52 protein-coding genes and 1 tRNA gene (1 of these 53 only partly in view) are annotated in these 56,949 nt (G+C 67.6%); 33 read left to right on the top strand and 20 right to left on the bottom strand.

Annotation, left to right across the window (positions count from 1 at the left end; genetic code table 11):
• From ACWFRF_RS12170 to ACWFRF_RS12160, 3 genes are all read right to left on the bottom strand, one after another.
• On the bottom strand, positions 1-504 hold the 5' portion of the coding sequence (locus ACWFRF_RS12170) for a helix-turn-helix domain-containing protein (protein ID WP_379313835.1). The gene continues 123 nt to the left of window position 1, outside the view; only the first 504 of its 627 coding nucleotides appear in the window; its start codon is at positions 502-504; the stop codon falls past the left edge of the window.
• A 145-nt stretch (positions 505-649) separates the two neighbouring features.
• On the bottom strand, positions 650-1,078 hold the full coding sequence (locus ACWFRF_RS12165; RefSeq protein ID WP_378990452.1) for a hypothetical protein: 429 nt from the start codon (positions 1,076-1,078) through the stop codon (positions 650-652).
• A gap of 38 nt (positions 1,079-1,116) precedes the next feature.
• Entirely contained in the window at positions 1,117-1,617 is a 501-nt protein-coding gene (locus ACWFRF_RS12160; RefSeq protein WP_452449946.1) for a DUF4232 domain-containing protein, read from the bottom strand.
• Between the two features lie 343 nt (positions 1,618-1,960).
• Between ACWFRF_RS12160 and ACWFRF_RS12155 the strand changes: the two genes are divergently transcribed.
• The gene (locus tag ACWFRF_RS12155) at positions 1,961-3,103 is read left to right on the top strand and encodes a serine hydrolase domain-containing protein (RefSeq protein ID WP_452449945.1); all 1,143 of its coding nucleotides are present in this window, start codon (positions 1,961-1,963) and stop codon (positions 3,101-3,103) included.
• A gap of 20 nt (positions 3,104-3,123) precedes the next feature.
• Here the strand turns inward: ACWFRF_RS12155 and ACWFRF_RS12150 are convergent, their stop codons facing one another.
• From ACWFRF_RS12150 to ACWFRF_RS12140, 3 genes are all read right to left on the bottom strand, one after another.
• Positions 3,124-4,047, bottom strand: a complete 924-nt coding sequence (locus ACWFRF_RS12150; RefSeq protein WP_452449942.1) for an esterase/lipase family protein — start codon at positions 4,045-4,047, stop codon at positions 3,124-3,126.
• Positions 4,048-4,140: 93 nt separating this feature from the next.
• Positions 4,141-7,767: an nSTAND1 domain-containing NTPase gene (locus tag ACWFRF_RS12145; protein ID WP_452449940.1), complete on the bottom strand. Its 3,627-nt coding sequence runs from the start codon at positions 7,765-7,767 to the stop codon at positions 4,141-4,143.
• Positions 7,764-9,134 carry a toll/interleukin-1 receptor domain-containing protein gene (locus ACWFRF_RS12140; protein ID WP_452449938.1) on the bottom strand — a complete coding sequence of 457 codons (1,371 nt, stop codon included), beginning with the start codon at positions 9,132-9,134 and terminating at the stop codon, positions 7,764-7,766. The genes ACWFRF_RS12145 and ACWFRF_RS12140 overlap by 4 nt, the downstream gene beginning before the upstream one ends.
• A 652-nt stretch (positions 9,135-9,786) precedes the next feature.
• Here ACWFRF_RS12140 and ACWFRF_RS12135 point away from each other — a divergent pair.
• On the top strand, positions 9,787-10,674 hold the full coding sequence (locus tag ACWFRF_RS12135; protein ID WP_379314259.1) for an exodeoxyribonuclease III: 888 nt from the start codon (positions 9,787-9,789) through the stop codon (positions 10,672-10,674).
• Between the two features lie 7 nt (positions 10,675-10,681).
• Here ACWFRF_RS12135 and ACWFRF_RS12130 read toward each other — a convergent pair.
• From ACWFRF_RS12130 to ACWFRF_RS12120, 3 genes are all read right to left on the bottom strand, one after another.
• A tRNA-Arg gene (locus ACWFRF_RS12130) sits at positions 10,682-10,757 on the bottom strand.
• A 73-nt stretch (positions 10,758-10,830) separates the two neighbouring features.
• Entirely contained in the window at positions 10,831-11,607 is a 777-nt protein-coding gene (locus ACWFRF_RS12125) for a DUF1542 domain-containing protein (protein WP_452449936.1), read from the bottom strand.
• A 94-nt stretch (positions 11,608-11,701) separates the two neighbouring features.
• Positions 11,702-12,844 carry an acyl-CoA dehydrogenase family protein gene (locus ACWFRF_RS12120; RefSeq protein WP_379314257.1) on the bottom strand — a complete coding sequence of 381 codons (1,143 nt, stop codon included), beginning with the start codon at positions 12,842-12,844 and terminating at the stop codon, positions 11,702-11,704.
• A gap of 71 nt (positions 12,845-12,915) precedes the next feature.
• On the opposite strand from ACWFRF_RS12120, the gene ACWFRF_RS12115 reads away from it, so the two are divergent.
• The 3 genes from ACWFRF_RS12115 to ACWFRF_RS12105 all read left to right on the top strand — a co-directional run bounded on the left by ACWFRF_RS12115 (position 12,916) and on the right by ACWFRF_RS12105 (position 15,754).
• Positions 12,916-13,515 (top strand): TetR/AcrR family transcriptional regulator, encoded by a 600-nt coding sequence (locus ACWFRF_RS12115; protein ID WP_379314256.1) that lies wholly within the window; start codon positions 12,916-12,918, stop codon positions 13,513-13,515.
• A gap of 112 nt (positions 13,516-13,627) precedes the next feature.
• The gene (locus ACWFRF_RS12110; RefSeq protein ID WP_378632118.1) at positions 13,628-14,005 is read left to right on the top strand and encodes an ArsR/SmtB family transcription factor; all 378 of its coding nucleotides are present in this window, start codon (positions 13,628-13,630) and stop codon (positions 14,003-14,005) included.
• A gap of 114 nt (positions 14,006-14,119) precedes the next feature.
• Positions 14,120-15,754 carry a long-chain fatty acid--CoA ligase gene (locus ACWFRF_RS12105; RefSeq protein WP_378990437.1) on the top strand — a complete coding sequence of 545 codons (1,635 nt, stop codon included), beginning with the start codon at positions 14,120-14,122 and terminating at the stop codon, positions 15,752-15,754.
• Positions 15,755-15,807: 53 nt separating this feature from the next.
• Here ACWFRF_RS12105 and ACWFRF_RS12100 read toward each other — a convergent pair whose 3' ends face one another.
• Both ACWFRF_RS12100 and ACWFRF_RS12095 read right to left on the bottom strand, forming a co-directional pair.
• Entirely contained in the window at positions 15,808-16,200 is a 393-nt protein-coding gene (locus ACWFRF_RS12100) for an SCO5389 family protein (protein WP_379316105.1), read from the bottom strand.
• A gap of 69 nt (positions 16,201-16,269) precedes the next feature.
• Entirely contained in the window at positions 16,270-17,316 is a 1,047-nt protein-coding gene (locus ACWFRF_RS12095) for an NAD(P)H-dependent flavin oxidoreductase (RefSeq protein ID WP_379316103.1), read from the bottom strand.
• A gap of 266 nt (positions 17,317-17,582) precedes the next feature.
• On the opposite strand from ACWFRF_RS12095, the gene ACWFRF_RS12090 reads away from it, so the two are divergent.
• From ACWFRF_RS12090 to ACWFRF_RS12065, 6 genes are all read left to right on the top strand, one after another.
• Positions 17,583-18,449 carry a M23 family metallopeptidase gene (locus tag ACWFRF_RS12090; protein WP_378632128.1) on the top strand — a complete coding sequence of 289 codons (867 nt, stop codon included), beginning with the start codon at positions 17,583-17,585 and terminating at the stop codon, positions 18,447-18,449.
• Between the two features lie 205 nt (positions 18,450-18,654).
• On the top strand, positions 18,655-19,476 hold the full coding sequence (locus ACWFRF_RS12085; protein ID WP_452449933.1) for a crotonase/enoyl-CoA hydratase family protein: 822 nt from the start codon (positions 18,655-18,657) through the stop codon (positions 19,474-19,476).
• Positions 19,477-19,564: 88 nt separating this feature from the next.
• The gene (locus ACWFRF_RS12080) at positions 19,565-20,056 is read left to right on the top strand and encodes a MarR family winged helix-turn-helix transcriptional regulator (RefSeq protein ID WP_378990785.1); all 492 of its coding nucleotides are present in this window, start codon (positions 19,565-19,567) and stop codon (positions 20,054-20,056) included.
• The gene (locus ACWFRF_RS12075; protein ID WP_378990783.1) at positions 20,053-21,825 is read left to right on the top strand and encodes an MDR family MFS transporter; all 1,773 of its coding nucleotides are present in this window, start codon (positions 20,053-20,055) and stop codon (positions 21,823-21,825) included. Before ACWFRF_RS12080 ends, ACWFRF_RS12075 begins: the two co-directional genes overlap by 4 nt.
• A 7-nt stretch (positions 21,826-21,832) precedes the next feature.
• Complete coding sequence (locus tag ACWFRF_RS12070) at positions 21,833-23,083, top strand: sensor histidine kinase (protein WP_452449930.1); 1,251 nt, start codon at positions 21,833-21,835, stop codon at positions 23,081-23,083.
• A complete protein-coding gene (locus ACWFRF_RS12065; RefSeq protein WP_378990780.1) occupies positions 23,071-23,730 on the top strand; it encodes a response regulator transcription factor in 660 nt (219 codons plus the stop codon). The genes ACWFRF_RS12070 and ACWFRF_RS12065 overlap by 13 nt, the downstream gene beginning before the upstream one ends.
• Here ACWFRF_RS12065 and ACWFRF_RS12060 read toward each other — a convergent pair.
• Positions 23,700-25,208, bottom strand: a complete 1,509-nt coding sequence (locus tag ACWFRF_RS12060) for an alpha/beta hydrolase (RefSeq protein WP_452449929.1) — start codon at positions 25,206-25,208, stop codon at positions 23,700-23,702. The two genes, ACWFRF_RS12065 and ACWFRF_RS12060, sit on opposite strands and share 31 nt — an antisense overlap.
• Positions 25,205-26,392: a serine hydrolase domain-containing protein gene (locus ACWFRF_RS12055; RefSeq protein WP_452449927.1), complete on the bottom strand. Its 1,188-nt coding sequence runs from the start codon at positions 26,390-26,392 to the stop codon at positions 25,205-25,207. The genes ACWFRF_RS12060 and ACWFRF_RS12055 overlap by 4 nt, the downstream gene beginning before the upstream one ends.
• Before the next feature lie 200 nt (positions 26,393-26,592).
• Here ACWFRF_RS12055 and ACWFRF_RS12050 point away from each other — a divergent pair, with 200 nt between their 5' ends.
• Positions 26,593-26,820, top strand: coding sequence for a hypothetical protein (locus ACWFRF_RS12050; protein WP_378631491.1), 228 nt, complete (start codon positions 26,593-26,595; stop codon positions 26,818-26,820).
• A 59-nt stretch (positions 26,821-26,879) separates the two neighbouring features.
• Here ACWFRF_RS12050 and ACWFRF_RS12045 read toward each other — a convergent pair whose 3' ends face one another.
• Positions 26,880-27,368: an inorganic diphosphatase gene (locus tag ACWFRF_RS12045; RefSeq protein ID WP_062991391.1), complete on the bottom strand. Its 489-nt coding sequence runs from the start codon at positions 27,366-27,368 to the stop codon at positions 26,880-26,882.
• Positions 27,369-27,532: 164 nt separating this feature from the next.
• On the opposite strand from ACWFRF_RS12045, the gene dacB reads away from it, so the two are divergent.
• From dacB to hpt, 4 genes are all read left to right on the top strand, one after another.
• Positions 27,533-28,987: a D-alanyl-D-alanine carboxypeptidase/D-alanyl-D-alanine endopeptidase gene (gene dacB, locus ACWFRF_RS12040; protein ID WP_452449925.1), complete on the top strand. Its 1,455-nt coding sequence runs from the start codon at positions 27,533-27,535 to the stop codon at positions 28,985-28,987.
• Positions 28,988-29,000: 13 nt separating this feature from the next.
• On the top strand, positions 29,001-30,062 hold the full coding sequence (locus ACWFRF_RS12035) for a zinc-dependent metalloprotease (RefSeq protein ID WP_378990770.1): 1,062 nt from the start codon (positions 29,001-29,003) through the stop codon (positions 30,060-30,062).
• A 138-nt stretch (positions 30,063-30,200) separates the two neighbouring features.
• Positions 30,201-31,262: a tRNA lysidine(34) synthetase TilS gene (gene tilS / locus ACWFRF_RS12030; protein WP_452450229.1), complete on the top strand. Its 1,062-nt coding sequence runs from the start codon at positions 30,201-30,203 to the stop codon at positions 31,260-31,262.
• A gap of 24 nt (positions 31,263-31,286) precedes the next feature.
• A complete protein-coding gene (gene hpt, locus ACWFRF_RS12025; RefSeq protein ID WP_056819061.1) occupies positions 31,287-31,838 on the top strand; it encodes a hypoxanthine phosphoribosyltransferase in 552 nt (183 codons plus the stop codon).
• A 78-nt stretch (positions 31,839-31,916) separates the two neighbouring features.
• On the opposite strand, the gene ACWFRF_RS12020 is transcribed toward hpt, so the two are convergent.
• A complete protein-coding gene (locus ACWFRF_RS12020; protein WP_379315104.1) occupies positions 31,917-33,887 on the bottom strand; it encodes a serine/threonine-protein kinase in 1,971 nt (656 codons plus the stop codon).
• Positions 33,888-33,938: 51 nt separating this feature from the next.
• Positions 33,939-36,344 (bottom strand): protein kinase domain-containing protein, encoded by a 2,406-nt coding sequence (locus ACWFRF_RS12015; RefSeq protein WP_378990766.1) that lies wholly within the window; start codon positions 36,342-36,344, stop codon positions 33,939-33,941.
• Between the two features lie 224 nt (positions 36,345-36,568).
• On the opposite strand from ACWFRF_RS12015, the gene ACWFRF_RS12010 reads away from it, so the two are divergent.
• Entirely contained in the window at positions 36,569-37,918 is a 1,350-nt protein-coding gene (locus ACWFRF_RS12010; protein ID WP_452449922.1) for an amidase, read from the top strand.
• Here ACWFRF_RS12010 and ACWFRF_RS12005 read toward each other — a convergent pair.
• The 3 genes from ACWFRF_RS12005 to ACWFRF_RS11995 form a co-directional block, all read right to left on the bottom strand.
• Positions 37,915-38,811 (bottom strand): LysR family transcriptional regulator, encoded by an 897-nt coding sequence (locus tag ACWFRF_RS12005; RefSeq protein ID WP_378631508.1) that lies wholly within the window; start codon positions 38,809-38,811, stop codon positions 37,915-37,917. The genes ACWFRF_RS12010 and ACWFRF_RS12005 overlap by 4 nt on opposite strands.
• A 386-nt stretch (positions 38,812-39,197) precedes the next feature.
• Entirely contained in the window at positions 39,198-40,748 is a 1,551-nt protein-coding gene (locus ACWFRF_RS12000; RefSeq protein WP_378990764.1) for an aldehyde dehydrogenase family protein, read from the bottom strand.
• Positions 40,749-40,869: 121 nt separating this feature from the next.
• Positions 40,870-41,142, bottom strand: coding sequence for a DUF2277 domain-containing protein (locus tag ACWFRF_RS11995; RefSeq protein WP_378990763.1), 273 nt, complete (start codon positions 41,140-41,142; stop codon positions 40,870-40,872).
• Positions 41,143-41,267: 125 nt separating this feature from the next.
• On the opposite strand from ACWFRF_RS11995, the gene ACWFRF_RS11990 reads away from it, so the two are divergent.
• Positions 41,268-42,125: a DUF1266 domain-containing protein gene (locus ACWFRF_RS11990; protein ID WP_062991379.1), complete on the top strand. Its 858-nt coding sequence runs from the start codon at positions 41,268-41,270 to the stop codon at positions 42,123-42,125.
• Between the two features lie 22 nt (positions 42,126-42,147).
• Here ACWFRF_RS11990 and ACWFRF_RS11985 read toward each other — a convergent pair whose 3' ends face one another.
• Positions 42,148-43,134 (bottom strand): hypothetical protein, encoded by a 987-nt coding sequence (locus tag ACWFRF_RS11985; RefSeq protein WP_378990762.1) that lies wholly within the window; start codon positions 43,132-43,134, stop codon positions 42,148-42,150.
• A 224-nt stretch (positions 43,135-43,358) separates the two neighbouring features.
• Here ACWFRF_RS11985 and ftsH point away from each other — a divergent pair, with 224 nt between their 5' ends.
• The 15 genes from ftsH to ACWFRF_RS11910 all read left to right on the top strand — a co-directional run bounded on the left by ftsH (position 43,359) and on the right by ACWFRF_RS11910 (position 56,850).
• Complete coding sequence (gene ftsH, locus ACWFRF_RS11980; protein ID WP_452449918.1) at positions 43,359-45,731, top strand: ATP-dependent zinc metalloprotease FtsH; 2,373 nt, start codon at positions 43,359-43,361, stop codon at positions 45,729-45,731.
• A 242-nt stretch (positions 45,732-45,973) separates the two neighbouring features.
• A complete protein-coding gene (gene folE, locus ACWFRF_RS11975; protein ID WP_378990814.1) occupies positions 45,974-46,588 on the top strand; it encodes a GTP cyclohydrolase I FolE in 615 nt (204 codons plus the stop codon).
• Entirely contained in the window at positions 46,585-47,463 is an 879-nt protein-coding gene (gene folP, locus ACWFRF_RS11970; RefSeq protein ID WP_452449917.1) for a dihydropteroate synthase, read from the top strand. Before folE ends, folP begins: the two co-directional genes overlap by 4 nt.
• Before the next feature lie 58 nt (positions 47,464-47,521).
• Positions 47,522-47,944, top strand: coding sequence for a dihydroneopterin aldolase (gene folB, locus ACWFRF_RS11965; protein WP_452449915.1), 423 nt, complete (start codon positions 47,522-47,524; stop codon positions 47,942-47,944).
• Positions 47,941-48,480, top strand: coding sequence for a 2-amino-4-hydroxy-6-hydroxymethyldihydropteridine diphosphokinase (gene folK / locus ACWFRF_RS11960; protein ID WP_449971512.1), 540 nt, complete (start codon positions 47,941-47,943; stop codon positions 48,478-48,480). Before folB ends, folK begins: the two co-directional genes overlap by 4 nt.
• Positions 48,474-48,947, top strand: a complete 474-nt coding sequence (locus ACWFRF_RS11955; RefSeq protein WP_378990757.1) for a DUF3180 domain-containing protein — start codon at positions 48,474-48,476, stop codon at positions 48,945-48,947. The genes folK and ACWFRF_RS11955 overlap by 7 nt, the downstream gene beginning before the upstream one ends.
• A gap of 68 nt (positions 48,948-49,015) precedes the next feature.
• Complete coding sequence (locus tag ACWFRF_RS11950; protein WP_452449914.1) at positions 49,016-50,101, top strand: DUF6779 domain-containing protein; 1,086 nt, start codon at positions 49,016-49,018, stop codon at positions 50,099-50,101.
• A gap of 288 nt (positions 50,102-50,389) precedes the next feature.
• Positions 50,390-51,298, top strand: a complete 909-nt coding sequence (locus tag ACWFRF_RS11945) for a Rossmann-like and DUF2520 domain-containing protein (RefSeq protein ID WP_452450227.1) — start codon at positions 50,390-50,392, stop codon at positions 51,296-51,298.
• Positions 51,298-52,254, top strand: a complete 957-nt coding sequence (gene panC, locus ACWFRF_RS11940; RefSeq protein WP_379314985.1) for a pantoate--beta-alanine ligase — start codon at positions 51,298-51,300, stop codon at positions 52,252-52,254. The genes ACWFRF_RS11945 and panC overlap by 1 nt, the downstream gene beginning before the upstream one ends.
• Before the next feature lie 12 nt (positions 52,255-52,266).
• On the top strand, positions 52,267-52,686 hold the full coding sequence (panD, locus tag ACWFRF_RS11935) for an aspartate 1-decarboxylase (RefSeq protein WP_357370408.1): 420 nt from the start codon (positions 52,267-52,269) through the stop codon (positions 52,684-52,686).
• A 22-nt stretch (positions 52,687-52,708) separates the two neighbouring features.
• On the top strand, positions 52,709-53,491 hold the full coding sequence (locus ACWFRF_RS11930) for a type III pantothenate kinase (RefSeq protein WP_452449913.1): 783 nt from the start codon (positions 52,709-52,711) through the stop codon (positions 53,489-53,491).
• A gap of 128 nt (positions 53,492-53,619) precedes the next feature.
• A complete protein-coding gene (locus ACWFRF_RS11925) occupies positions 53,620-54,216 on the top strand; it encodes a cysteine dioxygenase (RefSeq protein WP_364584063.1) in 597 nt (198 codons plus the stop codon).
• On the top strand, positions 54,216-54,647 hold the full coding sequence (locus ACWFRF_RS11920; RefSeq protein ID WP_378990753.1) for a rhodanese-like domain-containing protein: 432 nt from the start codon (positions 54,216-54,218) through the stop codon (positions 54,645-54,647). Before ACWFRF_RS11925 ends, ACWFRF_RS11920 begins: the two co-directional genes overlap by 1 nt.
• A 258-nt stretch (positions 54,648-54,905) precedes the next feature.
• Entirely contained in the window at positions 54,906-56,372 is a 1,467-nt protein-coding gene (gene lysS, locus ACWFRF_RS11915; protein ID WP_452450225.1) for a lysine--tRNA ligase, read from the top strand.
• A 115-nt stretch (positions 56,373-56,487) separates the two neighbouring features.
• Positions 56,488-56,850 (top strand): histone-like nucleoid-structuring protein Lsr2, encoded by a 363-nt coding sequence (locus ACWFRF_RS11910; protein WP_067454241.1) that lies wholly within the window; start codon positions 56,488-56,490, stop codon positions 56,848-56,850.
• Positions 56,851-56,949 lie beyond the last annotated feature (99 nt).

Below are 56,949 nucleotides of genomic sequence, written 5' to 3'. Positions count from 1 at the left end.
GCCGAGCTTGTCGATGACATCGCCCGGCGCCTCGCCCGCGCTCAGCAGCACCGCCGCGGTGCGGGCCCGCTCGATCTGACGGACCGCGCCCTGGGTGAGGCCCGTCGCCGCCCGGAAGCGACGCTCGAGCGTGCGCTCGGTGATCGCGGGTGTCAGACCACGCAGCGTGTCGGCGACCAGGGCATCGCGGACCACGACGCCCTGGCCGACCAGCCGCTCGACCAGCGCTTCCGCGTCGTCGACGCGCGGTGTTTCCCATCGGTCGCCGTCCAGCCAGAACCCGCGTGCGGTCACATCGGGCAGGACGATCCCACTGTCGACCAGGGTTGTCGCGGTCACCGCGCGCAGCGAGGTGCCGACGGCGAACTGGATGCCGACGAAGTCGGCCCCCTCGGGAACGGGTGCGGTGCTGGTGGCGACTTCCGGCCCGGTGACCGCCGCGAACGGCACACCCTGCTGCTCCCAGAACACCAATCCCCAGGTCTCGGTCGCCACGGATGTCATCTCCGCGACCTGCTCACTGCGGCAGGTCCACACCGACTCCACCCAGGGCGAGTCCGATAATCGGGTCTCGAACACCAATCCCACCATCGCGATCCTAATCGCGCGGGTTGCCGGATTAAGGTGAAGTCGGCCTGGTCGGTGAGTTCTATGGGAGCGGCAGGCAGGAGCTTCCGGTATTCAGACCGCGCCCTACGACCTCGACCGTGATGTAGTCCGTGGAGGTGTACTGCCCGGGCTTGAACTGCTGGGCGACAAGGTTTTGACGACCGGTGTACTCGGGTGTCCAGTCGAACGTCGCGGTGCCGTTCTCCGGATGGTAGACGGCGACCCCGAGCTGCTTGCCGTTCCCGGGCACCGAACCACCGCTGATGCCGATGGTCACCTCGCCGGCCTCGGAAACCGGTGCGTCGACACCGACGGTGACCGTGTAAGCGCAGCCGGTGCGCAGGCCCTCGGCAGGCTGCTCCACACTCACTCCGGTCACTGCCGCGGTCGCATTCGGTGCGGCGGTCAGCATGGCGGGCACGGCGCCGAGCATCACAGCGATGCCGAATCGGCGAATCGGAAGATTCATGGGATTTCCCTTCTGCGCGTGGTTCAACATTCGCATGATCAGGCCGGCCGCAGTGGGCCGATGAAGGTACCCGCGTGGGTGGCGGCGTCTTGACGGACGACGCTGCCGACCTGCGGCCACGGCACCTGCAACTGGGTGGTGGTGTCGGGCGGGGTCAGGACGATCGTAGTGGGTGTCCAGCCTTCGGGTCCGTCCGAGAGATAAGTGAGTTCGCTGCTCACGGCCGCGCCGGGGGCGACCGTCACGGGGGCGAAACCGGTTTCCTGGCGTGGCAGCGAGTAGTTCGGCCCGTAGGCCGGATGGTCGGGCCCGGCCAGGTCGACGCCCGGGTAGCCCTGGACCAGGCAGCTCTGCTGGGACGTGTTGGTGAGCACGATCCGCAGGGTGTTCTGCTGGGTCGAGGGCGCAGAGTCGTGCTGGGTGGTCGCGGTCAACATCTCGGCCGAACAGATCGGCAGCTGTGCGGAACTGACGGCCGGGATCATGAACATCGCCGGAGCTGCCACTGCCACAACCGCTATCGCTCGCTTCGTTCTCACCGTGAAGTTTCCTTTCGTGCAGATTTCGATTCGGGACGTGGGTAGATCGAGACGTCGAGCTTGTCCGTTAACCTCGCTAACGATGTTCCCCGTACACGGTGTGGATAACCCGGGGGTGTGACTCGGTCATACACCGAATCCGCCGTCACCCGGGTGTGTCAGCGGTGCGGATAGCGACGATGCGGACCGGACCTCGCCGATCTCGCCGACGCGCTCGTGCCGTGACTCGGGCCGGCGCGCGAACGCCGAGTCGATACCGCGGGGTGAGTGCGTTGCCGTACCGCAGTGGGATGTCGAGGGGTGTTCTGCATCGATAGGTTCCCGGTGATGCGAAAGGGGAACGATGCGATACACGATCCTGGCCGCGGTGCTCGCGCTGGTCTCGACGGTCTGCGGGTGCGACGCCGAACCCCGCGCGGACACTTTGCGACGCGACGTCGATGCGATCGCGGCGCTGGGAACTACGGGAGTGCAGGCCAGGGTCGTGGGCGTCGGGACCGATCAGGCCGCGGTAGCGGGTCACTCGAATACTTCTGCCCTGGCGGCGGTTTCGCCCGAGGGATACTTCCGGATCGGAAGCTTGACCAAGACGATGGTCGCCACCGTGATCCTGATGCTGGTCGGTGAACGTCGTCTCTCGCTCGATGACACCGTTCAGCACTGGCTGCCGGATATGGTGCGCGGCAACGGAAATGACGGTGCGGAAATCACAGTTCGGCACCTTCTCCAGCACACCAGCGGTATTCACGAGAGCCCGCCCGAAATGGCCACTGCCGAGGACTATTACCGGCTCCGCTATCAGGTGCGCGATCCGCGCGACACGGTGGCGGCCGCCATGCGGCACGCACCCGATTTCGCGCCGGGTGCGGGGTGGTCGTACTCCAATGTCGGCTATGTCCTGCTCGGCCTGATCATCGAGCAGGTGGCAAACCGGCCCTGGTACGACGAGATCTCCGCACGGATCCTCGAACCACTCGGACTGCGTGACACCCGCTGGCCCGGCGACGCGCCGACGCTGCCCGACCCGCACGCGAACGGGTATCAGCAATTCGAGGTCGGCGGTCCGCTGATCGATGTCACCGAACTGGTGGACGCCGACGCCTCCGCCGGCTACGTCTCCACCACCGCCGATGTCGGCACCTTCTACCGAAGTCTGCTCGGCGGAAAACTGCTGCGACCCGAAGAACTGGCCCAGATGCGGACCACGGTGCCGGTCGAGGGTGTCACCGGGCTGGTCTGGCCCGGCGCGAGCTACGGTCTCGGCCTGTTCGCGGTGCCGCTGTCGTGCGGCGGCGCGTATTGGATGCACAACGGCGGTCAGACGGGATTTCTCACCAACGCCGGAGTGACCGATGACGGTGGCCGAAGCGCCGTGGTCTCACTGTCGGCCACGCTCGCTGTCGGTGAGGATGTCACGCAGAGCAAGGGATTCGCGCAACTGCGGACGGTCGGCGAGCTGGTGGACCACGCGCTCTGCGAGAAATAGACCGGCGGCCTTCGGGCCGATTATCCGGCCGGGCAGGGCACCGGGCGAGGGTGTTGTGGATCGAGGGCGTTGAGCAGGTAGGCGGCTGCGCGGGGATCGGCGACGATGCCGAGGTGATCGGCCCTGTCTTGCGAACAGCCTTCTTGCAGAACGATATTCGTCACCCCGTCGCCGGGCAGCAGACCTGACGTATAGGGCAGGACGACCTGGTCGTGGATGGTGACGATATTGGTGTAGCTGATGCCGGGGACATACATGCCGTCGGAATGCAGGTCGACCATCAGTGGCGAACCTGTCTGGGCTTCCTTCCCGGAGGGCTGGGCGGCCAACGCTGCTTCGAGGGCTGGGCCGACACCGAGTTGGGCGGCGTATTCGCGGGCGGTGGCCAACTGATCGCCGAAGGTGCCACTCCATACCGGAGCCAAGGAGACATAGTTCTCGATCAGGGACGCACCCCCGAATCGTTTCGCGTAATAGTTCGGCAGCAGCGTGCCCAGGGAATGGCCGACGATATCGACCTTCTCGGCGCCGGTCGCGGCCTGTACCCGCTCGATGAAACTGCCGATGGTGCGCGCGTTCTGCTCCGGGGTGCCGGTCATCCCGCCGAGCGCCGAAACCGGCCATGGCAGGTCGAGAGCGCCGTAGGTCAGCGCGAAGACGCAGTAGCCTTCGTTCACCAGCAGCGGAACGATGGTGCCCCAATTGGTTTGGGCGCCGGCTCCGGCTCCGCCGTGCACCATCACCACCGGATTCGGGTGTGCCGCACCGGGTTTGCAGTCCCAGTCATTGCTGCCGGGCAGCGAGCCGCCGGGATGAGCCAGCTCGGCACGAATGCCACTCCACGTGCTGTATTCCACCGGTAGTTCCGCCTGCGCGGGACCGGCGCCCACACCCACCGTCACTGCTGCCGCGCACAGCAACGACCTGATTCGCCATTTCGACATGATGAAGCCCCCATTAGAACGTGTTTCAATTCTGCCCTTCGGGGTGACTTTAGCGTGGAATCAGCTCTGGAGGTCCCGGTGCGACACAACGGATCATGCCTGGGGTTTGCCCTGGCACAGCTCGGTGTTCGGTATGTCGTCCGAAACCCAGTTCTTCCATTTCTCGTCGCTGGGATTGGAGGTGAGTTTGTCGCAGAGCGCGTCCCACCACGCGGCGGGCGCCGGAAGCTGCCATATCCCACCGCCCACGAACGGAGGCTTGCCGTCCAAGGAGACCCCCTGGGCAATAATGAAAACGCGACGACCGTCCTTGCTGAATTCGAGCAGCGGGGTTTGGCCGACCGGGGCGGTGACGATCGGTTGTCCGATCTGACCTCCGGTGTAGGCGTCCCAGAACCGCAGCGTGCGGTCTGTCGAGGCGGAGACGAGGTACCTGCCGTCGGGGCTGTAACCGACGGAATCGATGGGATCGTCGTGGCCTGTGAAGGGCTCGCCGACGGCGTCACCGCTTTCGGCGTCCCATTGGCGGATCGTCTCGTTGTCCGCGACCGCGATGCGCCGGTCGTCATGGCTGAGCGTCATGCTCGCGAAGAAGTGGCTCTCCATTGCCTTACCGACCGGTTGCCTTGTGGTGGTATCCCAGATGCGGACGGAATCGCTGCTGAGGGAATACAGCCGACGGCCGTCCTGGCTGAATGCGATTTTGTGCACGCCATTTTTGTGACCCGTCAAGGGATCGCCGATCTGCCGCCCCTCTGCCCAGTCCCAGAGTCGAACCGTATTGTCACTGCCTCCCGTTGCGAGTGTCTTCCCGTCCGGGCTGAACTCCACTGTGTTCAACGTGTCGTTGTGCCCCTTCATCGGCGCGCCACGCTGGCGCCCATTCGCTACATCCACGACTCGGATATCGTTGTCCCGGCCCACCACCGCGAGCCAGCGTTCGTCCGGGCTGAACGAGATCTGGGTGCCTCCTCGGAGTGCCTCGGACACGATCACGTCCCCGATCTGTTCACCGGTGTCGACGTCCAGCCGTCGCAGTACATCATCACGAAGGACCAGAATTCGCGGACGATCCGTGTGGCTGTCCACCCCCTGCCTGGTATCCACCGACGCCGGCCCGATCGCCCTGCTGCCTCCTACCCTGGTGGTCAACGCCGCAGCGGGATCGGCGTGAATTACTTGGCCGGTATCGTCGGCCACCGCGACGATCCGGTCGCCGTCACGGGTGAAGGCGACGTACCGGACGGCCGCATTGAGTCCGAGCGGATTGCCCACCGGCTGACCGGTCTTCGAGTCCCACAGTCGTACGGTCTTGTCGCTGCCCCCTGTGACGATCCGGCCACCGTCCGGACTGAATGCCACCGATTGGACGTTGCCGAAATTGCCCGTCACCGGGTTCCCGACTGCGGCGCCGGTATCGGCGTTCCAGATCCGCAACGGTGTGCCCGCGCCCAGCAATGTACCGAGGCCGATGGTGTTACCGCCGGCGGCGATGAAGTGTCCATCGGGACTGAAGCTCAGACTCCGTATCGCTTCGCTGCGGCTGATGCGCGGGTCGCCGGCAGCTACTGTTTCGCCGAGTGTCGCGCCGCTGCGGGCATCCCAGAGCTTTACCGTCTTCTCGGTACCTGCTGAAGCCAGGCGATTCCCATCGGGGCTGAACGCCAGCGCCAGCACCTGTGTGACGCGCCCACCCAGCGATGGCCCTATCTTGCGCCCGGTCCGGGCATCCCACAGACCTGCGTGATCGCCCCAGCTTGCGGCGACCCGGTTACCGTCCGGGCTGACGGCAGCGGCTCGCAGTGAGTTCTTGCCGCCCGTCACCGGTGGCCCGATCGGCTTGCCCGTGGCCGAGTCCCATACTCGAATGATGTCGTCGCGGTGACTCAACGCGAGATACCGCCCGTCCGGGCTTGTCGCCACGACCGTGCCGTCGGCAGCGAGCGGCTCTCCGAGCGGCTTCGCCGTCTCCGTATCCACCAGCTTGATTCCGGACGGTGTGTGCGTGGCAATCCGCCGACCGTCGGCGCTGAGCACACCACCTTGCGCAACCAGGTCGATGACCTTGTGCAAGCGCGCCTCGTTCCGCAACGTCGTTCCCAGCGCGCCGAGGTCGGGATCGGTCGAGATCTGCTGCGCTGCAAGCAATTTGTCGAGCGCCTCCAATTTGCCGCCGGGCCGGTCGCCGGCCAGCATCGCCTGCGCCTGCGAGGTCAGGCGCCCGGCGAAAATCTCTCTGCTTCGAGCAGCGGCATCATCGCGGGCGATGTCGGCCGATCGCCAATTGATCGCGGCCAAGACAGCGAGCACGACGGATACGACGCACACCATTGCCAGGACAGTTGACAGCCGCCTGAGTCGCCGTCCCGCCCGCCGCTCGTCGTCGAGTTCGGCCTCACGCCGAGTGGCAGCGTCGAGCAGGGCTCGCTTTTCCCTTTCCGCATGGGCCGCCTGCGCCGCGCGCACTTCCTCCGCGCGTCGCCGGTCGCGGTGGTCGCGTACGACGCCCGTGAGCACATCGTGGGTCAGTTCGATCCGTTGCGCGCCGTGGTATTCCTCGAGCCGCACCAGGCGCGAGCCGATCAGCCGAGCGAGTTCGTCGTCGGTCAGCCGTGACGGCACCGCGTCCTCACGGGCGTAGCTGTCGCGGAAACCCTTCTCGGTGATCAGTTCCGACTCGATGAACTCCGCGACTCGCGGTGACAGATCACGCACGCACGACGCGTAGTAGTTCGACAGAATGTCGCGCTTGGCATCCTCGACCAGCTGCTCGTCGAAGTGCGCGCGCCCACGACGCTTGCGCTCTTCGTTGAGCTCGCGGCAGAACAGGCTCAGCAGCGCGGGCTCCACGTCGGAGGCCGCGAGGTTGTCATCGATGTCGACCCACGAGGTATCCCGGCCGAGGTGAAGGTCCTCGCCGGCGATGATGCTCACCACTCGATGCGCGAGAGCCTCGGTGATCAGATGCTCGGCCGGGTTGTGGACCGCCTCGAACGCCGCATCGGCGCGGAAGGGAAGCAGCCGCATCCGTGACCGTCCCAGCGCGGGAATGAGCGGGCACCATTCCTCGAGGTTGGGCAGAAAGTCCTCCCGCAACGTGATCAGCAACTTGAAGTCTTGTGACCGCAACCGGAACCGGCCTGCCTCGGCCTCATCGTTGTCGATCCGGGCAGCCACATCGTCGGAAATCCGGTTCTCGGCGAGGTCGCCGAGGTCGTGCATGAATTCCCGGACGAGATCTGGAACGCGCTCACCGAGGGTGAACAGTTCCTCGAACTGGTCGAGAACGATCACCGGCGTGAGCGGATAGTTCTGTGCACTCCAGAGCTCGAAGTCTTTGCGATGCAGATACTCCCAGAGCGATTCATCGTCGCCGGGCAATATCGCATCGGGCGCTTCGGCCCGGATCGAGTCGCGCACCGATCGGTGTAGCTGGCGAGACAGTGCCGCCGCGTTCGGTGTGAGATCCAAGCGTATGTAGATCGGCAGGAAGTGCTCGTTGCGCAGTGCGGGAAAGAGGCCGGCTCGCAGCAGCGAGGTCTTTCCGAGACCGGACCGCCCGTACAAGATCGTGACCGGGGCATCGCGGACGTGGTTCAGCAAGGACTCCGCTTCACGGTCGCGCCCGAAGAAGAACGCCTGCCCGTTTTCCTCGAAGGACTCCAGGCCCGGCCACGGGTTCTCGCTGTCGAGTTGCCCCGCTCGCGTGACGGCAGTCATGCCGCTGTCCGCCGCATCGCGCGGATTTCGTCCTTCAGCACGGCGATGAGCCCCGCATCCGGCTCACCGCCGGGTGCCCTGCCGAAGTGCAAGCGCCCGAAGCTGTCCGGCATCTGCCGGTAACGGCTCGGGTTGAGATCGTAGTTGTCGTCGATAACCACGGGCACGATGAAACGGCGGCTCGGGATGGAGCGTGCGCGATCTGCCGCCTCGTACCATTCTTTGAAAACGTAGCCTTCCTCCGCGTGCTCGGTGTTCGCGGAGATGATCGGGACGAACAGACGGACGGTTCGGCGGATGCTGCACAGAATCTCGTGTTCCCACGCATCTCCTGGGCTGAGCCGCCGCTCGTCGAGCCACACGTCACCGCCGAGACTCGTGATGGCGTCACAGACTCGCTTGGCCGCGTCGGCGTCCTCCCGCATATAGCTGATGAAGATCGTCGGAGCGTCCGGAAGCGGGCGAAGGGCGTCGCCAACAGCGTCATGGCGCCTCGGAGTGGTCTGCTGCACCCAGCGTGCGCGTAACTCCGCGACAAAGGTCGCCGGGTCGATGTCCAGTTGCTGGACCAGCGTCTTGCGGCAGTACGTCGCGAAAAAACTCGAGAGGGAAGGTTCTCGTGACGCCGAGCAGCCGGCGAGAAAGAAGGGAATGCGTTCCAGCGACAGCCGGGTATTGCTGGACATCCGCAGGAGGAACCGTCCGAGCCAGTCGGGGATCTCGCAGCCGATGAAGAGTAGGGGATGTTCCTTCAGTTGATAACCGACCCAGTCGGGAAGGCTCGCCTTTTCGCTGAGTAATGCGTGCAGCCACTCCAGCCGGTCCTCCTCATGGATCGCATATTGAGGGGTGGAGGCCGCTTGACCGTACAAATTCAGAACGACGGTATCGGCGGCCGTGGCCGGTTGGGCATTTCGCGACTGTTCACTGGTGGATTGATTGGGAGAGAACGAAATCTCCCGCGCGCCTTGCCTTCCCTGGAAACGGACCTCGTTCACTGCCTTCGCGAGCACACGGTCGGGCGTCGTGCTCACGAACAAGCGCAGGTCATCGATCGCGGCGAGGTTTCGAAGTGCGTCGCCGGGCTCTGGATCGACCTCCACGATGATGTCGTTGATGACGCGATACAACCGCTCTATCTCGTCTTGGCCGCGCTCGCGCAGGAACGCCGCGACCGCCGCATCCATGGTGGTCGGTCCGGGCGGCACGGAGAGGTTCCAGCGTTCGGCCAGGCGCTGGCCGATGAGTGTGGTGAATGTCTGATCAGCGTCGCCGATATCGACCCTGGTCACGTCGGGCCCCACAACCGGCACCAGAACCCGCTGCCGGATATGCGCGAGAAGATCGTCCCAGAAATCGTCGTTCATGCCCAAACACTCGATCCGGATTGCGCCACAAAACGCCCGGCCACGCCGGGTGGCGCAGCACCAGCGTGGGATGTCCCGAGAACGCGTTCAGTACCGAATCAACAGTAGGCTCCGACGTAATCGCGTCGTAGAGTAGTCGGCTACTCGAACTTCGCCGAGCATCAGGTCACCGGGCTGGCAGCCGCAGTGCGCTGTCGTGCCCTCGGCAGGACACGCAAAACACAGGCAACCGGAAAACGCCTAGTCATAGTTGGTCATTATCTGATCTGAGTCTATCGCCCTGGTGTGGCAGGTCGCCTGCTGCTCCAACTTTTGGACGTATCCTGGGCGGCGTACATCCGAGATGAAACGGACGTGACGACATCAGAGCTAGATCGGCGGGGTCCAGTCCGTGCTCGCTCAGCTTCGGCCTCGGCTTCCTGCCTGGCCTTCACATCTCGTGTCCGTGGCGGCGTGCGCACCGAGATATTCGGTCTGAGCTGCCGGTGCTTCGGCGTCGATAAACCGAGTGCCGTTGGGGGAGGCGAGAACGCGCGGTCCCATCCATCGGCTTGCGCGAGGGAAAACCAGTTCGCCGATCTCCCCGGCCCCACCGAGGTCGCGTACCGGAGCTGCCCGAGCGGGTGACGGGGGACTCCGGCACAGTGTTGCCATGGGTTCGTCGGTCGCTGATTCTCTCACTGTCGCCACATTCAACGTGAACGGAATCCGCGCGGCACGTCGCCGTGGATTCGACCAGTGGTTGCGGGCGCGGTCGGTCGACGTGGTCGCGTTGCAGGAGTTGCGTTGTCCCGCATCTGATGTGGGCACCTTCCCGGGCTATTCGGCGGCGGTGGACGTGGGTTCGGTGGCCGGTCGTAACGGTGTGGCCGTACTGACGAGGGTTTGCGCCGCTGCCGTGCGGACGTGGGTGACCCACCCACCCAGGGCCCGCGGACTCGGTGAGTTCGCCGCACAGGGACGCTATATCGAGGTCGACCTGGCCGACCGGCCGGTGACGGTGGCCTGTCTGTATCTCCCCAAGGGTGGTCTGCCCTCGCATCTGCAGCGCCCGGGATCTCTGCGCGAACAGCCCGACGGTGGGGTCAAGTACGAACGCAAGCAGAGGTTCCTCGCGGCGTTCGCCCGCGAAGTGCACCGGAACCGGCTCGCGGCGCTGAGCGCGGGACGCGAGTTCGTCCTCACCGGGGATCTGAACATCGCGCACACCCGGCACGATGTGACCAACTGGCGTGCCGCCCGCACGATGGACGGATTCCTGCCTGCCGACCGCGAGTGGTTCAGTTCGATTCTCGGCACGCGCCGGCTCATCGACGTGGTGCGACAGGTGCACGGCGATCGCCCGGGTCCACTCACCTGGTGGAGTTGGGCGGGTCGATCGTTCGCCAAGGATGTGGGTTGGCGAGTGGACCACCAACTCGCGACACCCGGTCTCGCCCGCCTCGCCACGTCTGTCGTCGTCGACAAGGAACCGTCACCCGCCGAGCGCCTCTCCGATCACGCCCCACTCGTGGTGACCTACTCGGCAATGCCTGACTGAGAAGTTCTGGTGCCCTCGGCAGGATTCGAACCTGCGACCTACCCTTTAGGAGAGGGTTGCTCTATCCCCTGAGCTACGAAGGCGTGGCCAGGCTGGGCTGGCCGAGCTGAGTATAGCGTGGGGCCGGGGTCGGTGGCAGAGGCCCGTTGGGCGGGGTCAGAAGCCGCCGAAATCGCCGCCGCCGCCGCTGTCGAAACCGCCGCCGGTGTCATAACCCCCGCTGTTGCCGAAGTCGCCGCCGGTGTCGCCGGGGTCGAATCCGCCCTGGTCGGTGCCGGGATCGGCGGCCGCTTCGCCGGTGCCGTCCTCGAAGGCTTGCGCGTTGTAGCCGACCCCGCCCATTCCGGCGAACAGCGTGGTGAACAACAGTGCCGAGCCCGCGCCCCAGGCGCCGGCGATCAGCGCGGGCTTCCACCACGGTTCGGAATACCACCCGGCGGGGACGGGGCGACCCGCCACGCGACCGCCGGGGAAATAGTTCGGTGTGCCCGCGGAGGGGGCGGGGGAGGCGGTGATCGAGCGGCCGTTGTGGGCGATGGTGCGCTGCTCGTCGACCTGGCCGGCGATGTCCTGGCCCTCGATGGCCGGGATCGCAGGGCCGGGGTCCATATCCATCGCGGTGCGGGCGGCGCGAATGTAATAGAGGCCCTCCAGCGCGGACTGCTTGGCCAGGCGGGCTTGGGCGGGGGAGCCGGCGCGGTCGATCTGACCGCCTGCGGCGTTGTACCGTTCGGACGCGTCGGCCAGGGCCTGTCGTGCGGCTTCGTTGCGCGGAGTCAGCTGGTAGACCTGTCCGCCGAGCCGCTCGATGGTCACCCGCGCGTCGGCCTGTGCTTCCTCGAGCTCGCGCGCGTTGCGCTTGTTCTGTTCGGCACGCAGGTACAGCAGAGCACCGACGCACACGATCACGATCACGATCAACCACCACAGCATCGCGCGCCTCATTTCGTCGAGGTGTCGAGATGCCGTCCAGTTTACTGATCGGTTGCCCGAACGCGCTGACCCCTATTGATCAGCGCGTTGCCTATTAGCTACCGGCGAGGTGGCGGGCGATGACCAGGCGCTGGATCTGGTTGGTTCCCTCGAAGATCTGCATGACCTTCGCTTCGCGCATGTAGCGCTCGACGGGGAAGTCCTGGGTGTAGCCGTAGCCGCCGAAGACCTGGACCGCGTCGGTGGTCACCTTCATGGCCGCGTCGGTTGCGGCCAGTTTGGCGACCGAAGCCTGGCGCGAATACGGCAGGCCCGCATCGCGGCGGCGGGCGGCGTCGAGGTAGGTGGCGCGGGCGGTGTCGACGGCGGCGGCCATGTCGGCGAGGACGAACCCTAGGCCCTGGTGATCGATGATCTTGCGGCCGAAGGCTTCTCGTTCCTTCGCGTAGGCGACGGCCTCGTCGAGCGCGCGCTGGGCGACACCGGTGGCGACGGCGGCGATGCCGAGGCGGCCCGCGTCGAGCGCGCTGAACGCGATCGAAAGTCCCTGTCCCTCTTCGCCGATGCGACGTTCGGCGGGCAGGAACGCGTCGTCATAGGCGGCGGTGGTGGTGGGGATGGCGCGCAGGCCCATCTTCTCCTCGGGCTTGCCGAAGCTCAGGCCCTCGGTGCCCGCGGGGACGAGGAAGCAGGAGATGCCGCGCGACCCCTCGCCGGTGCGGGCGAACAGGGTGTAGAAGTCGGCGCGGCCGCCGTTGGTGATCCAGGCCTTGGTGCCGTTGAGGTTGTAGCCGCCGTCGACGGGGGTGGCCCGGCACCGCAGGGCGGCCGCGTCGGAACCGGCGTGCGCTTCGGAAAGGCTGTAGGCGCCGATGGTTTCGCCCGAGAGCATGCCGTCGAGCCACTGCTGCTTCTGCTCGTCGGTGCCGTAGGTGAACAGCGGGTGGCAGGACAGGCCGTGCACGCTCACCGCCACGGCGACGGCGGCCCAGCGGCTCGCGATTTCCTCCAGCACCTGGAGGTACACCTCGTACGGCTGCGCGCCGCCGCCGAATTCCTCCGGATACGGCAGGCTGAGCAGCCCGGCCGCGCCGAGCGCCGGGAACACGCCGTCCGGGAAGACTCCGGTCTTCTCGCTCTCGGTGACACGCGGCTCGAGCACCTTGTCGGCGATGTCGCGGGTCAGATCGATCAGCTCACGTGCCTCGGCGGTGGGCAACATCCGGTCTACAGCCATGTCATGACAGTACGCCGAGCACTGAATTGCGTGCAATGTGACATGTAATTTTGTAGCCCTATACTGGAGTGATGCCTGCGCTCCCACCGAACAAGCATCAGGAGAAGAGTCTGCGGACCCGGACGCTGCTGCTTGATGCCGCCATCGAGAGCCTGGCCGAGGTCGGCTATGCGGGTGCCTCCATCGCCGATATCACGGCCAGGGCGGGGGTGACGCGTGGCGCGCAGCTGCATCAGTTCCACACGCGCGGTGAACTTCTAGCTCAGGCGATCGGCCATCTCACCGATCGTCAGCGAGAAGCCATGCTGCGTAAGGCGAAAGCGGTGCCGGACGGTAGGTCGGCGGGCGCTGTACTGGTCGAGTTGGTCACCGCTACCTTCGCGGGCAAGCTCGGTCGTGCCGCGGTGGAGCTGTATGTGGGAATCGCCAACGACACGGCGCTACGCCGTGAAATGTTGCGGGTGCAGCACGAACTCACCGTCGAGCTGCTCGACCGCTGTGCCGGGCTGATCGACCCCGCCATCACCGGTGAGCGCTTGGAGAGCACCTTCTGGCTCACCATAAACCTGGTCCGTGGCGCCACTCTCGACGAGATGGTCGGCCGTGACCGCGTTCGTCGCAAAAAGGTGTTGGCCGACTGGACCGCGCTCGCCGAGATCGCGTTGCGCTGAGCGGATTCCGGCCCTCGGTCCGGCGCTCGCCTCGGCACTCGGCATGTCGGCCTGACCAACGTCCGGAGCGGCGGCTACGGGGGAACCGGCATCGGCGATCTATTATCTGCGCATGAATGCAGATGCCCGCTCGCCTCTGGCCGAGGATCAGGTGGGGTTGGTGGTCGAGGTGTTCCGAATGCTGGCCGATCCGACGAGGGTTCAAGTCCTCTGGGCGCTGGCCGATCAAGAACTCTCGGTGAACGAATTGGCGAGCCGGGTGGGCAAGCCGGGCCCCTCGGTGTCCCAGCATCTGGCGAAACTGCGGATGGCCAGGCTCGTGCGTACTCGTCGCGAGGGGACCACCATCTACTACAGCCTCGACAACGACCATGTCCGCAGCCTGGTCGTCGACGCGGTACACAACGCCGAACATGCCGGTCCCGGGGTGCCATCGCACCATAGGGGGCCCGATGGTCAGCCGCCGCACGCGCGGCCGCCCGGTGTGTGATGACGAGCCGACCTGCAGGAATGTTGTCGGAGGAAACGATTGCGAGCCCCAAACCTTTCGGTAGCATCCGTTGTGACGTGGCTCATGCCACGGCAGGGACTTGAAGGAGCACCGATGCTGAGCACCATGCAGGACGACCAGCTCTCGCTGGCCAAACTGCTCAACTATGCCGCAACATTCCAGGGCGATTCGACTGTGTCCACATGGACCGGTGACGGTGTTCGCACCATGACCTACCGTGAGCTCGGCGCCGATTCGGCCCGGCTGGCCAACGCGCTGCGGGGTCTCGGCATCGAAGAGGGCGACCGCGTCGGCACCTTCATGTGGAACAACAACGAGCACATGGTCGCTTACATCGCGGTGCCCGCGATGGGCTCGGTGCTGCACGCGCTCAACATCCGGCTGTTCCCCGAGCAGTTGGTCTTCGTCGCCAACCACGCCGAGGACAAGGTCGTGCTCGTCGACGGCACGCTGGTGCCGCTGTTCGCGCAGTACCTACCGAACCTGAAGACCGTGCAGCACGTGATCGTCGTCAACGGCGATCCGGCCGCGCTCACCGCGCCCGAAGGCGTCACCGTGCACTCCTACCGCGAGCTGCTCGACGCCCAGTCCGCCGACTTCGACTTCCCGGTCGTCGACGAGCGTTCGGCCGCCGCGATGTGTTACACCTCGGGCACCACCGGCGACCCGAAGGGCGTCGTCTACTCGCACCGCTCCAACTGGCTGCACGCGATGCAGGTGAACTCGCCCAACGGCATGGGTTTCCAGGGCTCGGACTACGTGCTGGCGATCGTGCCGCTGTTCCACGCCAACGCGTGGGGCCTGCCGTACGCGGCGCTGATGTCGGGCGCCAACGTCCTGATGCCGGACCGCTTCCTGCAGCCCGGCCCGCTGCTGGAGATGATGGCGGCCGAGAAGCCGACCTTCGCCGCCGCGGTGCCCACCATCTGGGGCGGCGTGCTGGCCGCGCTGGCCGCCGCGCCGCAGGACATCTCGCACCTGCGTACCGCGGTCGTCGGTGGCTCCGCGGTGCCGCCCGCGATGATGCGCGCGTTCGAGGAGAAGCACGGCGTGCGCATCCTGCACGCGTGGGGCATGACCGAGACCTCCCCGCTGGGCAGCGTCGCGCACGCGCCCGCGGGCGTCAGCGACGACGATGCCTGGGAGTACCGCTACACGCAGGGTCGTTTCCCGGCCAACGTCGAGGCCCGGCTGGTCGGTGACGACGGCAAGGTCGTCCCGAACGACGGTGAGTCGCTCGGCGAGCTCGAGGTCCGCGGCGCGTGGATCACCGGCTCCTACTACTCGCCCACCGGCGCGGAGATCGACCCGGACAAGTTCGACGACGGCTGGCTGCGTACCGGCGATGTCGGCAAGATCAGCGCCAACGGCTACCTCACCCTGGTCGACCGCTCCAAAGACGTGATCAAGTCCGGTGGTGAGTGGATCTCCTCGGTGGATCTCGAGAACGCGGTGATGGGCCACGCGGCCGTCGCCGAGGCCGCGGTCATCGGTGTGCCCGACGAGAAGTGGGACGAGCGCCCGCTGGTCGCCATCGTGCTCGCCGAGGGCGCTGCCGCCGAGGCAGCCGAGCTGCGCGACTACCTGGCCGACAAGTTCGCCAAGTGGCAGCTGCCCGAGCGCTGGACCTTCATCGCCGAGGTGCCCAAGACCAGCGTCGGCAAGTTCGACAAGAAGCGCCTGCGCGCCCAGTACGCCGAGGGCGAGCTGGACGTCGTCACGGTGTAGCGAAAACGACAAGGCGGGCGTGGAATTGCTTCCACGCCCGCCTTTTTCGTCGATCAGCAGTTGCGCAGCTCGGGGCTCTGATTCAAGAGCTGGGCGCGAGGGCTGATGTAGGTGGTGTAGGTCTCCCCGCCGACGGCCGACAGCGGGAACGCCGCGACCCGATGGCAGTTCTGGAAGGCCAGCCTGACACCGAAATGCCGTTCCAGGCCGCCGCGGATGGCGTCGGAGGCCAGGGCGCGCAGCAGCTGCCCGCGAGCCACCTCGTCCGGCGGCGGGATCCGGTTGTCGGCGTACTCGTCGGTGCCGGTGCGCAGGTCTTCGGCCACCCGGCTCACCACCTCCCACGCGTAAGGCAGGGAGGTACGGACACATTCGACGAATTCGGCGTCGTCGATATTGCCTTGTTCTGCGCGTTCGAGTAATGCGGCGGGAACATCGAGGGACATGGCTCTCCTCCTGCTTGGGGGTGGTCGGCGGGACGCGATGCCAGGTCCGAGTCTAAACGAAATCCGTTGTCAATAACCCTGAATTCGTTCCGAAAGTGCTTTCCGGAGTGCGCTTTTCGCGTCGGCGGCGAGATCGGTGACCAGTTCGCTTGCCGGTTGCCCGGTGCTCAGCGAGTGCGCTTGCCCCGCCCACAGATTCACTTCGTCGGTGTTGCCACCCGCCCGCGCGGCCGCCCGCAAGGGGGCAGTGGCGTAATGGATTTCGGGGTACGCGGCGGGCGCGTCGGCGGTGTGGTCGACGAGGAAACGGTTGCGGATCCCGCGCGCGCGACGTCCGGTGAACGCGCGCGTGAGCATCGTTGGTTCCGGCGTCCCGATCGCACCACGATGCACGGCGTTGGTGCCGGCTTCCGGGCAGCGCAGCAGCGCGGTGCCGATCTGCGCCGCCGACGCACCGGCCGCCAGTACCCCGGCCACACCGGCGCCGGTGGCGATCCCGCCCGCCGCCACGAGCGGGCGGGAGGTGACGGCGGTGAGCAGCTGGATCAGGGTGAGCAGGCCGGGCGGGTCGATCGGGTCGTCGGCGGGATCGTCGAGGAAGCTCGCGCGGTGCCCACCCGCCTCGGCGCCCTGGGCGATCAGCACGTCGGCGCCCGCCTCGACGGCGATCAGCGCCTCGGCGGGGGAGGTGACCGTGACCCACACCTCCGAGCCGACCGCGTGCAGCCGGTCCACCTCCACCGCGCTGGGGCAGCCGAAGGTCGTCGAGACCACGGCGACCGGATCGGCGACCAGCAGATCGAGCTTGTCGTCCCATCCGTCGGTGTCGTGCTCAGGGGTGCCGATCGGGAATTCGGCGCCGAGTTCGGCGAGGTAGGTGGCGTAGCCGGCCGGATCGGCCACCACGCCGGGCGCGAACAGGTTCACCCCGAACGGCGCCGTGGTGGCGGCTCTGGTCGCCTCGATCTGCGCTGCCACCGCCTCGGTGCCGAGGTATCCGGCGGCGAGCTGGCCGAACCCGCCCGCGGCCGCGACGGCGACCACCAACTCGGGTGTGGACGGGCCGCCCGCCATGGGCGCGGCGACGATGGGGACGGTCAAGGTCTCGATCACCATGGGTCGAGTCTGGTCGGTCGGGACCGTGTTCAGGCCCGGTGACAGCGCGTGTGATGGGTCGGACACTGTGATTGTTACTGTGCGGCACGTCATCTACCTGCGAATTCGTGACAGAAGGTTGCGGAATGGTCACGGCCGGGTAGAGTTCGCGTCACAACGGATGCCGAACCGTTACACATAGTTCGGCATCGGAGAACACCCAGGTGGTCTCCGGCCCGGTCGCAGACCGGTTTCGTTTCCTTGTTGTCGGACGCTAGGACGAGATCTTGTCGCAGCACCGTGTGGGTCCCGAATCCATCTCCGTGCAGGCCCTGCTTGCGCACGCGGATGGCCGGAGCCCGAGCAGGAGCAGGCACCGCGCCGAGGCGTCGCGTTCCGATCGTGTTCGGGTCGCCGCCAGTGCCGCGGTCGCCGCGGGCGCGTTGGTCGGCGTCACCGCTCAGATCGCCCCGGCCCTGGCCTTCGCCGCACCGCTGCTGCCGACCCACGACGACAGCGTCGAGGAATCGGTCGTTCCCGAGTCGGCCCGCCAAGATGTCGACCTCGTCGCCGCGCAGGAAGTCGCCGCGCACGTCGAGACCCCCGCGCCGGTGACCGCGGTCGCCGCGCCGATCGCCGCCCCCGTGGCCGCGCCCTTCGGGATCGGCAACCTGCCCCCCGAGATCTCAGGCCCGCTGTCGCAGGTCGAGGACATCCTCCAGGGCATCCAGCACCAGGTCGCGCCGCCGCAGGCCACCCGCCCGGTCGCGGGCCCGATCAGCTCCGGCTTCGGCTCGCGCTGGGGTGCCATGCACTACGGCCTCGACTTCGCCGACTCGATCGGCGCCCCGATCAAGTCCGTGTCCAACGGCACCGTCATCGAGGCGGGCCCGGCGTCGGGCTTCGGCCTGTGGGTGCGGGTGCTGCACGACGACGGCACCACCGGCGTCTACGGCCACGTCAACGAAATGCTGGTCAGCGAAGGCCAGCGGGTCAACGCGGGCCAGGTCATCGCGACCGTCGGCAACCGCGGCCAGTCCACCGGCCCGCACCTGCACCTCGAGATCTGGGATCAGGGCGGCGCCAAGATGGACCCGATTCCGTACCTCGCTTCCAAGGGCGTGCCGCTGGAATGGGGCCCTTCCGCGCACTGAGTTTCTGGAGCGCTGGCGCGCTCGAGTTCGCGGCCCCGCCGGTCCCGTCGATCAGGCACCGTTGCTTGCTCCTTCGTCGCCTACGCAACGGCACCTGATCGACGGGACGGCCGCGAACCCGGCCGCTGCGCGTCCGGCCCCTCCCTAGGGGTCGGGGGTCGGGGCTGGGTGGGCGGCATGTTGGCGCGGTGGCAATAATCAGGGCATGAGTGAATGGAAGGCCTTTACCGTCGAGATCGCCGACAACGTTGCCCAGGTCACGTTGATCGGACCGGGCAAGGGCAATGCGATGGGACCCGACTTCTGGCGCGAGCTGCCCGAGGTCTTCGCCGAGCTCGACGCGGATCCGCAGGTACGGGCGGTGGTGGTGACCGGGGCGGGCAAGCACTTCTCGTTCGGTCTCGACCTGGCCGCGACCGCGGGCACGCTGGCTCCGGTGCTGGCCGACGACGCGAAGGCGGGGCCGCGCACGGAGTTCCTCAAGGAGGTCCGCCGGATGCAGGCCTCGGTGACGGCGCTGGCCGAGTGCACCAAGCCGGTGATCGCGGCGGTGTCCGGGTGGTGCATCGGCGGGGGTCTCGACCTGATCGCCGCTGCCGATATTCGTCTGGCCAGCGCGGATGCCAAGTTCAGCCTGCGTGAGGCGAAGGTGGCGATCGTCGCCGACATCGGTTCGCTGCAGCGCCTGCCCGGCATCATCGGCGAGGGCAATCTGCGGGAGCTGGCCTTCACCGCCAAGGACATCGACGCCGCCCGCGCGGAGCGGATGGGTCTGGTGAACGAGGTGTTCGCCGATCAGGAGGCCGTGCAGGCCGCCGCGCACGCGATGGCGCGCGAGATCGCGGGCAACCCGCCGCTGGTGGTGCAGGGCATCAAGGACGTGCTCGAGCAGCGGACCAGCCCGGCGATCGCCGACGGCCTGCGTTACGTGTCGACGTGGAACGCGGCGTTCCTGCCGTCGAAGGACCTGCCCGAGGCGATCGCGGCGGTCTTCGAGAAGCGCGCGCCGGAGTTCAAGGGCGAGTAAAGGCAGTTCAAACGGTTGCCACGGCGACCGTTCTGCCTACATACTTGCATCACACAACTAATTGATTGATGCAAGTAAAGGTAAACGTGTGAGTGAGAGTGAGCCCGCGATCGACGCGATCGCGATCCAGCTCGTGCGGCTGCACCGGCTGCGCGATCGGGCGATGGCCCAGATCAAGGACCACTCGGGGATCGACCCGGCGGGGTTCATGGTGCTGTTCCGGTTGGTGTGTGACGGGCCGATGCGCTCGGGCGCGCTCGCCGACGCGGTGCATTCGGACGCGTCGACGGTGAGCAGGCAGGTCGCGCAGCTGGTGGAGCGTGGCCTGGTGGTGCGCGCCGCCGACCCCGACGACGGGCGAGCCACCGTGCTGGAGGCCACCGACTACGGGCGCGAGACCGCCGACCGGATCCGGGCGCGGCGCCGGAATTCCATCGCGATCGTCACCGAGAACTGGTCCACCGACGATCGCGCGCTCTTCGCCGGGCTGCTGACGCGGTTCGTCGAGGACTACGACGCGGCCCGCCCGGTCCTGCTGGCCCAGCCGCCCGCACTGAGCACTACGGAGAACGTTTCGTGACGACAACCGCGGCCCCGGTGGAATCACCGGCAGGCTTCACCCATCGCCAAATCCTGACCATCCTGTCCGGGCTGATGCTCGGCATGCTGCTGGCCTCGCTCGATCAGACGATCGTGTCGACGTCCATCCGCACCATCGCCGACGACCTCGACGGCTACTCGCTGCAGGCCTGGGCCACCACCGCCTACCTGATCACCGCGACGATCAGCACCCCGCTCTACGGCAAACTCTCGGACATGTTCGGCCGCAAGCCGTTCTTCCTGGCCGCGATCGGTCTGTTCATCGTCGGTTCGCTGCTGTGCACGCTGGCCACGTCGATGTATCAGCTGGCCGCGTTCCGCGCGTTCCAGGGTCTGGGCGCGGGCGGACTCATGTCGCTGGCGCTGGCCATCATGGGCGACATCATCGGACCCCGTGAACGCGCCCGCTACCAGGGCTATTTCCTTGCGGTGTTCGGCATTTCGAGTGTGCTCGGGCCCGTCCTCGGCGGGCTGCTGGCCGGGCAGGACACCATTCTCGGCATCACCGGCTGGCGCTGGGTGTTCCTGGTGAACGTGCCGCTGGGGCTGCTCGCCCTGGTGGTGGTGACCCGGGTGCTGCACCTGCCGCGCAAGCCGCATGCCACCCACCGCATCGACTTCGCGGGTGCGATCGTGCTCGCGGTCGGATTGGTTCCGCTGCTGATCGTGGCCGAACAGGGTCGCGAATGGGGCTGGAGCAGTAACTCTTCGGTGATCTGTTACGCGATCGGCGCGATCGGGCTGGCCGGCTTCGTCGTGGTCGAGAAGTTCATGGGGGACGCGGCCTTGATTCCGCTGCGGATCTTCGACAATGTGACGTTCGCGCTCGGCGTGGTGATCTCCTTCGTCGTCGGTGCGGCGATGTTCGGCGGCATGCTGCTGCTGCCGCAGTACCTGCAGGTGGTGCGCGGCGCCGGGCCGACCGAGGCAGGTCTGCAGATGCTGCCGATGGTGCTCGGGCTGATGACCGGTTCGATCGTCTCGGGTCGGCTGATCTCGAAAACCGGCCGCTACCGGGCATTCCCGATAATCGGCGCGATCATGCTGACGCTCGGGTTGTTCCTGCTGCACCTGCTCGACGCCGACAGCCCGCTGTGGCTGGCGATGCTGTTCATGGCGGCCACCGGCTTCGGCCTCGGCAATCTCATGCAGCCGCTGACCCTGGCCTTGCAGAACGCGCTGCCGCCCAAGGACATGGGCGTCTCGACCGCGTCGGCGACGTTCTTCCGTCAGATCGGCGGCACCCTCGGCGCCGCGGTGTTCCTGTCGATCCTGTTCTCGCTGCTCACCCCGAACATCACCACCGAATTGCAGCAGTCGGCGGCGGACCCCGCCTACCAGCAGGCCGTGATCGAGGGCGCGCAGAGCACCAACCCGGCGGATGCCGCGCTGGCCAAGGGCCTGCTGGCGCACGACACGTCGGCCGCGGGCAAGGTCCTCCAGGACAGCTCGATCATCCAGCAGCTCGACCCCGAACTCGCCAAGCCCTTCCAGGTGGGCTTCGCCGACTCGATGTCGACGGTGTTCCTCGTCGCCTCCGCGGTGGCGTTGATCGCCCTGCTGCTGGTGCTGTTCTGGAAGGAAGTTCCGCTGCGGATGTCGGGGGGAATCCAAGCCGACGGCGATGCCAAGGCCGCCGAAGGGGTGGGTGCGCTGGTCGACACCGCCGCGCAGTCCGCCGCGTCAGCCGGGGACCCGCGCGACGGGGACGAGGGTGGTCGAGTCCGAGCGGGTGCGCCCCCGGCATGATCATCGGGTGAGTCGATTCGGCAGCGGTGGTGTAGTGCGGCGGTTACGTCGTCTGCCCGCCGCTGTCGGCTATCTGCTGGTGGGCGGGCTGACCGGGGTGGCGTCGCTGTTCGCGGTGGTCGCGCTGGCGATCGTGGCGGCCGCGAGCCTGATCGGGATCGGGATTCCCGCGCTGCCGGAGGCGGTCAAGTTGATCCGGCCGCTGCTGGGGCTCGAACGGCGCAGGGCGGGCAGGTTGCTCGGCACGCCGATCGTGTCCGCCTACCGGCCGTTGACCGGCGACCTGCGTCATCAGCTCGCGACGCTGGCCGCCGATCCGGCGAATCGGCGTGATCTGGCCTGGCTGGTGCTGCACGCGATCATCGGATTGCCACTGGCCGCGCTGGCGGTGGCACTGCCGCTGAGCGCGGTACAGCATCTCGCCGTCGCGAGTTATTGGAGTGCGCGGGCCGACGGCACGGTGTCCAGCGGCGGCATCGTCATCGATTCTTGGACCGCCGCCGTGGTGAGCGTGGCGGTCGGCATCGTCTACGGTGCCCTCGCACTGCGCGCGCCCGAGGCGGCGAACGCGCAGGCCCGCGTGGCAGGGGCGTTGCTCGCGCCGGACGAGAACGCCGTGCTGGCCGATCGGGTCGCCGAGCTGACCGTGACCAGGGCCGCCGCGTTGGACGCGCACGGTGCCGAACTGCGCCGCATCGAACGCGATCTGCACGATGGCGCCCAAGCCAGAATCGCGGCGGTGATCATGCAACTCGGACTGGCCGAGCAATTGCGCGACCGTGATTCCGCGGCCGCCGATCGGATGGTGCGGACCGCGCAGGACACGGCTTCGGCGGCCTTGTCCGAACTCCGCGATGTGGTGCGCAGCGTCTACCCGCCGGTGCTCTCGGATCGGGGCCTGAACAGCGCCGTCTCCGCGCTGGCCGCGCGCAGTCCGATCCCGTGCGTGCTCGAATCCAACGGCATCACCCGGCGGCCGATGGCGGTGGAGGCCGCCGCCTATTTCGTGATCGCCGAGGCCATCACCAACGCGACCAAACACTCCGGTGCCGACACACTGTCGATAGAACTGGGTGGGCCGCCCGATCTGCTCACCGTCGAGATCCGCGACGACGGTATGGGTGGAGCGAGCGCGACCGATGGGGGTGGTCTGGCCGGCATCCGGCGCAGGGCCGAGGCGCTCGACGGGCAGATGACGCTGAGCAGCCCCGCCGGTGGGCCTACTGTGGTGCGGGTGGAGTTGCCGTGCGGGTCGTGATCGCCGAGGACGACGCCCTCCTGCGGGAAGGCCTCGTCCTGCTGTTGAAGACGGCCGGGATCGACGTGGTGGCCGCCGTCGACAATGCCGACGATTTCCTCGCCGTCGTCACCGCCGACCGGCCGGACGCCGTGGTGGTGGATGTGCGGCTCCCGCCGACCTTCACCGACGACGGCCTGCGCGCTGCGGTGCGTGCCAGGACCGTCCACCCCGGGCTGCCGGTGCTCGTGCTGTCGTCCTATGTGGAGGACAGTTACGCCTCCGAACTGCTCGGTGACGGTGGCGGTGGCGTCGGGTACCTGCTCAAGGAACGGGTCGGCAAGGTCGACCGGTTTCTCGAATCCCTGCACCGCGTCGCCGCCGGTGGCACCGCGATGGACCCGGAAGTGATCGCACAGCTGCTGGTGCGCCGCAAGGTCGACGATCCGCTGTCCACGCTGACCGCCCGCGAACGCGAAGTGCTCGCGCTGATGGCCGAAGGACAGGACAACTCCGCCATCGCGGCACGCCTGGTCGTCACCGAAGGCGCTGTGCTCAAACACATTCGCAGCATCTTCGCCAAGCTCGGCCTCGCCGCCGACGAATCGGGCCACCGCCGGGTCCTCGCCGTACTGGCCTACCTGAACGCGCGCCCCGGATCGTCCTGACAGACCGGGTCGGTGTCGGGCAGCGTGCCGTCGCGGAGATAGGCGTTGACGGTCGTGTCGACGCAGGTGTTCGGGTAGTTGCCGTAGATCCAGTGCACCGCGACATCTTCCAAGGTCACCATGCGTGACCCCGTCATTGCCCGGTGCATGACACGCGCGCCCGCGTGGGTGGTGCGGGTGTCGTCGGTGGACTGGACGATCAGGCTCGGCACCGCATTGCCGATCACGGTCGGCTGCTCGACCGGGGGCGCCCAGAACGCGCACGGCGGAATGTTGTTCGCGAACGCGCCGAACAGCGGTTGATCGGCGCGACTCGCCTCGATATTGCGCCAGTACCAGGCTGGATCGCGCGGTACTTCCACATCGCCGCACAGGACGGCCAACGCCGGTGAGTAGTCGCGTGGCCGCGCGGTGAGCATGAAGGCGAGCGAGGCGGCAAGCTCGGGTTCGGGCCGCACCTCGATGCCGTCGGCGGCATCGGCGAGTTGCCGGATCTGGCGTGCCAGCAGCGGATAGTTGCGTGGGTCGTCGAGCCCGCGGTAGAGCACCATCGGCAGGCTGTGTTCGTCGACGGTGAACTCGCCGATCCGGATCGGCCGGTCGTTCGCGCGGCGGACCATGGTCTGCACGGTCGACCTGACCGCGGAACGGTCCGCGCCGAAACGGAACTCGCCGTCGTGGGCGGCCACCCAATCGGCCCATCGGTCGAATGCCGCCTCGTTGACCGGGCCCATGGCACGGATCATCCCGACCGATCCGTAGTGCTCGGGGTCGACGGCACTGTCGAGGACGAACCGGTCGCTGCGCTCGGGGAACAGCTGGGCGAAGACCGCGCCGAGGTAGGTGCCGTAGGAGGTGCCGAAGTAGCTGATCCGCTCCTCGCCTAGGGCGGCACGGATGACGTCCATATCGCGGGCGGTGTTGCGTGTGGTGATGTGGTGCAGCCGAGGTCCCTCGTTCGTCGCGCACAGCGCGGCGAGTTCGGCTTGCTGGGCCACGCCTTCGGCGAAACCGACGCCGTCGAGACCGGCGGATTCCAGCCCGAATCCGTGCTGCCAGTGGCAGTTCACCGGGGTGGAGCGGCCGATGCCGCGCGGATCCATGCCGATCAGGTCGTAGCGGTCACGGACCTCGGAGCTCATCGCCTCGCGCACGTCGATCATGAAGTCGAGACCGGGAGCGCCGGGGCCTCCCGGATTGGACAGCAGCACGCCGCGACGTTTCGCCGGGTCCGTAGCGGGCAGCCGCGAGATGGCCACGGTCATCGTTTCCGCCTGTGGCGCCGAGTAATCGACCGGTACCCTCACCTGCGCGCACTGGGCGCCCGCCGGATCGAGACGCGGATCATCGCAGGACTGCCAGGTCAGCGACTGATGGCGAAAACGATCGAGCGGGTCGACATCGGCCGATGCCGTGGTGGCGGTGAGCAATCCGGCGGCCGTCGCGGCGACCGCGACGGCCAGGATCGCGCGTTTCATGAGGCGCAGACCACGGTGTCGAAGGCCCGCTCGACAACCTCTGCCTGGTCTTTGCTGTTCGGCAGCTCGTTTACGGTGATGGTCACCGCGACGCCGTCGGCTGTGACCCCGGTGCGGGTATCGAAACCGGGGATGCTGCCACCGTGGGCGACGGTCGTCCTGCCACACGAGGTGGTCTGCACGACCAGGCCTAATCCGTAACCGGCCGAAGGCATTCGGTCGAACTGCACCGTCTGCCGCATCTGTTCCAGCTGTGCGGCGGGCAGCAACTTGCCGTCCAGCAGTGCGAGGAAGAAGCGGTTCAGATCCGAGCCGGTGGCGATCATCGCACCCGCGGTATCGCCCCATGAGGGATCGAAGTCGGTGAAATCGACACGGGCGCCGTCGATTTCCTGATAGCCGCGCGGGTGTGGTGTGCGCAGGCCGATGTCGCCGGGTGCGGGAAAGTAGGTGTCGCGCAAGCCGAGTGGCTCGATGATCCTGGTGGTGATCTCCGTGGCGGCGGGGCGGCCGGTGACCTGCTCGATCAGCATGCCGAGCAGGATGTAGTTGGTGTTGGTGTAGACCGAGCGGGCGCCGGGTTCGTGCCGCGGCGGCATCGTCATCGCGATGCGGACCAGCTCGCTGGGCGAAAAGTGGCGCAGGCGGATGACTTCCGGGTCTGGCTCGATCTGCTGCGTGCCGGGGTCGGCACGCAGGCTGGGATCGCCGCCGGCCAGATAGTCCGGTAGCCCGCTGGTGTGCTGGAGCAGTTGGCGCACGGTGATGCGGTTGCCATCGTTGCCACTGCCCTGCACGACGCCCGGTAGGTACCGCTCGACGGGACCATCGAGTTCGACCTTCCCCTCGGCGACCAACTGCATGACCACGGTCGCGACGAAACTCTTGGTGTTGCTGCCGATTCGGACGTACGCCCCATCGGGAATCGGTGCGCCCGTCTCGATATCACCGACCCCAGCGGTGACGGTCTGTTCGCCGGCCGCGGTGGTGATCACGGCCTGGGCGCCGGGGAATCCCGCCTGCACCACCGATTCGAGCGCCTGCCGGATCTCCGGCCGACCCGGTTGCGCCGCCGTGGCGCTGTTCTCGGGCCCACACGCGGTGACGGTGAGTAGTGCGAGCAGGCCGGTTCCGGCCGTGAAGGCACGCAGTGACTTGCTCGAAAAAGTGGTGTTGAGCTGCATGATTCGAGCCTAGGAACGAGCGGGCGCCGTGCCCATGCCGCGCACACCCGAATCGAAGGTGGTGCCTGCGCTACCAACCTTGGGGTGGGGTAGGTGAAGCGACCAAGGGGAGAGTGAACTTACCCCTAGGGTTGGCTGTTCAAACCTCTGCGCCGCAATAACTTCGAGAAGTCGAAGTTGTCCGCGTCAGGAGAATCAATATGCGCATCAAATCCACCATCGCCGCTGCCCTGCTGGCCGTCGCGACCGTCGCCGGGGTGTCGGCGGTCGGTGCGGGCAGTGCCGCCGCGGCGCCGTACGGAACGTATTACGGCACCTACTACGAGCTCTATCAGTGCCGCGCGGCCGGGGAAGATCCGTACACCGGCGGGTATTACTGGGAGTGCACGGAGAGCTGGGACGGCTGGGATCTCTACATCTGGTACTGACACCGAAACGGGAAGTCCGAAAACTCTTCGGACTTCCCGTTTTTCGTAGGTCTATCGGCTCAGTGGCCGGATTCCTTCAGCCGAGTGAAGGACTCGTCGATGATCTTCTCGGCCTCGGCGCGGCCGAGCCACTCCGAACCCTCGACGTACTTGCCCGGCTCGAGATCCTTGTAGCGCTCGAAGAAGTGCTTGATCGCCGACAGTTCGAACTCCGAGACGTCGCCCAGGTCCTGGATGTGATCCCAGCGCGGGTCGCCCGCGGGGACACACAGCACCTTGTCGTCGCCACCGGCCTCGTCGGTCATGCGGTACACGCCCACCGGGCGGGCCTCGACGATCACGCCGGGGAACACCGACTCGGGCAGCAGCACCAGCGCGTCGAGCGGGTCGCCGTCCTCGCCGAGGGTGTTCTCGATGAAGCCGTAGTCGGCCGGGTAGCCCATGGAGGTGTACAGGTACCGGTCGAGCTTGACCCGACCGCTCTCGTGATCGACCTCGTACTTGTTCCGAGAACCCTTGGGAATCTCGATGGTGACGTCGAACTCCACGCCATCTCCTTGCTCGTTCGAGTGCTGGTCTGTGCCGAATCGCCAGATCGTTCTGGGGAACCGTTGCGCAACGAGGATAGTGTGGTGTGCTGGTACACCGGTGCGGCAGGCGGCTGTAGTCGCGCAGTCGAGGCGTGTCGGTCGGCGTTGAGGGAGACACTGTCGTGGTCGATGCAGGCGGCAATCCGGGATCACCGGTGCAGGGGCGCCGGAGGTCCCGCTGGATCTGGTTGTCGGCAGTGGTCGTCGCGCTACTGGTGATCGCGGGCGGTTTCGCGGCGATCGCGCAGCCGTGGACGCCGGAATTCCGCCACGGCGGACTCACCGTGGCGCCGCCGCCGGACACGGGTCAGGTGTTTCCCGAGGTGGCTCCGGCCCGATCGGACGCGCCCGCGCCCACGGTGGCGGGCATCGCCGCGGCGCTCGCCGCGGTGGTCGGCAACCCTGATCTCGGTGCGTTCGCGGGTCAGGTGACCGATCCGGGCAGCGGGACGGTGCTGTGGAGTCAGGAGCCGGCCAAGGCGATGATCCCGTCGTCGACGGCCAAGATCATGCTGGTCGCGGCCGCATTGCTGACCTTGCCCGATGATCAGCGGGTGACCACCGAGGTGCTCGCCGGTGCGCCCGGCGAGCTGGTGCTGGTGGCGGGCGGGGACCCCACGCTCACCACACGGGCAGCGGGCGGCTACTACACCGACGGCGCCCGGATCGCGGATCTGGCCGCGCAGGTGCGGGCCGCGGGCCGCCAGGTGAACGCGATCGTGGTCGACACGTCCGCCTACTCGGGGCCGACCATGGCCTCGGGCTGGGACCCGATCGACATCCCGGAAGGCTCGATCGCCCCGATCGAGCCGATCATGCTCGACGGTGGCCGGTTCGACCCCTCGGCCGACTATTCCCCGCGCACCGCGAATCCCGCGCTGGACGCCGGGCGAGCGCTCGCCGCCGAGCTGGGTATCGATCCCGCCGCGGTGCGAGTGGGACCGGCCGCGCAGACCGGCGCTCAGATCGCGAAGGTCGAATCGGCCCCGCTGCGGGTTCGCTTGCACGACATGATGATTCACTCCGACAATGTGCTGGCCGAGACCATCGGACGTGAGCTGGCGGTGGCGTCGGGCCAGCCCGCCTCCTTCGCCGGTGCGGTCGCCGCCACCACGGCCGCCCTGTCGACGGCCGGATTCGATATCGCCGGACTGCATCTGGCCGACAACAGTGGGCTCTCCGTCGACGACCGGGTGACCCCGAAGCTGCTCGATTCGATCATCGCGACCGCGGCGGAACCGACCGGCAACGCCGCATTGGTACCGGCCGGAACACAGGCCAGGCCCGAAAACGACCCGCGCGCAGCGGCTCTCGCGCCGATGCTGGACTACCTGCCTGTCGCGGGCGGCACCGGCACACTCGCGCCGCGCTTCGTCACACAGAACCGGCAGGGTGCGGGGTGGGTGCGCGCCAAGACCGGAACTCTGAGCGTGGCCAGCGCGTTGGTCGGATATGTACTCGACCGCGACGGGCGGGTACTCACCTTCGCACTCATGTCGAACGACCGATTGCCGGAGCAGAGCAGGCCGGCGCTCGACGCGGTGGCGGGTGCCCTGCGCAACTGTGGATGCTCGTAGAGAACGGGTGACTATGACCGACAAGACCGAGCGCAAGAGTTCCGGGTTCAGCGGAGCTGTGGACTGGCGGCTGGCCGCGCGAACCGGGGCGGTGCTCGCTCCCTCCGGGCCGCGCGTGTCCCGGCAGACGGCCGAACAGGTCGTCGCCGAGCTGGCGTCTGCCTCGATACTGGCCGAACTGCCGGTGCGTGAGGTCAGTGGGCTGCTCGACGACCGGCCGGTTCCCGAGGCGCGGATCGTCGACCGGCCGGGGTGGATCTCCGCGGCCGCCGATTCGATGGCTGTGCTCACCGGCATCGAATCCGCCGACGGGGGCAAGTTCGTCGGGAAACCCGCGGGTGTCCAGGCGGGGACCATGCTGGCGTTCCTGTCGACCGCGATTCTCGGGCAGTACGACCCGTTCACCGGCGAGGACGGCACCTTGCTGCTGGTCGCGCCCAATATCCTCGGCGTCGAGCGTGCGCTCGGCGTAGATCCGAGCGACTTCCGGCTCTGGGTGTGCCTGCACGAGGTGACACACCGGGTGCAGTTCTCGTCGGCGCCCTGGCTGGCCGGGTACATGCGCACCAACGTGGACATCTTGAGCGAGGTCGGCGAGGAACCGATGAGCGAGATGCTCACCCGATTACTGAGCGAGGTGCGGTCGCGGCGCAACGGCGACAACACCGACGATCCGAACAGTCGAGGGGTGGTCGGACTGTTGCGTGCGGCCCAGGCGCCGCCGCAGCGCGAGGCACTGGATCGACTGTTGATGCTCGGTACGCTGCTCGAAGGGCATGCCGATCATGTGATGGACGCCGCCGGGCCCGCTGTGGTGCCGACCGTCGCCGATATCAGGGCCGCGTTCGATCGACGTCGCCAGAAGCCGTCCAATCCGATCCAGCGGCTGCTGCGGGCCTTGCTCGGCGTGGACGCGAAGGTCGCGCAATACGTACGGGGCAAGAAGTTCGTGGACGCGGTGGTCGAGCGGGTGGGGGTCGCGGAATTCAACACGGTGTGGACGAACGCCGACACGCTGCCGTTGCTGGACGAGGTCGACGATCCGGAACGGTGGATTCGCCGGGTGCTGGGATAGGTCTCGGTAACCTGCACACGTGACTTACGCGGACGGTCGACCGCCGAGCAGGGCCGCGCAGCCTGCTCGTGGATCGCGGCTGCCGTCCGATGATCGAGAGGCGATTGTTCGGTGTGGCCGATGACATCGCCTCGTCCGATGCGCCTGCCGGAGACAGCGGCGGTGCTCGCGGTGCGGCGGGGTGTGCGCGAGTGGGTGGCCGCGCACGGTGGGCGGGGGCCGGTGGTTGTGGGGTTGTCCGGCGGGGCGGATTCGCTGGCCTTGGTGGCCGCCGCCGTTGTCGAGGCGGGTGCGGTGACCGCGGTGGTCGTCGACCATCGGTTGCAGGAGGGGTCAGCGGCGGTGGCCGATCGGGCGGTCGAGCAAGCGATGGGGCTCGGGTGTGTGGGGGCGATGGTCGTACCCGTCGAGGTCGGGCGTGCGGGGGGTGTGGAGGCGGCGGCTCGGGCGGCTCGGTACGCGGCGTTGGGGTCGGTACGGGACGGGCGGCCGGTGTTGCTCGGACACACGCTCGATGATCAGGCCGAGACGGTGCTGCTCGGGTTGGCGCGCGGCTCGGGCGGGCGGTCCATTCAGGGGATGGTGGCGTGGAATGCGCCGTGGGGGCGGCCGTTGCTGGGTGTGCGGCGGGCTCACACGGTGCGGATGTGCACTGATCTGGGGATCGAACCGTGGGACGATCCGCACAACGTCGACCTCAGGTACACCCGCGTGCGGGTGCGCAACGAAGTCTTGCCACTACTAGAGGACGTCCTCGGTGGTGGGGTCGCGCAGGCACTCGTCCGCACGGCCGAGCAGTTGCGTGCGGACGGCGCGGTGCTCGATGTCTACGCGGCCGAGTTGCTGCGGAATGCGCGTTCGCACCGCGCGGGCGCACGTCCCGATGGCGCCGTGGCGCGCCGTCCCGATCTCGATGATCGATCCGGCTCCGGTGGCCGCGACGACACCGATCGACCCACGCTGTCGATCGAGATCCTGGCCACTGCCCCGCCCGCGTTGCGTCGCAGGGCGGTGCGCGCCTGGCTTGCGGATGAGGGCGTGAGCGGGCTCATGAACGCCCATTTACAGGCGATCGACGAGCTGGTGAGTAATTGGCACGGACAGGGCGGGGTGGCGGTGGCGGGCGGCTCGAGGGACCACAGGTTGGTCGTGACGCGCGAACATGGCACGCTGGCGGTGCGAGCACAGCCGCGCATTTGATGCCACGAAGGGACACCCACTTCCGTGTACGGAGACGACATCGCATCGGTGCTGATCACCGAAGACGAGATCAAAGCCAAGATCGAGGAACTGGCCGAGCTCGTCGCCAAGCGATACCCGCCCGATTCCCCCGAAGGTGACCTCCTGCTGATCTGCGTCCTCAAGGGCGCGATCTTCTTCATGACCGACTTCGCCAGGGCGCTGTCGATCCCCACTCAGCTCGAATTCATGGCCGTGTCGTCCTACGGTTCGTCTACCTCGTCCTCTGGCGTGGTGCGCATCATGAAGGACCTGGACAAGGACATCGCGGGCCGTAACGTCCTGATCGTCGAGGACATCATCGACTCGGGCCTGACCCTGTCCTGGCTCAAGCGCAACCTGTCCACCCGCAACCCGGCCTCGCTGGAAGTAGTCACCCTGCTCCGCAAGCCCGACGCGCTGCGCACCCCCGTCGACGTCGCGCACGTGGGCTTCGACATCCCCAACGAATTCGTCGTCGGCTACGGCCTCGACTACGCCGAGCGCTACCGCGACCTCCCCTACATCGGCACCCTCAACCCGGCGGTGTACTCGTAGTTTTGGAGCGCTGGCGCGCTCGAGTTCGCGCCTCCGGCGGTCCCGCCGATCAGGTACCGCTGCTTGCTCCTTCGTCGCCTACGCAACGGCACCTGATCGGCGGGACGGGCGCGAACCGCCGACTGCGTCGGCGGCCCCTCCTCGAGGTCGGGGCGGTCGGGGTTGGGGATCGACGACTCTGATCAAGGCCCGGATATCGGCGTCGATCGCACGGAACAGCGCGTACGAGCCGAGGAAGGCCACGACGCTGCCGAGGTAGACCACACGCAGCGAGACCATGGTCGGCAGCAGGTCCTCGGTGGGCAGCAAGGTGATGGCGACCATCGCGATCAGCGGGATGGACGCGGCGACCGCCAGATACCAGCCGCAGCGCCGCAGGAGTCCGCGCAGCGCCGCGGCATCGGTGTGGAACCGGTGGCCTTGCTGCAGGAAGGCCGGGTAGGCGCAGCGGACCATGTAGAAGGTGATGAGGAAGAACGCGTAGGTCGCCGCCACGGCGCAACCGATGGCGTTCGACGTCAGAAATTGCACCGTGGTGCGCGTCTCCAGCTCACCGGTGCTCACCTTCACCGTGGCGGGCAGGATCGCGGCCGCGGTGACCCAGAACAACAGGGCGACGACAACCGCCCGGTCACCCAGGTACAGCGATTGCCTGCTTGCCAGGCCCAACGTCGCGGTACTCACGCGCCGCCCGGCCCGTAACGCGCGTGGAACCAGGATCGCGTGGCGGGACAAATAGACCAGGATCACCGCGCCGAGCGCGAAAGCTATCACGTTGGTCACCACCGAGACTATGTGCAGCGCTTCGCGAGCGGCGGGCTCGAGCCGCTGCACCAGCAGGCCGGAGTTCTGCCAGGTCTTGTATTTCACGGCGAGTGCGTTGGGTACCGCGATCGCCAGTGTCATCAGCGCAACCATGAAGGGCCGCAAGCGAATTCGGTAGGAACCGGCAGGCGGGTCGACCAGGTCTCTGCCGCGCGGGTCCAGGCAGAGGTCGAACTGTTCGGCGAGGACGGTGCCGTCGGGCCAGCGGTCGTTTCGGTCCGGCTCGAGGCAACGCAGCAGCACCCGGCGGAGTGCGGGCGGACAGTCCGGCGGGAGTTGCTGCAGCGCGGAATTACTGACGCCCGTGCTGCGTGCGGAGAGCATCGCTTCGAGTCTGGTTCGATCGCCGCAGTCGGGGTCGTCGGCGCCGGTGTCGTCGAACGGCTTGGTGCCGGTGAGCAGTTCCCACAGCAGCACACCCAGTGAGAAGAGATCGGAGCGTGCTTCGAGGTCGGCGGCGCTGCGGTCGTAGCCGGGATGGCTGGCCTCGAGCTGCTCGGGTGACATGTACGCCAGCGACCCGCCGAAATACGAGAGCGGGCTGGTGCCCGCGGTCTCGCTGAAGCTGATGTTGAAATCGGCGAGCTTCGGCACGCCCTCGGCCGTGAGCAGGACATTCGCCGGCTTCACGTCACGGTGCAGCACACCCCGATCGGCCGCGTGATCCAGTGCCGCGGCCAGGCGCCGACCCAGCCAGGCCACGGTGTCGGGCCAGCTGAGGTGGGCGATCTCGCGCCGCACGCTCGAATCCGCCGGCCGGATCTCGCCCTTCTCCGTCATCGCGGCGTCGATCGCGTCGAGCAGGAGCCGACCGTCGCGTTCGGCGGGCGGGGTCGCGCGGACCCAGCGCAGCAGGCCGAGCAGAGTCCCGCCGGGCAGGAATTGCATGTACAGCAGGCGCAGCCGGGGCGACCCGTCGCCGGGTGGATCGAGGACGAGCTGATCGAAGACGCGCACGATGTAGTCGTGGTCGAGCTGGGCCAGGGTCTGCGGCTCGGTACCGCTGTCGGCGGAGATCTTCACCGCGACCAGACGTTGCATCGACCGTTGCCTGGCGAGGAAGACCCGGGCGAACGCGCCAACGCCGAGCTCGGTCAGCAGCTCGAAGTCGCCGACGCGGTCGCCCACCTCGAACCGGTCGAGCCCGCGGCGATCGGTGGAGTGCATGGTGGCGGTGCGGTCGAGCGAGGGGCGGGTCGCCTCGGTGATGACAGTCGAGCTCACGACGGGTCATACGCGCGGACCCGCACGGAAGTTCATCCGCGCCGCAGATCGTCAGCTGACGACGCGTTCCAGGGCTTTCAGATCGGCTTCGAGCGCGCGGAAGAGCAGGTAGGAGCCGATGAAGGCGACGATGCCGCCGACGCAGAGCACCCGAACGGCGACGATCACGGCCGGGATATCACCGGGCGGGAGGAAGGTGACGCCCGCGACCGCGAGGAGGGGGACCGAGGCGGCCACCGCGAGGTACCAGGTGCAGCGGCGGCTCAGCTCGCGCAGCCAGGTGCTGTCGTCGGTGCTGATCTCGCCATGGCGAAGGAAGATCGGGTAGATGCAGCGGACCAGGTAGAACGTCACGAGGAAGAACGGGTAGGCGACGGCGATCGCCCCGCAGACCAGCAGGGATGCGAGGAAATGGACCACGGCGTGGCCGGGGACATCGCCGGCGGCCAATTGCAGCGCGATCGGGAAGGTGAGTCCGGAGATCGCCCACAGCGAGAACACCACGATCACCACCCGGTCGCCGATGCGCAAGGTGTCGTGTCTGGTGCGGCGCAGAATCTGTGGGTCGTAACGGCGGCCATGGCGAAGGCCGCGCGGCACGGAGAGCACGAAACGGGCGAGGTAGATGAGCACCGCGGCCCCCAGCGGGAAGAAGACCACGTTCACGCCCGCCGTGATCACGACGAACGATTGCTGGGCCGACTCGCTGAGCCGACTCACCACCAGATTCTGATTGTGCTGGATGTTGTACCAGGAGGCGAGGGCGTTGGGGATGCCGATCGCCAAGATCATCACCAGCAGCGGCCACTTGCGCCACACCATCCGCCAGCTGTTCGGCGGCGGGTCGACGAGGTCGCGGGCCCGGGCGTCCAGACACAGATCGAACTGCTTGGCCAGCACCGCGCCTTCGGCCCAGCGACCCGACCTGTCCGGGTCGAGGCAGGTCAGCAGCACCCGGCGCAGGGCAGCGGGGCAGTTCGCCGGAACCCGGTCGAGCGCGGCGGGATCGACGCCGCCGGTCCGTCGCTCGAGCATGGCCTCGAGGGTGGTTTCGTCGCCCCGGCCCTCGGCCGCGGCGGTGTCGTCGTCGAACGGCTTCGCACCGGTGAGCAGTTCCCACAGGACCACGCCGAGGGAGTAGATATCGCTGCGGGTGTCGAGGTCGGCGGCGGTGCGGCTGAGGCCGGGGTGACAGGCCTCCAGCTGTTCGGGCGACATGTAGGCCAGCGAACCGCCGAAGTAGGCCACCGGGCTGGTGCCCTCGACGGTGCGGCTGAAGCTGATGTTGAAGTCGGCGAGCTTCGGGACGCCCTCGGCGGTGAGCAGCACATTCGCCGGTTTCACATCACGGTGCAGCACACCGTGCGAGGACGCGTAGTCGAGCGCCTCGGCCAGCCGCCTGCCCAGCCAGGCCACTGTTTCCGGCCAGCTCAGGGCGGCGATCTCGGCGCGCACGCTCGAATCGGTCGGGCGGATCTCGCCCTTCTCCTCCATGGCGGCGTCCACGGCGTCGAGCAGCAGTTTGCCGCTGCGTTCGGCGGGTGGGGTCGCGCGGACCCAGCGCAGCAGACCGAGCAGGGTCCCGCCGGGCAGGAACTGCATGTAGAGCAGGCGCAGGCGCCGCGAACCCGAGGGCGCCGAGTCGGTGTCCATCAGTTGCTGGTCGAACACGCGCACGATGTAGTCGTGGTCGAGCTGGGCCAGCGTCTGCGGCTCGGTGCCGCGGTCGGCGGAGATCTTCACCGCGACCAGACGCTGCATCGACGTCTGCCTGGCCAGGAAGACACGCGCGAAAGCACCGGAACCGAGCCCGGTGAGCAGCTCGAAATCGCCGATGCGCTGGCCGATCTCGATGCGGTCGAGCGGCTCGAACGCGCCGGGATTCGAGAGTGCGTCCGTCGACGACGTCGCGGCCGAGGTGGCGGTCGCGGTGAGGTCGAGCTGCGGGCGGGTCATCTGGGTACTACGAGTCGAGTCCGCCGTTTGGTTCATCGTCGCGTCGGGATCGTCGGTCCGGTGGGTGCTCTGGTCGAGTTCCTCGGTGTTGAGCAGGCCGCGCAGACTGGCCGCCTGCTCCGGGTACTCGCGCAGGCACTCGCGCGGGTCGACACGTTCGCCGCTGTGCCTGCGGATGACGAATTCCTCGAACACCAGCCCGGCGGGCAGCGTGGCAACGTCGAGTTCGGGGAACTCGGCGCAGTAGTTGACCAGCCGCTTGCGGTCGATGCCGGTGCCTGCGTGATGCAGCCAGCGATGGCGCAGGTCGACCCGGATCAGCTCGTGCAGCGCCTGCGCGCGCAGGGTGGCCGCGTCGGGGAGGAACTCGGCGATGTCGGGCGGGCGTTCGTCGACCGCGCCCCACGCGGCGGCGAACGCCTCGACCATGTCGACGCGCACATTCGTGGCCCGACCGGCCGTTGCGTCGGGTTGTTCCCCGCTTCCGGTGTTATCGCTCATCAACCGACCTAAAGAGTTCGCGCGGATCGGTGCGAAATTCATTCCGCCACACCCACCGCCATCGCCGGAGAGCTGTACTTGAAATGATAACTTGCGCCTCTAGAGCTGATCACCCGAATTTCGACGACCATGCGACGGGGGCGAATCCGCAGATGAACGAAGACCTCACAGCGGTAGCATGGGAGTCCGTCGACGACGACGGCGTAACGGACGCTGAGGTGACGATGGACTCGTCTCGCCCTCCTGCCGACGAATACCCCATCGGCGGCCCCGCCGCGGCGCTGGCCGCCCGGGTCCGTGCGGGCACCATCACGCCCGCCGACGTCACCGCCGACGCGCTCGCCCGAATCGGTTCGGAGAATCGCAAGATCAACGCCTTCACGGTGGTGCGAGCCGAGCGGGCCAGGGCCGAAGCGCGGGAACTGGCCGCCCGGCAAGACCTCGACGAGCTGCCGCTGGCCGGTGTGCCGGTGGCGGTGAAACAGAACATCGCGGTGGCGGGCGAACCGACCCGGGCCGGTTCGGCGGCCACCTCCGCCGAACCGGCGAGCGTCGATCACCCGGTCGTGGCCAGGCTGCGCGCCGCAGGCGCGATCGTTGTGGGGTTGACGGCGATGCCCGAGCTCGGTTTGTGGGCCAGTACCGACTCCGCGGGGTGCGTCACCCGCAATCCGCGTGATGTCGGCCGGTCGACGGGTGGATCCTCGGGTGGTGCTGCCGCGGCGGTGGCCGCCGGACTCGTGCCGATCGCGCACGGCAACGACGGTCTCGGCTCGATCCGGGTGCCCGCCGCGGCATGCGGGGTCTTCGGGATCAAGCCGGGTAGACACGTGGTGCCCGCGCAGATCGGCGCCGATTCCTGGGCGGGACTGGCCGAGAACGGCGTCCTCGCGACCACGGTGTCGGACGCGGCGCTGGCGCTGTCGGTGCTGGCAGGCCGTTCCGACCTGGCCGAACTACGCAAGCCACAGCGACTACGCATCGGACTGGCCGTGGCTCCGCCGTCGCGTCTGGTCCGGATGGATCGGCATTGGACGGCGGCGGCGCGCACCGCGGGTGCGCGCGCGGCAGTGGCCGGGCACGAGGTGCAACCGGTGGAACTGCCCTACGGCGACACGGCGCTGTTGATGCTGCTGCGCTGGCCGACCGCGGGCCTGGCCGACGCCGACACACTCGAGAACCCCGAACTGCTCCAGCAACGCACCAAACGTCACCTGGCGATCGGCAGGGTGATCCGGCGACTCGGCCTGGTCCGCCCCAGCCAGATCGACCGGACCGAAGCCAGGCTGCTCGAATTCTTCGAGGACTTCGACGTGGTGATCACCCCGACGCTCGCCGCGCCACCGCCCAAGGCCAGGCAGTGGAGCGGGCGCGGGTGGGCGGCGAATGTCGTGTCCTCGGCGCGCTACGCGCCGTTCACCGGACTGTGGAATCTGCTCGGCTGGCCCGCGGCGTCACTACCGATGGGCACCCATCCCGAAGCGCACACCCCGTTGGCCGCGCAGCTGGTCGGTCCGCCGGGCAGCGAGTCCACCTTGCTCGGTCTCGCCGCCCAACTGGAACTGTCGAACTAGACCGCGATCGGCTGCGGCTGCGGTGTCGGCTCGGAGAAACCGCCGTCGACGGCGCGACCGGCGAATTCCAGAATGGTCGGGCGCGTGTCGTCGGCGCGCCATGCCACCGCCAGCTCACACGGGGTGAGACCGGCGACCGGACGCGCGGTGAGCCCGGGCCAGCGGTACATCGGCACGTTGTTCTCGGCCAGCAGGCACACGCCGAGGCCGAGGCTCACGGCCTCGAGCTTGTCCTCGGGGGTGGCCGCCTCGGCGCCGATCTTGGCCGCCTTGCCGCCACGGGCATCGTTGCCGAGCCAGAAGTCGCGGACCGCGCCCGCCTCGGTGGGCAGGGCGACGAAGGGCTCGTCGAGCAGATCGGCGAATTCGATGCTGTCCTGTTCGGCCAGCGGATGCGACTCCGGCAGCAGCACCCAGCGCGGCTCGGTGCGCAGCACCTGCCAGCGATAACGGTTGGGGTCGGGCAGCGGCAGCCAGACCAGCGACAGGTCGGCCTGTCGACCGGCCAGGCCACTGGAGGGGTCGTTCCACGACGCGGCGTGCAGGGCGAGGCGGTGACCGCTCGCGCTCTCGAGGTCGTTGAGCAGACCCCGGCCGAGCGCGGACTGGATTCCGACGCGCAGCACCTCGCCTGCTTCCTGGAGGGACACGTTGGTCACCTCCCACAGCTCGAGGATCTTGCGTGCGCCTTCGAGCAGTTCCTTACCGGCGACGGTGAGGGCGACACTGCGCTGGTTGCGGTCGAACAGGACCACGTCGAGCTGGCGTTCGAGCTGGCGGATCTGGCGTGACAACGTCGGCTGAGCGATATGCAGCCGCTGGGCGGCGTTCGTGAAATGCAGTTCCTCAGCGACGGCGACGAAATACCGCAGATCGCGCAAATGCGGGTCCATAGCACCTTGCTATCAGAATCGGTCGGGAAAATCCAGCCAAAACGGGCAAGGAAGTTCGCGGAAGTGGATCAAAACAGTCACCAGGTTGGTATCGCACAGCATATGGCCTGACATGGTGAGCTGCACCATCGGATTGTCTATTGTTCGTGGCGATCTGCCACCGAGTGGATCGACGTCATATCTGGGCGGCTGACCAGCGAAAATGCGTCGCTGTTCACATCACCTGCTCCGATGTGGGCCGCACCGCGCCGCTGTCGTGCGCGCCGAAAGGTGCCGCTGACCACGGCGACCGTGACCAGCAACTTCGTCGAAGTGATGTTAGTCACAAACAAGTTTCGAAGCGGTGAATCCGGCTGCGCACCAACAGGTGTCGCAGCCGGAATCGACTACTTGCTCTTCTTGAGACGCAGCACCGCGGGCAGGTCGATTCGGCGCATCCCGCGCGCACCGGCCGCCCGCATCGCCGCGACCGCGACGACCAGCTTGTTCATGTCGTAGGGGTACCAGAACAATTCCTTGCCCATGGTCGGCAGCTTCGGCTTCGTCATCGCCTGCGCGCGACAGTATTTCCGCAGCCCCGACGCACCGCCCCAGCGTGCGCCGACGCCGGACAGACCCCAGCCGCCCATCGGCATCGCGGGATTGAACAGGTTCGAGAACACGTCGTTGATGTTCACCGCGCCTGTGTTCAGCTGCCTGGCCACGCGTTCGCCGCGCGCCTTGTCGCCGGTCCACACCGACGCCGAAAGCCCGTAGATCGAGTCGTTGGCCATCCGGATGGCCTCGGCCTCGTCGGCCACCTTCATCACCGGCAGCGTCGGGCCGAAGGTCTCCTCGGCGACGCACGACATCGAATGGTCCACATCCACGAGCACAGTCGGCTCGAAGAAGGTGCCGACGCCGGTGCGTTTGCCGCCGGTGGTCACCCGGGCGCCCGCCGCCACCGCCTCGTCGACGTGGCGCTGCACGATCAGCACCTGATTCTCGTTGGCGAGCGCACCGACGTCGTTCTTCGACTCGCGATCGTCGGCGCCCTGACGCAAGGCGGCGACCGCGGCGGTGAGCTTGGTGACGAACTCGTCGTAGGCAGGCGCTTCGACGTAGACCCGCTCGACCGAGATGCACACCTGCCCGGCGTTGAACATGCCGCCGAAGGCGATGCCGTGCGCGGCGCGGTCCAGGTCCGCGTCGGCGAGCACGATCGCCGGGTCCTTGCCGCCGAGCTCGAGGCTGTAGGGCACCATCCGCTCCGCGCAGGTGGCCGCGATCTTGCGACCGGTCGCGGTGGAACCGGTGAACTGGATGTAATCGGCGTTCTCGACCACCGCCGCGCCGGTCGCGCCCGCGCCGGTGACCACCTTGAACACCGGCGGCGCACCGATCTCGGCCCAGCCGCGGGCCAGCTCCACCGCGGACAGGGGCGTCACCTCCGACGGCTTGAGGATCACCGCGGCGCCGGCCGCCAGCGCGGGGAACACGTCGATCGCGGGCATCGCGAGCGGGAAGTTCCACGGCGTGATCACTCCGACCACGGGATAGGGGCGGTAGGCCACAGTCAGCGACTTCACCCGCGCGAGCGGGCTGTGCGGCGACGGGTGCTCGTCGGCGAGGAACTTGCCCGCCCGGCGCGCGTAGTAGCCGAGAATGTCGACCGCGAACGCCGGATCGATGATCGCGTCGACGCGCGGCTTGGCGGTCTCGGATTGCAGCACCGCGGCCAGGTGCTCGGTGTTGTCGATCAGCCAGTCCTGCATCTTCAGCAACCACTGCTTGCGCCCGGACGGCCCGATCGCTTCCCATTCTGGCTGGTAGAGGCGCAGTTCGCGGACCGCGGCCGCCACGTCGTCCGGTGTGGTGACCGGTACGGTGCCGACGAGGTCGCCCGTGGCCGGATTGTGTACTTCGATCACCGCGACGTCTTTGTCGAGTTCGCTCACTGGTCGTTCTCCTCGTGCGTCTGCTGAATTCGGTTCACCGACTATCGCGGCGCGGCCAAGAGGAAGTGGCGTGCCTGCTCCGACAATTAGAACACGTTGCAGTTCTGGATCGAGCTGATTCCTACGGTGCTTCGCTGGCCTCGTTCTCGCGCGCCGCGATCCGGCGCAGCGGTGGCTCGGTGGGCGGCGGGACCCGGCGATCGGGGAGTTCGGCCAGCAGTGCCGTGGTAGCCGCGGCGATGGCCGCGACAGCCTTGTCGACCGCGGGTTTCGTGGCGCTACTCAGGCCGGAGATGCCGCCGACTTTGCGCACATATTGCAAGGCGGCAGCGTAGATCTCCTGCTCGGTGGCGGCAGGCTCCAGACCACGCAAGACGGTGATATTTCTACACATGACAGAACCATAGACCTGTGAGGCATGACACGACAGGCGAAGAATAGGGGGATCTGAAAATCTCGTGATGCACGTGAGATTCGCACGCCACCCGTGATCGCGGTCACGGCACTAGACTCGGCCGCATGCCTGCCAGGGGAGTACCAGCGCTGACCACTTTTCCCTACCCGGAACTGGACGAGCGCGAAGAAGATCACTGGTCGGGTGCGGGGGTGAGCGACGACGAACTGCGCGCGCTCGCCCTCGGCGCCTTCTACTCCACCCGCTGGGACGCCTTCCACGACGCGATGTTGCTCGGCCCCGAGCGTGAACACCCGCTCGGCGACCGCCGCGAACTCGCCATCGACACGCTCACCGGCGCCTGGGGCATCACCGACGGCACCGAAGCCCGCGCCTCGATGGAACAGCTGCTCGAAGGCATGCACGCGCCGTTGTATTCGCTGGTGCATCCGCTGGTGATGGCCTCGGTCAACGCCAGCGAGCGCGACCGTTTCGGTGAGCGGGCCGACAAGCAGCGCGCGTTCCTGCGGCAGGTCGGTTCGTTTCGGGGGATGGACAATCCCGAGGCGCTGGTGCGCGACTACGACATCTGGGCCCAGGCCATCAAGATCGGCTTCACCGACCATCTCTCGCGCCCGTTACCCAACGACATCCACGCCTGGGATCTGGCCCGCGTCGTCGCGGTGGCCCGCATGGCGTTCACCGCGGGCTACATCGACGCCGACGTGGCGTGGGAATACTGCATGCGCGCGCTGGTGCCCGCGCAGCGCCGCTACCGCAACTGGCGCCAGTTCGGCGACGCCTACCTCACCGGCTGGACCTACTGGCAGGCCACCGAGGACCTCGCCGAACTGAAGAACGGCGGCGTCGACCGCCGGATGGAACTGGTGCGACTATGGACCCGGCCCACCAGCCCGTGGCGGCGGATCGAACTCAACGAACCGGAGCAGAAGGCGGAAACCGAAGCGGCCGAACCGAATTGAGCATTCGGTCCGGCCACCGGCACTACAGGCTGCGCAGGATACCGCGGCCGTAGCGCTGGAATTGCGTGTCGTCGACCATGCCGAGCGAATGCCGCTCGACGAGTAATTCCCATTCCGCGTAGAGCTGGTTGACACCGGGGTCGGCGGGACCGGCGGCGCCGTCGGCGGCCTGCCTGCGGATGGCGAAATTCACCGCGCAGGTGACCCGTTCGGTGTCGGCGCGATCCACGCCCGCGAAATGCAGCGTGCGATTGCCGTCGTTGATATCGATGCCCGATCCGCCGTGGCGCGTATCCACCTCGCCGGGCGCCGAGCGCGCGCCTTCGACGGTGCGGGCGCCGAGAATCGCGGCCACCGCCAATTCGAAGGCATAGCGCTCGCCGCTGCCGATGGAGATGAACAGCACGCGGGAAGTGGTCGCGGCGAGCAGGCCGATGCCCGATCCCGCAGGCGGGGCGGCAACGGCGATGGCCGTTTCCAAGACGTATTCGTCGGGCGTGACATACCGGTTCAGCGCGGTGACGGCCGAACGCGCGTCCTTGCGCGGCGCCATCCGGCGCACGGCGCGCTCGACATCGGCGCGGGTGGGACCCGACTTGCCCCACTCGGGAGCGGGCGGGGTGAGATCCGGCGCGGCCACGTCGATGCGCTGGGTCACCATGATCTGGTCGTTGATCCGGTCGACGATGCCGAGGGCGGCAGGCACGTCGTGCTCGGCGATGAGCACCGGAAGGGGAGTGCGGTCGGCGGGAACGCCGGTGAGGACCGCCGTGGGATAGCGCAGATAGATCTCGATCACCACCGCTTCGTCGGCGCGCCGATTGAGGCGCACCTTGAGCAGGTCGGCAATGGGAACGTCGAGAACACGTTCGCCGTCGGTACCCGGCCGGAGGACAACGAGCCGTCCACCGCCGTGGCGCAGAATCGCTGTGGGTGTTCGTAGCTCGACGATGTCTATACCCCCTGCGCTGTAGTTGTGTCGTCGCCCACGATAAGGCGGGCATGACATGATTGTGGCCACTTGCCACAACCCGGTCGGAGCGTTCGGGAACCTCTTGCGTTCTCCGGCCGTTTACCAGTGCAACTGCACCAGCAGCCGAACTGCGCGATGTATCGAACTAGACCGTACGCGGTAACGTGGCATGTCCGCATCCGAAACCCGCCGATCTCGACGCTTCGCAAGCACACCCGGAGTAATAACCGGAAAGGACTGGGCCGTCCGGCCGACGCTCTATGAACCGCAAGACAGTGTTTCGCACCTTGGCGATCATCTCGGGCATCATGCTCATGATCTGGCTGTTCAGCTTTCTCAGCGATGACACGCGCGGTTGGGAGAGTGTCGACACTTCCGTTGCGCTGGCCCAGCTCGAGGACAAAGCGAACGTCAAGAACGTGCAGATCGATGACAAGGAGCAGCAGCTCCGCATCGAACTGAACAACGGCAACGAAGCCACGAGCAACAACGCCAAGATCGTCGCCAAGTACCCCAGTGGTGGGGAGAACTCCGCGCAGGTCCTCGACGCCGTGCAGAAGTCCGGCGCCCCGTACGACACCGTGGTCAAGCAGGAGAGCTGGCTGTCGCAGCTGCTGCTGTTCATCGTGCCGATGGTGCTGCTGGTCGGCCTGTTCATCTTCGTGATGTCGCGCATGCAGGGCGGTGGCCGTGGCGGAATGATGGGCTTCGGTAAGTCCAAGGCCAAACTGCTGACCAAGGACATGCCCAAGACCACGTTCCAGGACGTGGCCGGTGCCGACGAGGCCGTCGAAGAGCTCTACGAGATCAAGGACTTCCTCCAGAATCCGGCCCGCTACCAGGCGCTCGGCGCGAAGATCCCCAAGGGCGTGCTGCTGTACGGGCCGCCGGGAACCGGCAAGACGCTGCTGGCCCGCGCGGTCGCGGGCGAGGCCGGGGTGCCGTTCTTCACCATCTCCGGTTCGGACTTCGTCGAGATGTTCGTCGGTGTCGGCGCCTCCCGCGTGCGCGACCTGTTCGAGCAGGCCAAGCAGAACAGCCCGTGCATCATCTTCGTCGACGAGATCGACGCGGTCGGCCGCCAGCGCGGTGCGGGCCTCGGCGGCGGTCACGACGAGCGCGAGCAGACCCTCAACCAGCTGCTGGTCGAGATGGACGGCTTCGGCGATCGCTCCAACATCATCCTGATCGCGGCCACCAACCGGCCCGACATCCTCGACCCCGCGCTGCTGCGCCCCGGCCGGTTCGACCGGCAGATCCCGGTCGGCAACCCCGACCTGGCCGGTCGCCGCGCGATCCTGCGGGTGCACTCGGCGGGCAAGCCGATCTCGCAGGAAGCCGACCTCGAGGGTCTGGCCAAGCGCACCGTCGGCATGTCCGGCGCCGATCTGGCCAACGTGATCAACGAGGCCGCGCTGCTCACCGCCCGCGAGAACGGTTCGGTCATCACCGGCGAATCGCTCGAGGAATCGGTCGACCGCGTGATCGGTGGCCCGCGCCGCAAGAGCCGCATCATCAGCGAGCACGAGAAGAAGATCACCGCCTACCACGAGGGCGGCCACACCCTGGCGGCGTGGGCGATGCCCGATATCGAGCCCGTCTACAAGGTCACCATCCTGGCCCGCGGCCGCACCGGCGGGCACGCCATGACGGTGCCCGAGGACGACAAGGGCCTGATGACCCGCTCGGAGATGATCTCCCGGCTGGTCTTCGCGATGGGTGGCCGCGCCGCCGAGGAACTGGTGTTCCACGAGCCCACCACCGGCGCGTCCTCCGATATCGACCAGGCCACCAAGATCGCCCGCGGGATGGTCACCGAATACGGCATGAGTGCCCGCCTCGGCGCCGTGCGCTACGGCCAGGAGCAGGGCGACCCGTTCCTCGGCCGCTCGATGGGCGTGCAGGCCGACTACTCGCACGAGGTCGCCCGCGAGATCGACGAGGAGGTGCGCAACCTCATCGAGGCCGCACACACCGAGGCATGGTCGATCCTCAGCGAATACCGCGAGCAGCTCGACGCGTTGGCCACCGCGCTGCTCGAGCGCGAGACGCTGCACCGCAAGGATCTCGAGACGATCCTGGCCGGTGTGGAGAAGCGTCCGCGGATCACCGCGTTCAACGATTTCGGTGACCGGCACCCGTCGGACAAGCCGCCGGTGAAGACGCCGGGCGAGCTGGCCGTCGAGCGCGGCGAGCCGTGGCCGCCGGTGCAGCCCGCGCCGGTGCCGGTGCCCAACGGTGCACCGCCGGTGGAGCCCAACGGCTACCCGGGTCAGCCCTACGGCCAGCCCGCACCGCCCGCGGCCGGTTACCCGTTGCCCGCCGCGCCGACCCAGGCGTTCCCCCGGCAGTCGGGCACGCACGGTTCGCGGCCCGATTACGGCGCACCGGCCGGCTGGTCGGCTCCGGGTTGGCCGCCGCGCGAGGAGCAGCAGCCGCAGCCGCAGCAGCAACAGCCGCAGCAGCAGCCCCAACCGCCGCAGGACCAGGGCAGTGCCTGGGGCAGGCCCGAGCAGCAGCAGCCGCGGCACGCCAGCGACGGTTTCCAGCCGTGGGGTGCCCAGCCGCAGCCGCCGGTGCGTGACGCCGATCCGGAGAACAAGGAGTGGGACGGGCCGAACGGCCGCCACTGACCGGGGGCCAACTACGCTCGGAGGTCGAATGTCGAACAAGTACCGGCATTCGGCACTGGTTCTCGGATCACGCTCGGCCGTCGAATGTCGGGTGGTCGCCGGCTTTCGGCTCTCGTTCTCGGCCCGCCCGCCTCTGGACTGAGCGGAGAACAGGGCCGAGAACCCGCGGCGCCAGCCGCAAATATCACGGAGGTGCGGAGAAGTTGTCGGCCAACAAGCAGGAACTCGATCCGGCAGGTGAGCTGGGTGCGACCAGTCCGTCGGTGCTGACGGCGCTGGCGACCGGTTTGCCGTTCGATCAGGAGCGCGCCGAGAACGCGGTGCGCGAGCTGCTGCTCGCGGTCGGTGAGGATCCCGACCGTCCCGGCCTGCTCGACACGCCCGCGCGGGTGGCGCGTGCTTACCGGGAGATGTTCGCCGGGCTCTACACCGAGCCCGACGCGGTGCTCGCGACCACCTTCGACGAGGGTCACCAGGAACTCGTGCTGGTTCGTGACATCCCGATGTTCTCCACCTGTGAGCATCACTTGGTCTCGTTCCACGGCGTCGCGCACGTCGGCTACATCCCCGGCTCGCACGGCCGGGTGACGGGGCTGTCGAAGCTGGCGCGCGTGGTCGATCTCTACGCCAAGCGCCCCCAGGTGCAGGAGCGGCTGACCAGCCAGATCGCCGACGCGGTGATGCGCCGACTGGATCCGCGCGGCGCGATCGTGGTGGTCGAGGCCGAGCACCTGTGCATGGCCATGAGGGGAATCCGTAAGCCCGGCGCCAGCACCACCACCTCGGCGGTGCGCGGCCAGCTGCAAACCGACTCCGCCTCGCGAGCCGAGGCGCTGGACCTGATCCTGCGCAAATGAGCCAGCCACTGGTGACCGCCCGTGGCCACCGCTCCTGCGTGGTCATGGGTGTGGTCAACGTGACCGCTGATTCTTTCTCCGACGGTGGTCGCTACCTCGACCCCGAACTCGCGATCGCGCACGGTGTGGAGCTGTACGAAGCGGGCGCCGACATCGTCGACGTGGGTGGTGAATCCACCAGGCCGGGCGCCGACCGGGTCGACCCGGCCGCCGAGGCCGCCAGGGTCGCTCCGGTGATCCGCGGACTGGTCGCCGCCGGGGTGCCGACCAGTGTCGACACCATGCGCGCCGAGGTCGCCGAGGCCGCGCTGGAGGCGGGTGTCTCGGTGGTGAACGACGTCTCCGGCGGCCGTGCCGACCCGAACATGGTGAAAGTCGTCGCCGAAGCGGGCGTGCCGTGGATCCTCATGCACTGGCGGGCGGGCGCCGACTACCGCCATACCGGCCCCGCCGATCACTACGACGACGTGGTCGCCGAGGTGAACGCCGAACTCTGCGCCCAGGTCGACCTGGCTGTCGCCGCGGGGGTCACCCCGGACCGGCTGATCCTCGACCCCGGCCTCGGTTTCGCCAAGAACGCCGAGCACAACTGGGAACTCCTCGCCGCTCTCCCGGAACTGGTGGCAGGCGGTTTCCCGATCTTGATCGGCGCCTCACGCAAGCGTTTCCTCGGCGCCCTCCTGGCCGACGAAGCCGGCCCACGCCCGCCCGACGGCCGCGAAACCGCCACCGCCACCCTGTCGGCCCTCGCGGCCACCCACGGCGCCTGGGGCGTGCGCGTGCACGATGTCCGGGCTTCCCTGGACGCCATCGCCGTCGTCGATGCCTGGCGTCGAGCAGCCGACGCTCGATCGGCCGCTGGGCGCACGCCGTGAACGTCCTCGCTACCCGAACTGCCGCAGGCGTCCGAGTCACCCTCCGAGGAGCTGTCCGATGAACTTGCCCTTGCTGCCGCCGCCCGCGGGCAGGCCCGCCTCGTCGCGGATCGAGCTGCGCGGCCTGCGTGCTTTCGGCAGGCACGGAGTGTTCGATTTCGAGCGTCGTGACGGCCAGGAATTCGTCGTCGATCTGACGGTGTGGGTCGATTTCGCCGCGGCAGCCGCGTCCGACGACCTCGCCGACACCGTCGACTACGGCGCGCTCGCCGAGCGTGCCGTGCGCATCGTGACCGGTCCGCCGCGCGATCTGATCGAAACAGTGGTCTCCGAGATCGCCGACGACGTGATGGCCGACCCGCGGATCGAGGCGGTGGAGGTGGTCGTGCACAAGCCGTCGGCGCCGATCCCGCACACCTTCGAAGACGTGCGCGTGGTGGCCACCCGGTATCGCACGCAGGCCCCGGAGCAGCGCCGATGACTCGCGCGGTGCTCTCGATCGGCTCGAATCTGGGCGATCGGCTCGCGCATCTGCGCAGCGTGCTCGACGCGCTGGGGGAGCGGGTCGTGGCGGTGTCGCCGGTCTACACGACCGCGCCGTGGGGTGGCGTCGACCAAGACGATTACCTCAATGCTGTTGTCACAGCGGAAGATCCGGCCTTCGACGATTACGCCTGGCTGCGTTTCGGTCAGGAGCTCGAGCAGGCGGCGGGCCGCGTGCGCGAGGTTCGCTGGGGTGCGCGCACCCTCGATGTCGATGTGGTCCAGTGCGCCGACAGCACCGGTACGGCGATCGCCCGCGACACCGATCCGACGCTGATCCTGCCGCACCCGCAGGCCCACAACCGGGCCTTCGTCCTCATCCCGTGGCTGGCTGTCGAACCGTCCGCGCACCTTGTCGTCGACGGGGCCGCGCGCCCGATCGCCGAGCTGCTCGCCGGACTCGACCAGTCCGAGAAAGACGGCGTGGTCCGTACCGACCTGGTGCTACGCGAGGAAAGCGCCGGCTCGTGCTGAAACCCACCCGGGTACTCGACCTCGCGCTGAATGTGGTGGTGGCCGCCGCGGTCGCCTGGGTCGCCACCCGGTTCGCCTATTCCAGCTTCCCGTCGATCTCGGTGGCCGCGGGCGCCTCGCTGCTGCCGGTCGCCGCGATCGAGGCGGCGCTCGGCTTCGCGATCAAGGCCAAGATCGCCGATGAGCAGATCGGCGACGGATCGGGCCAGATGCATCCGATCAACGTGGCCAGGGGTGTGGCGCTGGCGAAGGCGTCGTTGCAGGTGGGTTCGCTGGCCGCGGGTGTGTGGCTGGGTTTCCTGCTGTGGGTTTTCCCACAGCGCGGGACCGTCACCGCCGCCGCTACGGATTCGCCGGGTGCGGTGGTCGGCCTGCTGGCCGGTTCGGCCCTGGTTGCTGCGGCTTTGTGGCTGGAGTATTGCTGCCGGGCACCCGAGGACCCGACCGACGACCCCGCTACTACATAGCAACTTGCGAATGGAATCTCCGTAGCCTTTGGTGGGCCGACCAGCCGATTCCGGCTACCCTGGCCCTCATGGTTTCACCCTCCCGCAGCACGGCGCCCCGACGACGGCGGGACGACGCGGGAAAATTCTTCGTCGGTTTCCTCATCCTGCTCGGTCTGACCGCCAGTGTTTTCCTGATCTTCAGCGAAAACGTCCAATACGTGCGGATCGGCCTGGTAGCAGCCCTGTGGGCCGCGGTGATCGGCGCGCTCGCGGCTACCCGCTACCGCAAGGACGCGGCCGTCGACAAGGCGAAGGTGCGCGATCTGCAGACGGTGTACGAGTTGCAGCTCGAGCGTGAGATCAACGCGCGCCGTGAGTACGAGATGGGTGTCGAGGCGCGGGTGCGCGCCGAAGTCGGCGCCGACTCCTCCGAAATCGCCGCGCTGCGCGCCGAGCTGACCCTGCTGCGCCAGAATCTGCAGGTTCTCTTCGACGGCGCCCTGCTCGACGAGCAACCTGCGCTGCAGGCCGATGCCGTGCGGATCGACGCGTTGCCCGCCGGTGGCTTCAATGCCTTCGACGAGCCCGACCACGATTTCGACGTTAGCCCCGAGGATGCCACCGCCGCCTGGTTCGGCCCGTGGCAGCAACCGCCCAGCGCACTGAAACCTGTCTTCATGCAACCGGTTTCGGCCAATTTCGCCGACCCGTACGACGATCCGGTCACCGCCGAGACCTCGGCGGTGCAGCTCGACGAGTACGCCGAAACCCAGCAGTCGACCGCCCCCGCGCAGCCCGCCGCACCGACCACGTCATCGGGAAAGACGCCGCCGCCGCGCCTGTCCTCGCCGAACACCCGCCAGGTGACGGAGACGGTCCTGCCGGCCGAGCCCACCACCAACGGCAACTCGGCCGCTGCCCCCGAGCCCACCCCGGCGGCGGCCGAACCGACTCCGGCGCCGGTCGCCGCGGCCGAACCTGTCGCGGCACCCGTAGCGACGGCCGAGCCCGCCCAGCCCCCGGCCACTCGCCCCGAGAAGGCCCCCTCGGTGGGCACCAGCTCTCGTCGGCGCCGCCGCGCCGAAACCGAGGGCACCGCCCGGCTGTCGGTGGCAGACATCATGGCCAACCTCGAATCGGAGTCCACCGGCTCCGCCTCTCCGCGTACCTAGCTGGTCGCAACACCGACAACAGCCGGCTCGCCCACCGGCAAACCCTCGGCCGCGTCCCCCTGTCACCACGCACCTGGGTCTGGCCTGAATACACGGAGTGGCGGACCAGGTGAGCGCTAGATCACGGTGGGGGCGTGTGGCGGTCCTCGAGTAACTCCCTCTATTCTCGAAGCGAACGTCTGGTACCCGCACCGCGGGACTGGAACGCAAATCGAGAGGACAACGTTGACCTCGAGAAGTGTCAACCCTGATGGCGCAAACACGAGTGGCGACTCCGTGCCCGCACGAATGGATCCAGCGCCCGCACGACTGACGGTAGGAATCGTTTCGGCGGGACGAGTGGGTTCCGCACTCGGCGTAGCGCTCGAGCGAGCCGGCCACGTGGTCTTCGGTGTCGCCGCGATCTCCGACGCCTCGGTGCACCGCGCCCGTACCCGGCTGTCCGAAGCCCAGGTGCTGCCGATCGAACAGATCGCCCAGCGCAGTGAACTGCTCCTGCTCGCCGTGCCCGACGCCGAACTGGCCGGGCTGGTCCGCGGCCTCGCCGGTGCGAACGTGGTCCGCCCCGGCACCATCGTCGTGCACACCTCCGGCGCGAACGGCGTCGCGATTCTCGAACCGCTGACGAAGCAGGGTGCGCTCGGCCTCGCGATCCACCCCGCCATGACCTTCACCGGCCACGACGAGGACATCGCCCGGCTCGCCAATGCCTGTTTCGGCGTCACCGCCGCCGACGAGGTCGGGTACGCCATCGCGCAGGCGCTGGTGATCGAGATGGGTGGCGAACCGGTTCGCGTCGAGGAAGACCAGCGTTCGCTCTATCACGCGGCCCTCGCCCACGGCAGCAATCACCTGGTCACGGTGATCGTCGACGCCGTCGCGGCCCTGCGCGAATCCCTCTCCGGCCCCGGTCTGCTCGGCCAGCCGCTGGTCGACGATCAGCCCGGCGGCCTCCCCGAACGGCTGCTCGCCCCGCTCGCCTCGGCCGCACTCGACAACGCCTTGCGTCGCGGCCAGGCCGCACTCACCGGTCCGGTCGCCCGCGGTGATGTCGACGCCGTCGCCGCCCATCTCGCCGCGCTCGAGCAGGTCGACGACCGCTTGGCCGAGGCCTACCGAGCCAATTCGTTGCGCACGGCCCAACTCGCCCACACCGATCCGGCACTGCTGGAGCTCCTCGCCAAGGAAGGCCACTGATGGAACCCCGAGAAGTGCATCACCACCAGGGTGGCGCTCGTGCGACCGGCGCTTTCAAGGCGGGCGTGCTCACCGTGCACCACAACCCCGAGGTGCTCGACACGGTCGCCAAGGCCCTGCGCGGCGCCGGTCGCACGGTCGGTTTCGTGCCGACGATGGGCGCGCTGCACGAGGGGCACCTCGCGCTGATCCGTCAGGCCAAGCTCAACAACCAGGTCGTGATCGTCTCGATCTTCGTCAACCCGCTGCAGTTCGGCGCGAACGAAGACCTCGACGCCTACCCGCGCACTCTCGACGCCGACCTCGAACTGCTCCGTACCGAGGGCGTCGATCTGGTTTTCGCGCCGACGGTTTCCGATATGTACCCGGACGGCATGCGTACCACGGTCCAGCCGGGTCCACTCGGCGCCGAGCTCGAAGGCGGCAGCAGGCCGACGCATTTCGCGGGCATGCTCACCGTCGTCGCGAAGCTGCTCAACATCACCCACGCCTCCGAGGCGTATTTCGGTGAGAAGGACTACCAGCAGCTCACGCTGATCCGGCAGATGGTGCGCGACCTGAACATGGACGCGAAGATCGTGGCCTATCCGACGGTTCGCGAGCCCGACGGCCTCGCCCTGTCCTCGCGCAACCGCTTCCTCGACGCCACCCAGCGCGAGTCGGCGCTGGCGCTGTCGGCCGCGCTTGCCGCGGGTCGTCACGCTGCCGGCCTCGGCGCGGAGGCGGTTGTCCAGACCGCTCGCTCGGTTCTCGACGCGGTCGAGGGCCTCGATGTCGACTACCTCGAACTGCGCGATGCCAACCTGGGTCCGGCCCCCACCGCGGGCAACGCCCGCCTGCTGGTCGCCGCCAGAGTCGGCGACACCCGCCTGATCGACAACGCTCCCGTAGTACTCGGCGCCCAGATCGACGGGCATCCCGACGCGAACTCCCTCCCTGCCTCGCAGGCGCACTGAAAGGCGACGACGATGTTGCGCACCATGATGAAGTCGAAGATCCACCGTGCCACCGTGACCCATGCCGACCTGCACTATGTCGGGTCGGTGACCGTCGACCAGGATCTGCTCGACGCCGCCGATCTGCTCGAGGGTGAGCAGGTCTGCATCGTCGACATCGACAACGGCGCCCGCCTCGAGACCTATGTGATCGCCGGCGAGCGCGGTTCGGGCGTGATCGGCATCAACGGTGCCGCCGCCCACCTCGTGCACCCCGGTGACCTGGTCATCCTCATCGCCTACGGTCAGATGGACGAGGCCGAGGTCCGCGAGTACGACCCGAAGGTGGTCTTCGTCGACGACCACAACCGTCCGGTCGAGCTGGGCAGCGACCCCGCGCACGCACCGGAGGGCTCCGGCCTCACCTCGCCGCGCTCGCTGTCGTTCGTCTGAGCCGGGCGGGGGACCCAGGACCATGCTGCTGACGATCGACGTCCGCAACACCGGAATCGAGCTCGGCCTGTTCTCCGGTAGTGGCGAACACGCGACACTGGTGCGGCACTGGCGGATTCACACCAATCCGCTGATCACCGCGGACGAGTTCGCCATGCAGGTGCGCGGTCTGGTCGGCGAGGATCTCGATCAGATCGCCGGTGTCTCGGCGTTGTCGACCGTGCCGCCGGTGCTGCGCGAACTGCGCGCCATGCTGGCGCGCTATTGGTCCCATGTGCCGCATGTGCTGGTGGAACCCGGTGTGCGAACAGGTATTCCGTTGCTGGTCGACAATCCGAAGGAAGTCGGCGCCGACCGCATCGTCAACTGCCTTGCCGCGTTCCGTAGTTTCGGCGGGCCCGCGATCGTCGTCGATTTCGGCACTGCGATCTGCGTCGACCTGGTCTCGGCCAAGGGGGAATTCCTCGGCGGCGTCATCGCGCCCGGGGTGGAGATCTCGGCCGAGGCGCTGGTGGAACGCAGTGCGATGCGTCGCGTCGAGCTGGCACGGCCGCGTTCGGTGGTGGGCAAGAACAGCATGGAATGCATTCAGTCCGGCGCGATCTTCGGGTTCGCCGGGCTGGTCGACGGGCTGGTCGACCGCATCCGCGACGAATTCGACGCGTTCGCGGGCACCGATGTCACCGTCGTCGCGACGGGGGCGGGCGCACCGCTGATCGTGCCGGAGTCGGAAACCATCGACCAGCACGTCCCGCATCTCACGCTCACCGGCCTGCGCCATGTCTACGAGCGCAACAAAAAGTAGTGTCTGCTAAACTAGCGCTCGTGATCTTCCGTGTGAGCACCCAGGAGTGTTGTCGAGGCTAATCTGCCTCGACCGTTCGAGGCTGACGTTTTCCCTCGACCGTTTTCTCACCTCCTGGAGATGCGCTCATGCGTTCTTCTGTCCTTTCCCTTCCGTCCGCACGCGACGAGTACTCCGCGACGCCCCCGCTCGACCGGGCGATCGCCTCGGCGTTGCCGACCCGGTTGCGGCCCGCTGACCTGCTGCGACTCACCGACGAAGGCGCCGAAGACGTCCTCTCCGGTCGCTACGACCACCTCCTGCCCGCCGACGGTATCTGGCCGGCCGACGAGCGCTGGGCGACCCGCCTCTCGCACGACGACGAGGTCGATGTCTGGCTGATCAGCTGGACGCCGGGCAAATTCACCGATTTGCACGATCACGCCGGTTCGCTCGGCGCCCTGACCGTGCTGAGTGGCGCCCTTTCGGAATACCGCTGGAATGGCACGGAGTTACGCAGGCGCACGCTCGCCGCGGGTGATCAGGCGTCGTTCCCGATCGGCTGGGTGCACGACGTGGTGCGCGCGCCCGCCGCCGCCGAATCCGTCGGTCCGCTCGATCCCACCTTGAGCGTGCATGCCTATTCCCCGCCGCTGTCGGCGATGTCGTATTACGAAGTGACCGGCCACGGAACGTTGCGCCGAACCAAAACCGTCCTCACCGACCAGCCCGAAGGTGATCTGTGATGAGCCGTTTGACGATTGATCAGATGCTCGAGAACGCTCGCGCGCGATTGCACCGGGTGTATGTGTACGACGTGGCCGCCGCGCTGGAGCGTGGCGCGATTCTGGTCGACATCCGGCCGGCCGCCCAGCGGGTGCGCGAAGGTTCGCTGCCCGGCGCGCTGGTGATCGAGCGAAATGTCCTGGAATGGCGGTTGGATCCGACCTCGTCGGCTCGGTTGTCCCTCGCCGTTGATCACGACGTGGAATGGGTCGTCTTCTGCTCGGAGGGGTACACGTCGAGTTTGGCGGCGGCCGCGTTGCAGGAGCTGGGGTTGCACCGGGCCACCGATGTGATCGGTGGATACCAGGCGTTGAAGTCGGCGGGGTTGTTGACCGTGGGCGTCGGCGTCCCGCATTTCGCCCGTGAGGTCGACGCGCTGGCTTCGCTGTAGGGGGTCGACGTCCGCGAGTTCGGTTGTCCACGAGGCGAATCAGAGGTCGTCACGGGCGGTGTGTGTTTCAGTTATGTGACGTTGATTGCATCTCGCGGGGGAATGGTCGGTGTGGGCCGGGGTTTGCCTCTCGTTCTTTGTGGGCGGGAGTAAATCCATTTCGGGGTGCCGCTAATGTTGTCGAACGTGAGCACTCCTAACCCCGCCGCACCCGGCCGCGCCGCCACATCCGCTGTGGACATCGATGTTCCCGAGCAGATGCGGATTCGCCGGGACAAGCGCGAACGGCTGCTCACCGAGGGTGGTGAGGCCTATCCGGTGGTGGTGCCACGCACCCACACCCTGGCCGAAATCCGTGCCGCCTACCCGGATCTGGAAGCCGACACTCAGACCGGTCTGCAGGCCGGTATCGCAGGTCGCGTCATTTTCGTTCGTAATACCGGCAAGCTGTGCTTCGCCACGCTGCAGGAAGGCGACGGCACCAAGTTGCAGGCGATGATCAGCCTCAACGGTGTCGGCGCCGACGCGCTGGCGGCGTGGAAGGCCGATGTCGACCTCGGTGACTTCGTGTTCGTGCACGGCGAGGTCATCTCCTCGCGTACCGGCGAATTGAGCGTGATGGCCGATTCCTGGTCGATGGCGGCCAAGTCGCTGCGCCCGCTGCCGGTGGCGCACAAGGAGATGAACGAGGAGTCGCGCGTCCGTCAGCGCTATGTCGACCTGATCGTGCGTCCCGAGGCCAGGGAAATGGCCCGTACCCGCGTGAACGTGGTCCGTGCGCTGCGCAACGCGCTCGAGCGCCGCGGCTTCCTCGAGGTCGAGACCCCGATGCTGCAGACCATCCATGGTGGCGCCGCCGCGCGCCCCTTCGTCACCCATTCCAATGCGCTGGACATGGATCTCTTCCTGCGCATCGCGCCGGAGCTGTTCCTCAAGCGGTGCGTGGTCGGCGGGCTGGAGAAGGTCTTCGAGATCAACCGGAACTTCCGCAACGAAGGCGCCGACTCCACCCATTCGCCCGAGTTCGCGATGCTGGAAACCTACGAGGCCTACGGCACCTATGACGACTCGGCGACGATGACCCGGGAATTGATCCAGGAAGTCGCGCGCGAGGCATTCGGCACCCTTCTGGTGACGCTTGCCGACGGCACTGAATATGATCTCGGAGGCGAGTGGACCACCGTCGAGATGTATCCCTCGCTGTCTGAGTCGATCGGTGTCGAGGTCACTCCGGAAACCACTGTCGAGGAATTGCTCGCGCTCGCCGATCGGGTAGGTCTGGAAATTCCTTCGGGCAAGGGCTACGGTCACGGGAAACTGGTCGAAGAACTATGGGAACACGCGTATGGCGACAAGCTCTACGCGCCGACTTTCGTTCGCGACTTCCCGGTCGAGACTTCACCGCTGACCCGTCAGCATCGCAGCAAGCCCGGCGTCACCGAGAAGTGGGACCTCTATGTTCGCGGCTTCGAGTTGGCAACGGGCTATTCGGAACTGGTAGACCCGGTGATCCAGCGGGAACGCTTCGTCGACCAGGCCAGGTTGGCCGCGGCGGGCGATGACGAGGCCATGGTGCTCGATGAAGACTTCCTCGCCGCGATGGAACACGGTATGCCGCCGACCACCGGAACCGGTATGGGAATCGACCGGTTGTTGATGGCACTCACGGGTTCGGGAATCCGGGAAACGATCCTGTTCCCGATTGTGCGACCCACTAGTCGCTGACCAGTGAATTCACGGGGTGAAGACCCCGTGTTGGAAATTTCGCATTTCGGGGTATTCTTGCCTCGGGTATTCGGCCTGGAGGCAGGCTTGACGATTTCGAGAGGACGTTCATCTCATGGCAAAGAAGGTCACCGTTAGCCTGATCGACGATGTCGACGGTGAGTCCATCGCGGACGAGACCATCGAGTTCGCTATCGATGGGGTGTCGTACGAGATCGATCTGTCGGACGCAAATGCGGCGCGCCTGCGCGAAGGCCTGGACGAGTGGGTCGCCAACGCCCGCCGTGTGAGTGGCCGTCGTCGGGTGAAGGCTGCCGGTGCACCCGCGCCGCAGGGCAAGAGCCGTGTTTCCATGGACCGCGAACAGAGCGCCGCAATTCGCGAATGGGCACGCCGTAAGGGTCACAAGGTCTCCGCCCGCGGTCGTATCTCGGCGGAAATCACCGAGGCATACAACAAAGAGGTCGGCAAGAGCTGATTTTTTGGCGGCGCGGGCGCCGCGTGTTCGCGGCCCCGCCGGTCCCGTCGTTGAGGCACCGTTGCTTGCTCCTTCGTCGCCTACGCAACGGCGCCTCAA

The sequence above is a fragment of the Nocardia sp. NPDC055165 genome (genome assembly GCF_053606985.1).
This window is presented reverse-complemented; position numbering and strand designations above follow the sequence as displayed.

Bases quoted from the DNA above. Each gene is read 5' to 3' on its own strand.
- ACWFRF_RS11920 (WP_378990753.1), top strand. From the start codon at position 54,216: ATGAGCCGTTTGACGATTGATCAGATGCTCGAGAACGCTCGCGCGCGA.
- ACWFRF_RS12120 (WP_379314257.1), bottom strand. From the start codon at position 12,844: ATGGCTGTAGACCGGATGTTGCCCACCGCCGAGGCACGTGAGCTGATC.
- ACWFRF_RS11925 (WP_364584063.1), top strand. From the start codon at position 53,620: ATGCGTTCTTCTGTCCTTTCCCTTCCGTCCGCACGCGACGAGTACTCC.
- lysS (WP_452450225.1), top strand. From the start codon at position 54,906: ATGCGGATTCGCCGGGACAAGCGCGAACGGCTGCTCACCGAGGGTGGT.
- ACWFRF_RS12100 (WP_379316105.1), bottom strand. From the start codon at position 16,200: ATGTCCCTCGATGTTCCCGCCGCATTACTCGAACGCGCAGAACAAGGC.
- ACWFRF_RS12125 (WP_452449936.1), bottom strand. From the start codon at position 11,607: ATGCTGTGGTGGTTGATCGTGATCGTGATCGTGTGCGTCGGTGCTCTG.
- panC (WP_379314985.1), top strand. From the start codon at position 51,298: ATGGAACCCCGAGAAGTGCATCACCACCAGGGTGGCGCTCGTGCGACC.
- ACWFRF_RS12110 (WP_378632118.1), top strand. From the start codon at position 13,628: ATGAATGCAGATGCCCGCTCGCCTCTGGCCGAGGATCAGGTGGGGTTG.
- folK (WP_449971512.1), top strand. From the start codon at position 47,941: ATGACTCGCGCGGTGCTCTCGATCGGCTCGAATCTGGGCGATCGGCTC.
- ACWFRF_RS11930 (WP_452449913.1), top strand. From the start codon at position 52,709: ATGCTGCTGACGATCGACGTCCGCAACACCGGAATCGAGCTCGGCCTG.
- ACWFRF_RS12150 (WP_452449942.1), bottom strand. From the start codon at position 4,047: ATGTCGAAATGGCGAATCAGGTCGTTGCTGTGCGCGGCAGCAGTGACG.
- ACWFRF_RS12155 (WP_452449945.1), top strand. From the start codon at position 1,961: ATGCGATACACGATCCTGGCCGCGGTGCTCGCGCTGGTCTCGACGGTC.
- ACWFRF_RS11950 (WP_452449914.1), top strand. From the start codon at position 49,016: ATGGTTTCACCCTCCCGCAGCACGGCGCCCCGACGACGGCGGGACGAC.
- ACWFRF_RS12035 (WP_378990770.1), top strand. From the start codon at position 29,001: ATGACCGACAAGACCGAGCGCAAGAGTTCCGGGTTCAGCGGAGCTGTG.
- tilS (WP_452450229.1), top strand. From the start codon at position 30,201: ATGCGCCTGCCGGAGACAGCGGCGGTGCTCGCGGTGCGGCGGGGTGTG.
- ACWFRF_RS11910 (WP_067454241.1), top strand. From the start codon at position 56,488: ATGGCAAAGAAGGTCACCGTTAGCCTGATCGACGATGTCGACGGTGAG.
- ACWFRF_RS12135 (WP_379314259.1), top strand. From the start codon at position 9,787: ATGGGTTCGTCGGTCGCTGATTCTCTCACTGTCGCCACATTCAACGTG.
- ACWFRF_RS12105 (WP_378990437.1), top strand. From the start codon at position 14,120: ATGCTGAGCACCATGCAGGACGACCAGCTCTCGCTGGCCAAACTGCTC.
- panD (WP_357370408.1), top strand. From the start codon at position 52,267: ATGTTGCGCACCATGATGAAGTCGAAGATCCACCGTGCCACCGTGACC.
- ACWFRF_RS11995 (WP_378990763.1), bottom strand. From the start codon at position 41,142: ATGTGTAGAAATATCACCGTCTTGCGTGGTCTGGAGCCTGCCGCCACC.
- folP (WP_452449917.1), top strand. From the start codon at position 46,585: ATGAGCCAGCCACTGGTGACCGCCCGTGGCCACCGCTCCTGCGTGGTC.
- ftsH (WP_452449918.1), top strand. From the start codon at position 43,359: ATGAACCGCAAGACAGTGTTTCGCACCTTGGCGATCATCTCGGGCATC.
- ACWFRF_RS11990 (WP_062991379.1), top strand. From the start codon at position 41,268: ATGCCTGCCAGGGGAGTACCAGCGCTGACCACTTTTCCCTACCCGGAA.
- ACWFRF_RS12055 (WP_452449927.1), bottom strand. From the start codon at position 26,392: ATGCAGCTCAACACCACTTTTTCGAGCAAGTCACTGCGTGCCTTCACG.
- ACWFRF_RS12010 (WP_452449922.1), top strand. From the start codon at position 36,569: ATGGACTCGTCTCGCCCTCCTGCCGACGAATACCCCATCGGCGGCCCC.
- ACWFRF_RS11985 (WP_378990762.1), bottom strand. From the start codon at position 43,134: ATGTCATGCCCGCCTTATCGTGGGCGACGACACAACTACAGCGCAGGG.
- ACWFRF_RS12060 (WP_452449929.1), bottom strand. From the start codon at position 25,208: ATGAAACGCGCGATCCTGGCCGTCGCGGTCGCCGCGACGGCCGCCGGA.
- ACWFRF_RS12050 (WP_378631491.1), top strand. From the start codon at position 26,593: ATGCGCATCAAATCCACCATCGCCGCTGCCCTGCTGGCCGTCGCGACC.
- ACWFRF_RS12115 (WP_379314256.1), top strand. From the start codon at position 12,916: ATGCCTGCGCTCCCACCGAACAAGCATCAGGAGAAGAGTCTGCGGACC.
- ACWFRF_RS12145 (WP_452449940.1), bottom strand. From the start codon at position 7,767: ATGACTGCCGTCACGCGAGCGGGGCAACTCGACAGCGAGAACCCGTGG.
- ACWFRF_RS12015 (WP_378990766.1), bottom strand. From the start codon at position 36,344: ATGAGCGATAACACCGGAAGCGGGGAACAACCCGACGCAACGGCCGGT.
- ACWFRF_RS12095 (WP_379316103.1), bottom strand. From the start codon at position 17,316: ATGGTGATCGAGACCTTGACCGTCCCCATCGTCGCCGCGCCCATGGCG.
- ACWFRF_RS12165 (WP_378990452.1), bottom strand. From the start codon at position 1,078: ATGAATCTTCCGATTCGCCGATTCGGCATCGCTGTGATGCTCGGCGCC.
- ACWFRF_RS12140 (WP_452449938.1), bottom strand. From the start codon at position 9,134: ATGAACGACGATTTCTGGGACGATCTTCTCGCGCATATCCGGCAGCGG.
- ACWFRF_RS11945 (WP_452450227.1), top strand. From the start codon at position 50,390: ATGGATCCAGCGCCCGCACGACTGACGGTAGGAATCGTTTCGGCGGGA.
- ACWFRF_RS12005 (WP_378631508.1), bottom strand. From the start codon at position 38,811: ATGGACCCGCATTTGCGCGATCTGCGGTATTTCGTCGCCGTCGCTGAG.
- ACWFRF_RS12085 (WP_452449933.1), top strand. From the start codon at position 18,655: ATGAGTGAATGGAAGGCCTTTACCGTCGAGATCGCCGACAACGTTGCC.
- folB (WP_452449915.1), top strand. From the start codon at position 47,522: ATGAACTTGCCCTTGCTGCCGCCGCCCGCGGGCAGGCCCGCCTCGTCG.